Annotated in this window: 48 protein-coding genes and 1 rRNA gene (1 of these 49 running past the window's edge); 41 read left to right on the top strand and 8 right to left on the bottom strand. The window is 69.0% G+C overall.

The features are described 5' to 3' along the window. The 6 genes in view from BLU09_RS35095 to BLU09_RS35070 are tightly spaced (at most 41 nt apart) and all read left to right on the top strand, a layout consistent with a single transcriptional unit that may run on beyond the window. A protein-coding gene (locus tag BLU09_RS35095; protein WP_090495510.1) for a CheR family methyltransferase crosses the window boundary here: on the top strand, positions 1–550 show its 3' portion. The gene continues 323 nt to the left of window position 1, outside the view; the window shows 550 of its 873 coding nt (coding positions 324–873); the start codon falls outside the window, past its left edge; the stop codon is at positions 548–550. After that, the gene (locus BLU09_RS35090) at positions 547–1,584 is read left to right on the top strand and encodes a protein-glutamate methylesterase/protein-glutamine glutaminase (protein WP_090495509.1); all 1,038 of its coding nucleotides are present in this window, start codon (positions 547–549) and stop codon (positions 1,582–1,584) included. Before BLU09_RS35095 ends, BLU09_RS35090 begins: the two co-directional genes overlap by 4 nt. 41 nt (positions 1,585–1,625) lie before the next feature. Beyond that, positions 1,626–2,006 carry a response regulator gene (locus BLU09_RS35085; protein WP_011554738.1) on the top strand — a complete coding sequence of 127 codons (381 nt, stop codon included), beginning with the start codon at positions 1,626–1,628 and terminating at the stop codon, positions 2,004–2,006. A gap of 16 nt (positions 2,007–2,022) precedes the next feature. Then, on the top strand, positions 2,023–2,772 hold the full coding sequence (locus BLU09_RS35080; RefSeq protein WP_090495508.1) for an ABC transporter ATP-binding protein: 750 nt from the start codon (positions 2,023–2,025) through the stop codon (positions 2,770–2,772). After that, positions 2,769–4,499, top strand: coding sequence for a putative ABC exporter domain-containing protein (locus tag BLU09_RS35075; protein ID WP_090495507.1), 1,731 nt, complete (start codon positions 2,769–2,771; stop codon positions 4,497–4,499). The genes BLU09_RS35080 and BLU09_RS35075 overlap by 4 nt, the downstream gene beginning before the upstream one ends. Positions 4,500–4,532: 33 nt before the next feature. Continuing rightward, positions 4,533–5,483 (top strand): NAD(P)-dependent oxidoreductase, encoded by a 951-nt coding sequence (locus BLU09_RS35070; protein ID WP_444543216.1) that lies wholly within the window; start codon positions 4,533–4,535, stop codon positions 5,481–5,483. A gap of 66 nt (positions 5,484–5,549) precedes the next feature. On the opposite strand, the gene BLU09_RS35065 is transcribed toward BLU09_RS35070, so the two are convergent. Continuing rightward, a complete protein-coding gene (locus tag BLU09_RS35065; RefSeq protein WP_090495505.1) occupies positions 5,550–6,893 on the bottom strand; it encodes a RagB/SusD family nutrient uptake outer membrane protein in 1,344 nt (447 codons plus the stop codon). Positions 6,894–6,896: 3 nt separating this feature from the next. Further along, positions 6,897–9,767 carry a SusC/RagA family TonB-linked outer membrane protein gene (locus BLU09_RS35060; RefSeq protein WP_090495504.1) on the bottom strand — a complete coding sequence of 957 codons (2,871 nt, stop codon included), beginning with the start codon at positions 9,765–9,767 and terminating at the stop codon, positions 6,897–6,899. A 504-nt stretch (positions 9,768–10,271) separates the two neighbouring features. On the opposite strand from BLU09_RS35060, the gene leuS reads away from it, so the two are divergent. From leuS to lptE, 3 genes are all read left to right on the top strand, one after another. Next, positions 10,272–12,773, top strand: coding sequence for a leucine--tRNA ligase (gene leuS / locus BLU09_RS35055; RefSeq protein ID WP_090495503.1), 2,502 nt, complete (start codon positions 10,272–10,274; stop codon positions 12,771–12,773). Positions 12,774–12,869: 96 nt separating this feature from the next. Continuing rightward, a complete protein-coding gene (locus BLU09_RS35050; RefSeq protein ID WP_244172300.1) occupies positions 12,870–13,385 on the top strand; it encodes a hypothetical protein in 516 nt (171 codons plus the stop codon). 88 nt (positions 13,386–13,473) lie between these two features. Beyond that, positions 13,474–13,947, top strand: coding sequence for an LPS assembly lipoprotein LptE (lptE, locus tag BLU09_RS35045; RefSeq protein ID WP_244172299.1), 474 nt, complete (start codon positions 13,474–13,476; stop codon positions 13,945–13,947). Positions 13,948–14,019: 72 nt separating this feature from the next. Here the strand turns inward: lptE and rpsT are convergent, their stop codons facing one another. Together rpsT and mazG are read right to left on the bottom strand one after the other, a co-directional pair. Next, complete coding sequence (gene rpsT / locus BLU09_RS35040; protein WP_090495501.1) at positions 14,020–14,295, bottom strand: 30S ribosomal protein S20; 276 nt, start codon at positions 14,293–14,295, stop codon at positions 14,020–14,022. A 140-nt stretch (positions 14,296–14,435) separates the two neighbouring features. Continuing rightward, a complete protein-coding gene (gene mazG, locus BLU09_RS35035) occupies positions 14,436–15,626 on the bottom strand; it encodes a nucleoside triphosphate pyrophosphohydrolase (RefSeq protein WP_090495500.1) in 1,191 nt (396 codons plus the stop codon). Positions 15,627–15,742: 116 nt separating this feature from the next. Between mazG and BLU09_RS35030 the strand changes: the two genes are divergently transcribed. From BLU09_RS35030 to BLU09_RS34935, 20 genes are all read left to right on the top strand, one after another. Then, positions 15,743–17,950, top strand: a complete 2,208-nt coding sequence (locus tag BLU09_RS35030) for a hypothetical protein (RefSeq protein ID WP_244172298.1) — start codon at positions 15,743–15,745, stop codon at positions 17,948–17,950. Positions 17,951–17,956: 6 nt separating this feature from the next. Further along, positions 17,957–19,072, top strand: coding sequence for a DUF4388 domain-containing protein (locus tag BLU09_RS35025; RefSeq protein WP_090495498.1), 1,116 nt, complete (start codon positions 17,957–17,959; stop codon positions 19,070–19,072). 87 nt (positions 19,073–19,159) lie between these two features. Continuing rightward, on the top strand, positions 19,160–20,245 hold the full coding sequence (locus BLU09_RS35020) for a PhoH family protein (protein ID WP_090495497.1): 1,086 nt from the start codon (positions 19,160–19,162) through the stop codon (positions 20,243–20,245). Between the two features lie 133 nt (positions 20,246–20,378). Further along, the gene (locus BLU09_RS35015; protein WP_186817934.1) at positions 20,379–22,889 is read left to right on the top strand and encodes an HD family phosphohydrolase; all 2,511 of its coding nucleotides are present in this window, start codon (positions 20,379–20,381) and stop codon (positions 22,887–22,889) included. Continuing rightward, complete coding sequence (ybeY, locus tag BLU09_RS35010) at positions 22,886–23,770, top strand: rRNA maturation RNase YbeY (protein WP_186817935.1); 885 nt, start codon at positions 22,886–22,888, stop codon at positions 23,768–23,770. Before BLU09_RS35015 ends, ybeY begins: the two co-directional genes overlap by 4 nt. 99 nt (positions 23,771–23,869) lie before the next feature. Continuing rightward, positions 23,870–25,192: an Lnb N-terminal periplasmic domain-containing protein gene (locus BLU09_RS35005; RefSeq protein ID WP_090495552.1), complete on the top strand. Its 1,323-nt coding sequence runs from the start codon at positions 23,870–23,872 to the stop codon at positions 25,190–25,192. An 18-nt stretch (positions 25,193–25,210) separates the two neighbouring features. Beyond that, a protein-coding gene (gene prfB / locus BLU09_RS35000) for a peptide chain release factor 2 (protein ID WP_228558019.1) occupies positions 25,211–26,333 on the top strand; the annotation gives its coding sequence in 2 pieces (ribosomal slippage) (positions 25,211–25,279 and positions 25,281–26,333; 1,122 coding nt in all). 140 nt (positions 26,334–26,473) lie between these two features. Next, on the top strand, positions 26,474–27,100 hold the full coding sequence (locus tag BLU09_RS34995; protein ID WP_090495493.1) for an RNA polymerase sigma factor: 627 nt from the start codon (positions 26,474–26,476) through the stop codon (positions 27,098–27,100). A 38-nt stretch (positions 27,101–27,138) separates the two neighbouring features. Beyond that, positions 27,139–27,480 carry an anti-sigma factor family protein gene (locus tag BLU09_RS34990; protein WP_090495551.1) on the top strand — a complete coding sequence of 114 codons (342 nt, stop codon included), beginning with the start codon at positions 27,139–27,141 and terminating at the stop codon, positions 27,478–27,480. 74 nt (positions 27,481–27,554) lie between these two features. Then, positions 27,555–29,108 (top strand): lysine--tRNA ligase, encoded by a 1,554-nt coding sequence (lysS, locus tag BLU09_RS34985; protein WP_011554718.1) that lies wholly within the window; start codon positions 27,555–27,557, stop codon positions 29,106–29,108. Between the two features lie 12 nt (positions 29,109–29,120). After that, positions 29,121–31,490: an ABC transporter permease gene (locus BLU09_RS34980; RefSeq protein WP_090495492.1), complete on the top strand. Its 2,370-nt coding sequence runs from the start codon at positions 29,121–29,123 to the stop codon at positions 31,488–31,490. A gap of 2 nt (positions 31,491–31,492) precedes the next feature. Continuing rightward, entirely contained in the window at positions 31,493–32,167 is a 675-nt protein-coding gene (locus tag BLU09_RS34975; RefSeq protein WP_090495491.1) for an ABC transporter ATP-binding protein, read from the top strand. Between the two features lie 130 nt (positions 32,168–32,297). Continuing rightward, positions 32,298–34,700, top strand: a complete 2,403-nt coding sequence (gene bamA / locus BLU09_RS34970; RefSeq protein ID WP_244172304.1) for an outer membrane protein assembly factor BamA — start codon at positions 32,298–32,300, stop codon at positions 34,698–34,700. Positions 34,701–34,807: 107 nt separating this feature from the next. Continuing rightward, on the top strand, positions 34,808–35,362 hold the full coding sequence (locus BLU09_RS34965; RefSeq protein ID WP_090495490.1) for an OmpH/Skp family outer membrane protein: 555 nt from the start codon (positions 34,808–34,810) through the stop codon (positions 35,360–35,362). Between the two features lie 31 nt (positions 35,363–35,393). Beyond that, positions 35,394–36,443 carry a UDP-3-O-(3-hydroxymyristoyl)glucosamine N-acyltransferase gene (gene lpxD / locus BLU09_RS34960; protein WP_186817936.1) on the top strand — a complete coding sequence of 350 codons (1,050 nt, stop codon included), beginning with the start codon at positions 35,394–35,396 and terminating at the stop codon, positions 36,441–36,443. Then, a complete protein-coding gene (fabZ, locus tag BLU09_RS34955) occupies positions 36,443–36,904 on the top strand; it encodes a 3-hydroxyacyl-ACP dehydratase FabZ (protein WP_090495488.1) in 462 nt (153 codons plus the stop codon). Before lpxD ends, fabZ begins: the two co-directional genes overlap by 1 nt. Before the next feature lie 29 nt (positions 36,905–36,933). Continuing rightward, positions 36,934–37,710, top strand: a complete 777-nt coding sequence (gene lpxA, locus BLU09_RS34950) for an acyl-ACP--UDP-N-acetylglucosamine O-acyltransferase (RefSeq protein WP_011554711.1) — start codon at positions 36,934–36,936, stop codon at positions 37,708–37,710. 28 nt (positions 37,711–37,738) lie between these two features. Continuing rightward, a complete protein-coding gene (locus BLU09_RS34945) occupies positions 37,739–38,545 on the top strand; it encodes an LpxI family protein (protein WP_090495487.1) in 807 nt (268 codons plus the stop codon). 244 nt (positions 38,546–38,789) lie between these two features. Further along, positions 38,790–39,812, top strand: coding sequence for an OmpA family protein (locus BLU09_RS34940; protein ID WP_228558539.1), 1,023 nt, complete (start codon positions 38,790–38,792; stop codon positions 39,810–39,812). A gap of 29 nt (positions 39,813–39,841) precedes the next feature. Further along, positions 39,842–40,309, top strand: a complete 468-nt coding sequence (locus tag BLU09_RS34935; RefSeq protein ID WP_090495485.1) for a hypothetical protein — start codon at positions 39,842–39,844, stop codon at positions 40,307–40,309. Here the strand turns inward: BLU09_RS34935 and BLU09_RS34930 are convergent. From BLU09_RS34930 to lpxB, 3 genes are read right to left on the bottom strand one after another with little or no spacing between them, the layout of a single operon-like run. Next, the gene (locus BLU09_RS34930) at positions 40,302–40,928 is read right to left on the bottom strand and encodes a MarC family protein (RefSeq protein WP_011554707.1); all 627 of its coding nucleotides are present in this window, start codon (positions 40,926–40,928) and stop codon (positions 40,302–40,304) included. The genes BLU09_RS34935 and BLU09_RS34930 overlap by 8 nt on opposite strands. Before the next feature lie 12 nt (positions 40,929–40,940). Next, positions 40,941–41,645, bottom strand: coding sequence for a polyprenol monophosphomannose synthase (locus BLU09_RS34925; RefSeq protein ID WP_090495484.1), 705 nt, complete (start codon positions 41,643–41,645; stop codon positions 40,941–40,943). 17 nt (positions 41,646–41,662) lie between these two features. Then, positions 41,663–42,814, bottom strand: a complete 1,152-nt coding sequence (gene lpxB / locus BLU09_RS34920) for a lipid-A-disaccharide synthase (RefSeq protein ID WP_090495482.1) — start codon at positions 42,812–42,814, stop codon at positions 41,663–41,665. A 59-nt stretch (positions 42,815–42,873) separates the two neighbouring features. Here lpxB and BLU09_RS34915 point away from each other — a divergent pair, with 59 nt between their 5' ends. The 9 genes from BLU09_RS34915 to BLU09_RS34875 are packed head-to-tail and all read left to right on the top strand — an operon-like array spanning position 42,874 to position 53,773. Next, positions 42,874–44,757 carry a DUF4388 domain-containing protein gene (locus BLU09_RS34915; RefSeq protein ID WP_090495479.1) on the top strand — a complete coding sequence of 628 codons (1,884 nt, stop codon included), beginning with the start codon at positions 42,874–42,876 and terminating at the stop codon, positions 44,755–44,757. A gap of 2 nt (positions 44,758–44,759) precedes the next feature. Continuing rightward, complete coding sequence (locus BLU09_RS34910; protein ID WP_090495476.1) at positions 44,760–46,544, top strand: ABC transporter ATP-binding protein; 1,785 nt, start codon at positions 44,760–44,762, stop codon at positions 46,542–46,544. A gap of 17 nt (positions 46,545–46,561) precedes the next feature. After that, complete coding sequence (locus BLU09_RS34905) at positions 46,562–47,710, top strand: PHP domain-containing protein (RefSeq protein ID WP_090495474.1); 1,149 nt, start codon at positions 46,562–46,564, stop codon at positions 47,708–47,710. 22 nt (positions 47,711–47,732) lie between these two features. After that, the gene (locus BLU09_RS34900; protein ID WP_090495471.1) at positions 47,733–49,016 is read left to right on the top strand and encodes a 3-deoxy-D-manno-octulosonic acid transferase; all 1,284 of its coding nucleotides are present in this window, start codon (positions 47,733–47,735) and stop codon (positions 49,014–49,016) included. Continuing rightward, complete coding sequence (locus BLU09_RS34895) at positions 49,013–50,020, top strand: glycosyltransferase family 4 protein (RefSeq protein ID WP_090495469.1); 1,008 nt, start codon at positions 49,013–49,015, stop codon at positions 50,018–50,020. Before BLU09_RS34900 ends, BLU09_RS34895 begins: the two co-directional genes overlap by 4 nt. Before the next feature lie 4 nt (positions 50,021–50,024). Beyond that, positions 50,025–51,053 (top strand): glycosyltransferase, encoded by a 1,029-nt coding sequence (locus BLU09_RS34890; RefSeq protein ID WP_090495467.1) that lies wholly within the window; start codon positions 50,025–50,027, stop codon positions 51,051–51,053. Then, positions 51,050–52,243 (top strand): tetraacyldisaccharide 4'-kinase, encoded by a 1,194-nt coding sequence (lpxK, locus tag BLU09_RS34885; RefSeq protein ID WP_090495464.1) that lies wholly within the window; start codon positions 51,050–51,052, stop codon positions 52,241–52,243. Before BLU09_RS34890 ends, lpxK begins: the two co-directional genes overlap by 4 nt. Positions 52,244–52,274: 31 nt before the next feature. Continuing rightward, positions 52,275–53,288 (top strand): bifunctional heptose 7-phosphate kinase/heptose 1-phosphate adenyltransferase, encoded by a 1,014-nt coding sequence (locus BLU09_RS34880; RefSeq protein ID WP_244172297.1) that lies wholly within the window; start codon positions 52,275–52,277, stop codon positions 53,286–53,288. Further along, on the top strand, positions 53,285–53,773 hold the full coding sequence (locus tag BLU09_RS34875) for an adenylyltransferase/cytidyltransferase family protein (RefSeq protein ID WP_090495461.1): 489 nt from the start codon (positions 53,285–53,287) through the stop codon (positions 53,771–53,773). The genes BLU09_RS34880 and BLU09_RS34875 overlap by 4 nt, the downstream gene beginning before the upstream one ends. Before the next feature lie 196 nt (positions 53,774–53,969). Here the strand turns inward: BLU09_RS34875 and BLU09_RS34865 are convergent, their stop codons facing one another. Beyond that, on the bottom strand, positions 53,970–55,064 hold the full coding sequence (locus BLU09_RS34865) for a glycosyltransferase family 9 protein (protein ID WP_090495456.1): 1,095 nt from the start codon (positions 55,062–55,064) through the stop codon (positions 53,970–53,972). A gap of 84 nt (positions 55,065–55,148) precedes the next feature. Between BLU09_RS34865 and BLU09_RS34860 the strand changes: the two genes are divergently transcribed. The 3 genes from BLU09_RS34860 to BLU09_RS34850 all read left to right on the top strand — a co-directional run. Then, on the top strand, positions 55,149–56,027 hold the full coding sequence (locus BLU09_RS34860) for a YicC/YloC family endoribonuclease (RefSeq protein ID WP_090495453.1): 879 nt from the start codon (positions 55,149–55,151) through the stop codon (positions 56,025–56,027). Next, complete coding sequence (gene gmk, locus BLU09_RS34855) at positions 56,024–56,653, top strand: guanylate kinase (RefSeq protein WP_011554692.1); 630 nt, start codon at positions 56,024–56,026, stop codon at positions 56,651–56,653. The genes BLU09_RS34860 and gmk overlap by 4 nt, the downstream gene beginning before the upstream one ends. Positions 56,654–57,526: 873 nt before the next feature. Beyond that, positions 57,527–57,671 (top strand): 16S ribosomal RNA (locus BLU09_RS34850); the annotation flags it as partial.

The raw sequence follows: 57,671 nt of genomic DNA, 5'->3' as shown, positions 1-57,671 counted from the left end.
CGCGCGGCTGCGGCGCCTGCGGGTGTGGTCCGCGGGGTGCTCGTCCGGGGAGGAGGCCTACACGCTGGCGATGCTCCTCAAGGACAGCCGCCGCTTCGACGACTGGGACGTGGAGGTCCTGGGCACGGACATCTCCCGGCGCGTGTTGGCCATGGCGCGGCGAGCGGAGTACGGGCCTTCCGCGCTGCGTGCTACCTCGCCGGAATTGCTGGAACGCCACTTCGTTTCGCTGGGCAACAGCCGCGTGCGCGTCCGGGACGAAGTGCGCGCCTGGGTGTCCTTTGGCCACCACAACCTGCTGGACGAGGTGGGTAGCCAACTGGTGCCACGCATGGATGTGGTGTTCTGCCGCAACGTGCTCATCTACTTCGACCTGGCGGCACGCCGGAAGTTCCTGCGCATCGTTCGGGACCGGCTGGTGCCAGGGGGGTACCTGCTGCTGGGACACTCAGAGAACCTGCTGAACCTGGGCTCGGACTTCGAGTTCGTTCACCTGCGTGGGGACCTGGTGTACCGGAGGCCGGAGCTGGACGAAGGAGCGCGTCGATGAGCAGCAAGGGCGTCATCTCCGTACTGGTCATCGACGACTCGGCCCACAACCGGCGGACCCTCTCCACGATGTTGGAGTCGGAGCCGGACGTGCGAGTGGTGGACCGCGCGGCGGATGGCGAAGAGGGCTTGAAGAAGGTCGTGGACCTGAAGCCCGACGTGGTGACGCTGGACCTGGAGATGCCGAAGCTCGGCGGGTACACATTCCTCCGCCTGCTGATGCGCACGGCGCCCACGCCCGTCATCGTCATCTCCAGCTATTCGCACCGCTCGGATGTCTTCAAGGCGCTGGAGCTGGGGGCGTTCGACTTCATCGCCAAGCCGCAGCACCCGACGTTCGAGGCCATGGAGGCGCTTCGGGTGGAGCTGCTGGAGAAGGTCCGGGCGGCGCGGCACGTGCGCCCCGGTTACCGGCACGCGGCGCCAGGGGCTCGTGCCATGGCGGTGGCGGGCGAGCCGCCGCTGGTGGTGGCCGTGGGCGCCTCCACGGGGGGACCCCCGGCGGTGCAGCGGGTGCTGGAGGGGCTGGCCGTGGAGCCCACGCCGTGCGTGTTGGTCTGCCAGCACATGCCGCCGCAGTTCACCCGCGCCTTCGCGGACCGGCTGGACCGCATCGGCCCCTTCTCGGTGACGGAGGCCCGTGACGGAGACCTGGTCCAGCCCGGGCACGTGTACATCGCTCCAGGCGGGCGGCACATGGTGGTGGCCGAGCGGGGCTCCCGGCTGGAGCTGCACACGCCGCCGTCCACGCCCGTGGACAAGTACGCGCCCAGCGTGGACCGCCTCTTCGTCAGCATGGCGCAGGTGCTCGGCGCCAAGGCCCTGGGGGTGGTGCTCACCGGCATGGGCGCCGACGGCGCGGAGGGCGCGCGCGCGGTGCACCACGCTGGCGGCGAGGTCTGGGCGCAGTCGGAGGAGACCTCGGTGGTGTTCGGCATGCCGGGGGAGGCCATCGCCACCGGGGTGGTGAAGCGGGTGATTCCACTGGGTGACATCGGCCCGGCGCTCGCGGCCCTGGCGCGGCGGCGGCGCTGAAACTCCGGCCCCTGGCGCACGGGTGCTAACGTCCCCGGCCCATGACGCAGCAGATTCGAGCCTTGGTGGTGGATGACTCGCAGGCCATGCGGCGCAGCATCATGTACGCGTTGCAGCGCCTGTCCGGCGTGGTGTGTACCGAGGCCCAGGACGGCGCCGAGGGCTTGAAGAAGCTGACGCAGGGCCGCTTCGACCTGGTGCTCACGGACATCAACATGCCGCTGATGGACGGGCTGAAGCTCATCAGCCACATCCGGCAGGCGACCGAGTACCGGAACGTCCCCATCATCGTCGTCACCACGGAGGGGGCGGCGGCGGACCGGGAGCGCGCGATGAAGCTGGGCGCGAGCGCGTACCTGGTGAAACCCGTGCAGGCGAAGGTCGTGCTGGATACCGTTCGGGACCTGCTGAAGCTGGACTGAAGGTGAGCGCGCACGAATGGATTCCGTCCTGCGGGTGGAGGGCCTGGAGAAGGCGTACGGCGAGGTGAAGGCCGTGCAGGGGCTCACCTTCGAGGTGGCGCCCGGCGAGGTGCTCGGGTTGGTGGGGCCCAACGGCGCGGGGAAGACGTCCACGTTGCGGTGCCTGGCGGGCATCCTGCCGCCCAGCTCGGGCCGCATCCTGGTCGCGGGATATGACTTGTCGCGGACGCCGGTGGATGCGAAGCGCGCGCTGGCCTTCCTGCCGGACGAGCCGCGCTTCTTCGAATACCTCACGGTGTGGGAGCACCTGAACTTCACGGCCCGGCTCTACGGCGTGGAGGACTGGGAGGAGCGGGGCCGCGCGCTGCTGGAGGAGATGGAGCTGACGGGCAAGGAGAAGTCCCTGCCGGGCGAGCTGTCGCGAGGCATGAAGCAGAAGCTGTCCATCGCCTGTGGCTTCCTGCATTCGCCCAAGCTCATCCTCCTGGACGAGCCACTCACCGGCCTGGACCCCATCGGCATCCGGCGGATGAAGGCGTCGCTGCGGCGCCGGGCGGAGGAGGGCGCGGCCCTGGTGCTGTCCTCGCATCTGCTGCCGCTGGTGGAGGAGCTGTGCCACCGGCTGCTCGTCATCGCGGGCGGCAAGGCCATGGCGCTGGGCAGCCTGGAAGACATCCGCGCGCGACTGAGTGGCGCGGAAGGGGAGCACGCCTCGCTGGAAGAGCTCTTCGTCCGAATCACCAGCGCGGGAACGCAGGCGCCGTGAGCTTCCCTCGCGCGGTGGCCTTCCTCTGGGCCGCGACCTGGCGCAATCGCATCCGGCGGCAGTTGGAGCGGCTGCGCAAGCCGCGCTACCTCCTGGGCGTGCTGGTAGGCGTGGCGTATCTCTATTCCGTCTTCTTCCGGCGTTTGGACTTCCGTGGGTCGGTGGGAACGGTGCCCGAAGGTGTGCGGTTGTTCGCCGAGTTGTCGCTGGTCGGCTCCGCGCTGGGGACATTGTTCGCCGCGTGGGCGCTGGGCCGGGACCGGCCGTCGTTGACCTTCTCGGAAACGGAGGTGGTGCAACTCTTCCCCGCGCCCGTCCCTCGCAGGGCCCTGCTGCAATACAAGCTGGTGCGCGGGCTCCTGGGCGCGTCGCTGGGCGCGTTGTTCGCCACGCTGTTCCTCGGGAGGGCCATCAGCCCGCATCCCGTCCTCTTCTTCGTGGGGGCGTGTCTGGCCCTGGGCACGCTCTATCTGCACTCGACGGCGGCGTCCTTCGTGCGCACGCGGCTGTCGGCACGGGGCCTCTGGGGCCAGGTGGTCCGCTGGGGCGCGGTGGGGGGTGTCCTGGCGCTCGTGGCGCTGGCGGTGTTCACCTCGCTGCGAGAGCACCCGGTGCCCGAGGACCTGTCGTCAGGCCGCGCGCTTCGCGGGTGGTTGCAGGCGCTGACGGCGTCTCCCGGCGTGGCGGCCGTGTTGTGGCCGGGCCGGCTGCTGGTGGCGCCAGCGCTGGCGCAGAGCGTGGACGACTTCCTGTGGGCCCTGCCACCGGCGTTGGCGCTGATGGCGGCGCACTACGGCTGGGTGCTCTGGGCCGAAGTTCCGTTCGAGGAAACGGCGGTGGTGCGCGCGGAGTCCCGCTCACGGGAGCGCATGCTGCGGGCCTCGGGGCGGATGACGCGGGTGGGCTCGCTCACGTTGAGCCGCCCTCCATTCCGGCTGCTGCCTCGAGGCCGACCGGAGGTGGCGCTCATCTGGAAGAACCTGATTGCGCGCAAGCGGATGGGGGGCGGGTTCGCGGTGTTCCTCGCCTTCATCATCCTGGGCGGTGTCATCGCGGCGATGATGGGCGACACGCGTCTGTTCACGGACACGCGGCGGGTGCTCGGGCCGGTGGCGCTGGCGTTGTCGGTGATGCTGACGGTGGTGGGGCCGAGCGCGTTCCGCATGGACCTGCGGATGGACCTGCCCAAGCTGGACCTGCTGCGCGCCATGCCACTGACAGGACGGCAGGTGGTGCGCGCGCAGTTGGCGGCATCCTCACTGGCCCTGGCCTCGTTCCAGCTCGCGCTGTTGGCGGTGGCGCTCGTCCTGGGGCCCGGCGTGGAGGCGTCGCGCCTGGGCGGCTGGTGGTGGCCAGGAGGGCTGGCGCTGGCGTTCCTGCTTCCGGCCGTGTCGCTGTCGGGCCTCTTCGTGCAGAACGCGGCGGTGGTCCTCTTTCCCTCGTGGGTACCGGCGGACACAGGCGAGCGGGCACGCGGCATCGAGGCGATGGGCCAGCGTCTGCTGGCCGTCGTGGGCACGCTGGTGGTGATGCTGGTGGGGTTGATTCCCGCGGGGCTGGTGGCGCTCGTGGTGGGCCTCCCTGTGTCGACGCTGTTGGGCCCCTGGGCCCTGCCCGTGGCGGGCTTCGTCGCGGCGGGGGTGTTGGTGGGAGAGGTGTGGCTGGGCGTCATGGCGCTGGGCCACGCCTTCGAGCGCCTGGATGTCTCCGAGGACCGGCCAGAATAGGTCGTCCCGTTCGCTCCTGGACGTGCGCGTGCTTTGCGGTGGTGGGGCTCCCGGGAGCGGATTATCCGGGCCGTTTCCGGAGAGGAGACGCGCATGAAGGTGGGATTCATTGGCCTGGGCAACATGGGGCTGCCCATGGCGGCGAGCCTGGCGGCCGCGGGGCACGAGCTGACGGTGTGGAACCGCACCGAGTCCAAGGCCGCGCCGTTGAAGGAGAAGGGGGCGCGCGTCGCCCGCAGCCCCGCGGAGGCGGCTCGCGGTGCGGAGGTCGTCTTCAGCATGCTGGCGGACGATGCGGCCGTGACATCCGCGGTGTTCGGCCAGGACGGCCTCCTGGCGGGACTGGCGCCGGGCGCGGTGCACGTCTCGTCGAGCACGCTCTCCGTGGCGCTCTCCGAACGGTTGGCGGAGGCGCATGCGAGCGCCGGCCAGCGGTATCTCTCCGCGCCGGTGTTCGGCCGCCCTGCCGCCGCGGCGTCGAAGCAGCTGTGGGTGGTGGCCGCCGGTCCGAAGCAGGACGTGGACCGCTGCCGCCCGCTGCTGGAGGCGCTGGGGCGCGGGCTCACCGTGCTGGGTGACAGTGCTCCGGCGGCCAACGTCGTGAAGTTGTCGGGCAACTTCCTCATCGCGTCGATGATGGAGGCGCTCGCCGAGTCCTTCGCCCTGACGCGCAAGTCCGGCATCGAGCCGAAGGTGTTCCTGGAGGTCTTCCAGTCCGTCTTCGCGCGCTCCCCCATCTTCGAGGGGTACGCGCAGCTCATCGCCGAGGAGAAGTACAGCCCGGCGGGCTTCAAGATGCGGCTGGGCCTCAAGGACGTGGAGCTCGTCCTGGGCGCCGCGCGCACCGCCGAGGTGCCCATGCCCCTGGCCAGCCTCGTGAAGGACCAGTTCCTGGGAGGCGTCGCGCAGGGCCACGGCGATTGGGACTGGTCCGCGCTGGGGGCGCTCGTCGCGGAACGGGCCGGGCTGAAGCAGGGCGGCTGAGCGCCCGCGCTCCAGGTGCACGCCGGTCTGCCGTGCACCTGGAGTTTCAGGGATTGCGAGAAGCGCTTACTGCCGCGCGTTCATCTCCGACGCGGGGATGGGGAAGCGCTCGTGGGGCGCGAAGTTCGGGTCCAGCACGCGGGGAAGCGTGTCGAGCCGGTTGTAGCGCCGCAGGTCAATCCACCGGTGGCCGCCTTCGAACAGGAGCGAGTACCGCTTCTGCTTCAGCAGCTCGTCCAGGGCATTGTTCTCATCGATGTCCAGGCGCGGGGAGAGCCGGCCGGAGGTCGTGCGGATGAAGTTGAGGTCGTCCACCGCCGGTCCGAGGTTCCGCTCACCGATGTTGGCTTCGGCGCGTAGGAGGATGAGCTCCTCGTTGCGGATGATGGGCACGGGCGAGCTGTTCGTGGGGTAGATGCGGAAGCGCCACTCCGTCGATACCTTCCCGTCCGCCGCGATCGTGGCCTCGGGCAGGCGCGTGAGCTTCCGGACGACGCGGTCATCCACGGTGCCATTCTCCTGGAACTCCGCGTCGGTGACGGTCGACGGGTGCGCGTAGACGTTGACGCTGATGAGGCCGTTGTCGGTGTCGCCGGAGTTCGTCCCGAAGGAGTGGTAGACGCCCAGGTCCAACGATGCGCTCGGGTTGAGGAAGGACTGGCTCAGGGCGGTGAGCGCCTCGGGGTAGCGCCCCCGGTACACAGCCACCCGCGCGGCGAGCGCGCGGTTGAACTGCCGGAACGTCGTGGGCGTGTTGAATCCGGCGAAGCCCGGGCTGAGCTGGAAGGGGAAGGTCTCACCCCCGTTCTCCAGGTGAGTGGCGCCCTCGTCGAGCAGCGCGGCGATGCGCTCGAACACCGCCTCCTTGCCGACGATGGGGGCCAGTTGGCCGATGGGCAGGTTGACGTCGATGGGCGCCCCGTGGGTGTCCCGCGTGTTGATGACCACGAGGAAGTCCAGGGCCTGCATTGTCTTCGCGAAGCCGCGGATGCCTTCCTTCTCGGCGTCTGGCGTGTTGGGGACCTTGTCCAGGGACTCCAGCAGCGCGTTGGCGTTGCGGATGTTCAGGTAGGGGTTGGTCCAGTGATTGCCGCCGAACGCCGGGGTGCCGGGGTCCATGGTGGGGCCCAGCAGTTCATCGATGGAGCGCGGGTCCGCGGGGTCGATGACGTACACCTCGCGCCCGATGATGCCCAACTGGGCCACGTAGCCGTTGGGGGCCGCGACGCCCGCACGGTGGCCGACGAGCAGGCCCGTGGCGGCGGTGAGCACCGCGGGGCGCGAGGGCCGCTCGCGGAAGTCATCAAGACTGGGGTTGTTCAGGTCCGGAACGTCCATGCTCCCGCAGCCGCTCAGGCCCAGGAGGGTGAAGAGCCCCACGAATGTCTTCTTGGTCAATTGGATGGTCATGGCTCAGAACCCGACGTCGATGGAGGTCCAGAAGCTGCGGCTGGGAGGGAAGGGGGCCACGTCCACATTGCGGGCGACGGCCTGGTTGCCAAAGTTGCTCACCTCGGGATCCAACCCGGAGTAGCCAGTCAAGGTGATGAGGTTGCGCCCGCTCAGGCTGAGCCGGGCGGACTTCACCGCGGGGACCATGGACACCCAGTCCTTGGGCAGTTGGTACATGAAGGTCACCTCACGCAGCTTGAGGAAGCTGGCGTCCTCGAGGTACGCGCTCGCTTGCGTGCGGCGCCGTGCGAGCCGCTCGCGCCCGCCCGTCGTGAAGTCCGGTGACGTCCCTGCGCTGTCGTAGATGTACCGCGTCAGGTTGATGACGTCGCTGCCCTGCTGCCAGTCGAACAAGAAGGACAGGCTGAAGTCCCGGTACTTGAGGTTGTTGGTGAAGGACATGCGGAAGGTGGGCTCGGTGTCACCAATCTTCCGGACAATCGGGCGGCCGTTCTCGTCGACGCCGTCGTTGCCGACAATCTGCGTCGCCGTCGCGCCTTCCTCGATGAGGAAGGCGCCCAGTCCGGTGCCGAACCCGCCGGCGAGGAACGCGGGAACGGGCAGGTCCGTCACCCGGCTGCGGTTGAGGGCGAACGTCGCGCCGCTGGTCCACTCGAAGCCGCCGCGCACGGGCGTTACCTGGACCATGGCCTCGACGCCACGGTTGCGCAGCGAGCCGCCATTGAAGATTTGCGTGGCGAAGCCACTGGACGGGGCCAGGGCGCGCTGCAGCAGCAGGTCGCTGATGTTTCGCTGGTAGAGGGACACCTCGGCGACCACGTCGCCGCCGAACAGGAGGGCGTCCACGCCGGCTTCAAATTCGCGCTGCCGCTCCGGCTTGATGTTCCGGTCACCCGCGATGCCGGTGCCCACCAGGCCGGGGCTGCCGGCGATGTTGCCGGTGGCGCGCAGGCCGTTGAACTTCATGCCGTACAGCGGAAGGTTGCCCGTCTCTCCGTAGGCCGCGCGGACCTTGAACTCGTTCACCTTCGGGTGGAACGAGGGAATCCGGTAGGCGGAGGCCAGCTTCGGGTACAGGAACAGCGCGTTGGGGTTGCCGTTGGCGCTGCTCTGCTCGCCGCGCAGCGCGCCCACCAGCGTCAGGCGCTCGTCCAGCAGGAGGACCTCCTCCTGGACGTAGTAGCCCCGGTCCCTCACCAGCGAGCGGTTCTGCCGCAGGTTGACCACGGTGCCGCTGTCCACGTTCTGCTGGCCGGCGTTCAGGTTCCTGCTGACGATGTAGACGGAATCGATGTTGCGCTCTTCGAACTGGAGACCGCCGGAGGTGGTCGCCACGATGCCGCCCGACGTGGGCTTGTAGGTGTGCACCAGGTTCAGGCCGGAGTTCAGGTTGCGCACCTGGCTGGTGCCGAAGAGCGACGAGCCCGGCAGGCCGTCATCGATGGGCTCGAAGTTGAGCTCGGGCGGGAAGAAGAGCGAGTTCTCCTGCTGGAACCGGTCCACGCCCGCGTTGGCCAGCACGCGCAGGTGGTGGGCCTCCGTCTTCCACAGGTGCCACGTCAGGTCTCCGGACCCGATGAAGCGCCACACGTTTTCGTCGTTCTTCACCAGCGCGGCCGTCTGCAATGGGTTGGCGCGGTTGGAGAGGAAGGGGTTTTGCGGGTACACGCCGTCCGAGTTGGGCTCCAGCGGGAGGAACTCCGGCGCGCGCGGCAGCACCATGTAGTTGCTGATGCTCGCGTTGTCGTTGTTCGTCAGGCCGCGCTGACCCAGGGAGTGAACCAGGTTGGTGGCGACGTTGACCTCCACCGCGTCACCCAGCTTCTGGCCCAGGTTCAGCCGGAACGACTGCTTCTCGTAGCCGGTGTTGGCGATGATGCCTTCGTCGTTCTTGATCATCGCCGAGGCGAAGTACTTCGTGTTGCCCGTCACGCCGCTGACGCTGGCCAGCGTCTCCGACGACAGGTCGCGGCGGCCGGCCAGGGTGGCCTCGTGGTCGAACCTTCGCCCCTGCTCGTAGTACTGGACCGCGGCCTCGCCGAAGGTGTCGCGCACCTCCTCCGCGCTGTTGAAGCGGCGGGTGCCAAGCTTGTTGGCCAGCGTGTACATGCCCAGGCGCTGGGTCACCTCGAACTGCGGCTCGCTGGAGCGGCCCCGCTTGGTGTTGATGATGACCACGCCGTTGGCGGCCTTGGAGCCGTAGATGGCGGCGGCGGATGCGCCCTTGAGGACCTCGATGCTCTCGATGTCGTTGGGGTTGATGTCCGCGATGCGGTTGACCTGGTTGTCCTGGGTGGGGTTCGCGTTGGAGCCGGCCACGGACTCGGTGATGGCGAACACACCGGAGGCGATGGCCACGTCGCTGACGAGCACGCCGTCGATGACGTAGAGCGGGGCGGAGGAGCCGTTGATGGTGGACACGCCGCGCAGCCGGAGCTGGAGACCGCCACCGGGCGCGCCGCCGTTGCTCTGGATGTTGGCGCCGGCGACCTTGCCCTGGAGCGCCTGGTCCACCGTCTGGGCTGGTGCGCGGTTGATCTCCTCGGAGTTCACCGAGGCCACCGAGTTGGCCAGGTTCTTACGCGCCACCTCACTGGCGCGCCCCACCACCACCATCTCCTCCGCGAAGATGTTCTCCAGCGCGACCTCCACGGTGCGCTGGTTGGCGCCAATCAGCACCTCCCGCTCGCCGTAGTCCTGGCTGGAGAAGAGCAGCGTCACCGCGCGGGCGGGCACGTTGGGCAGGGTGAAGGTGCCGTCCAGCTCCGTCTCCACGCCCTGGGTGGTGCCCTTGATGATGACGCGCACCAGGGGCAGCCCCTCGTTGGTGAGCCGGTCCGCGACGCGGCCCTTCACCGTGCGCCCGCTCACCGGCGCGGGCGCGGGGGCCGTGGGCGCCGGCTGCGGAGCAACCCCTGGCACGGGTGCCGCCGGTGTCTGTGTTTCGGCTGCGGGTGGCGCGATATTTTCGTCCTGCGCCAGCGTTTCCAACGAGAAGAGTGCAAACACGCACCCCGGAATCAACGCCCTTCTCAGCGTCATTCGGTCCTCACTCGCTGCGGATGGACGGCTCCCCCCAAGGCAGGATGCCGGTGAGGCGAATCGTCACTGGCTCAACGATTGGCCGTCAACGGCATATCCTTACTTTTATTGTTAATCTTTGAATTCAGGTTGGCGGGAATGTTTGCCTGCCGCTGGAGCCTGCTGGACTTGCGTCTGTCCTCAGCGAGGCCGCTGCGCGTCTAGGGCCTGCGCCGCAGCCAGGCCCCGGGGCACCCCGTCAGCCGATCCTGGGGCCGCCGTCCGTTCGGGACGGATTTCTCCGGGCGAGACTGTTGCCTGGGGCACGTCCCTCCTCTAAGAGACTCGATGGGTATGGTGATGAACGAGCGTTACGAGCCGCAGGCGATTGAAGGTAAGTGGCAGACCCGTTGGGACGACGCGGGCATCTTCCGGGCAGGCAGCCGCCCCGGTGCACCCAAGAAGTACGTGCTCGAGATGCTGCCGTACCCCAGCGGGAAGATGCACATGGGGCATGTCCGCAACTACCTGCTCGGGGACGTGTACGCGCGTTACTTCCGGATGAAGGGCTTCGACGTGCTGCATCCCATGGGCTGGGATGCGCTCGGTCTGCCGGCCGAGAACGCGGCCATCAAGGACGGCGTGCACCCGGCGGTGCGCACGGCGGAGAACATCGCGTCCTTCAAGAAGGAAATCAAAAGCCTGGGCTACTGCTACGACTGGGAGCGCGAGGTCAACACCAGCGATCCCGAGTACTACCGCTGGAATCAGTGGTTCTTCATCCAGATGCTGGAGCGTGGGCTCGTCTATCGCCGCTTCAGCAAGGTGAACTGGTGTACCGGCTGCCACACCGTCATCGCCAACGAGCAGGTGAAGGACGGCGTCTGCGAGCGCTGTGACTCCCCCGTGGTGGACAAGGAGATGCCCGAGTGGGCGTTCCGCATCACCCGGTTCTCGCAGGAGCTGCTGGACGCGCTGGACACGCTCAAGGAGTGGCCCCACCGCATCACCGCCGCGCAGCGGAATTGGATTGGCCGTTCGGACGGTGCCGAAGCCGACTTCCGCGTGCAGGGGCACGACGCCGCGCTGCGCGTGTTCACCACCCGCATCGACACCATCTTCGGCTGCACCTATGTGGTGCTGGCGCCGGACCACGGGCTGGTGGCCCAGGTGACGACGCCGGAGCGCCGCGCGGAGGTGGAAGCCTTCGTCAGGCGCATGGCCGCCCAGTCCAAGACGGAGCGCCTGGGCGAGGGCACGGAGAAGGAGGGGGTCTTTACTGGCGCCTACGCGGAGAATCCCTTCACCGGCCAGGCGGTCCCCATCTGGATCGCCAACTTCGTGCTGAGCGACTACGGCACCGGCGCGGTGATGAGCGTGCCCGCGCATGACGAGCGCGACTTCGCCTTCGCGCGCAAGTACAGCCTGCCTGTGAAGGTCGTCATCCAGCCCGCGTCCGGGGACAAGCTCCCGCCGGGTGACGAGCTGGAGGCGGCCTATACGGAGTACGGCGTGCTGGAGGACTCCGGCGCCTACACGGGCCAGACGTCCGAGCAGGCGCGTCAGGCCATGGCCGCGTCGCTGGAGAAGGACGGCAAGGGCAAGGCGACGGTGACGTACCGCCAGAAGGACTGGGGCTTCAGCCGCCAGCGCTACTGGGGCACGCCCATCCCCATCGTCTACTGTGAGAAGTGCGACCCGGACCGCAACGGCATCCCGGTGCCGGTGGCGCAGCTGCCCGTGCGCCTGCCGGAGATCGACACCCAGGCGGTGCTCACCGGCAAGGGTGAGCCGCCGCTGGCGAAGGTGGCCTCGTGGGTGAACACCTCGTGTCCGAAGTGCGGCGGGCCTGCCCGGCGTGAGGCGGAGACGATGGACACCTTCGTTGACTCCTGCTGGTACTTCGCGCGCTACCTGTCCCCGCACTACGACGCGGCACCGTTCGACCCGAAGGAGGCCCAGCGCTTCCTGCCCGTGGACATCTACGTGGGGGGGCCCGAGCACGCGGTGATGCACCTGCTCTATTTCCGCTTCTGGACGCGGGTGATGAAGCTGTTGGGGCTGAGCCCCGTGGATGAGCCCGTCAAGCGCCTCATCACCCAGGGCATCGTCAACGGTCCGGATGGCCGGAAGATGTCCAAGCGCTGGGGCAACGTGGTGGCGCCTGCCTCCATCGTCCAGAAGTACGGCGCGGACACGGCGCGGGCCTACGTGCTGTTCGCGGGCCCGCCGGAGCGGGACTTCGACTGGTCCGACGAGCAGGTGGAGGGCGTGTTCCGCTTCCTCAAGCGCGTCTGGGCGCTGGCCGCCACGCACCAGGCGGCGGCCGCGGGTGCCACCCATGACGGGCCCTACGAGGGCAAGTCGCTGGAGATCCGCCGCGCCGCCCACAAGACGCTGAAGCGGGTGGGGGAGGCCATCGAGCGCCTGTCCTTCAACACGGCCATCGCCGGCATCATGGAGGGCCTCAACGCGCTCTACGCGCAGGGGACGCCTGAAACGGCCGCGGAGAAGGCCGCCATGGCGGAGGCCGTGCGGTTGCTGGCGGCGGTGCTCACGCCGTTCGCGCCGCACATCGCGGACGAAATCGCGGAGGCCTATGGCAGCAAGGACTTCACCGTCGCGCAGTCCTGGCCGGAGTTCGATCCGGCGCTGGTGGTGGACGACGTCATCCCCTACGCCGTGCAGGTGAACGGCAAGCTGCGCGCGGAGATTCGCGTGGCGGCGGACGCGGGGGAGGCGGATGTCCGCGCCGCGGCGGAAGCGGACGAAAAGGTCCAGGCGGCCCTGGCGGGGAAGACGCTGCGCAAGTTCGTCTTCGTCCCCAAGCGCCTCGTGAACTTCGTCGCGACCTGAGCGGGGACCCGGGTGCCGGCCGAGGTCCTCGTCATGTGTGGTGCATGTGGGCGGCCCCAACCCGCGGGCCGCCCGCGGTGCATTGCCTGCGAGGCCGTGCTTCCCGACGCGCCCCTCCCCGGGGGGCCGGCACCGGAGGAGCCGTTCTTCGTCGCGGACCTGGGCGGAGGGCGCCTGCTTTCCGGCCAGGGGACGCGGCTCTTCTATCAACCGCACCCGTCGGTCATGGTGCCTCCCGTGGAGTTGGACTCGCTGCGGGAGGCGCGGCTGGAGTCGCGCTACTTCCGGGAGGCGCTGGCGTTGACCGCCTTCGCCTTGCTGGGCCTGTGGGCGCAGCCCGTCGCGCTGAAGGTGCTGGGGGTGGGCATGGCGGCGCTGGGCGTCCTGCTGGCGTTGACGTGCCGCTCACACGGGCTCGTCCTGGTGCCTCGGCAGGGGGCGCTGGTGCGCTGGCCCCTGGGGTTGGCGCGGCGGGGCTCTCCCCGGGACACGCGGCTGTTGGCGGCGTGGACGTCGTTGGCGGAGGCCCTGCGGGTGCGCGGCGTGGCTGTCGACGGCGAGTCGTCACCGCCGCCGCCTCCGCCGACACATGACGGTGGCCCTCTGTCTTGACGGGCCGATCGGGCCGGGTAGGGTGCCGCGCATGTCGCGACCCTGCGCTGTCGGACCCCGGCGTCTTCGAATTGGCGTGGTGGTGGGAATGTGGGTAGCCGCGGGCTGTGGCTACCGCCTGGCGCCTCGCGGAGACGGGCTCCCGGCTGGCGTGACGTCCCTCTGCGCGCCTGTCTTCGTCAACGCCACGCCCGAGCCCACGCTGGAAACGGTCTTCACGCGCTTCCTACGGCAGGAGCTGATCCGCGTGGGCCGGCTGGGCCGCGCGGAGTCCTGCGACGGGCGCATGGAGGGCACGGTGCTGTCGGTGGCGAACACGCCGACGACCGTCGTGGGCAAGAGCACCAGCCCGGGCTTCTTCTTCCGCGTCTCCGCTCGGGCGCAGATCCGCGTGGTGAAGGACGGACAGGTCCTCAAGCAGACGGAGGTCTTCGGCTCGGAGGACTACGTGCTGGGGAGCGGAGACATCCTGGAGGCGGAGGCGAACCGGCAGGTCGCGCTCGAGCGCCTCGCGGAGGTCTTGATGCGGGATGGGTACGACCGGCTCGCGGGCGCCTGGTGAGGAGGCAAGAGCCTCCTCCCGGCAGCCTGCACGGATGAAGCAGGGCCACGCGAGGTGGCCCCGAGGCTTCGACTAGGCCTGCGCGCGGGCGGCCTTGGTGGCGGCCTTCGCGAGACGCGAGATGCGGCGGGAAGCGGTGCGCTTGTGCAGCACGCCCTTGGTGGCGGCCTTGTTCAGCGCCTTGGCGGCCGACTTGATGGCGTCCGTCATCTTCGCCCCATCCTTGCTGCCGAGCGCCTCGCGGGCGGACTTGACGGCGGTCTTCACCTCACCGCGCACGGTGATGTTGCGCGCACGGCGCTTCAGGGACTGACGGTGACGCTTCTCTGCGGACTTGGTGTTGGCCAAGAGAAATCTCCAGCGGTAATGGCAGGCTAAAAAGAGGGGCCGTCCTTACTGCGACGCCTCGCAGGCGTCAAGGCGGGTGTGGGCCTCCAGCCGGGATTTCCGGGCTCTGGACGCCCCGCCGAGGGCACCTGCGAGGAAAATCACTCTACCGAAGTCGTATATTCCCACACCAGCCCTGCGGGATCTTGAAAGGTGAGCCGGCCGGCCTGGTGCTGGATCAGCCGGCTCCCCGGAATCTCCGCGAGGATGCCGGGGAGCCGCTCCACAGCCGCCGGGGAGGGGGCCGTCAGGGCCAGCCGCAAGCCCGTCGTGGGCGTCCCGGCGGCTTCGAAGGCGATCAGGATGCCCCCGTCCTCATAGAGGGCCTGATCCGCCGCCGGAGCCCGTCGGGTGATCCACCCCAGCCGGGGCGCCAGGGCATCCCAGAAGGCGCGCTGCGCGGGAAGATCCGCCACGCCCAGCCGCAGCGTGGTGACGGGCGCGCGAGGGACCCAGGTCGGAGACGGCAGGGCCTTTTCTCGCGCCTTGGCCTCCTGCCAGTGGCGCTCCATGTGCTCCAGGGTGGCATCCCCCAGGGCGACACCCTCGGCGCGGAGGGCGGACTCGATGTGCTGGAAGCGGGCGGTGAAGCGGCGGATGGCCATCCGCAGCGCGTCCTCGGCGGGGGCTCCTACGAAGCGCGCGAGGTTGGCGAGCGAGAACAGCACGTCCCCCAGCTCGTGCTCGATGGCATCCCGATCATTCGCGGCGATGGCCTCGTCCAGCTCCCCCATCTCCTCCGTCAGCTTGGCGCGCACGCTGGCGACGTCCGGCCAGTCGAAGCCGATGCGGCTGGCCTTCTCCGTGAGTCGCTCGGCGCGCATCAGCGCCGGGGCGGCGACGGGGACGCCGTCCAGCACCGAGCCCTCCCGGCCCGTCTTGCGCTTCTTCTCCGCGGCCTTCAGCTTGGCCCAGTTGTCCAGGACCTGCTCGGCGCCTTCCATGCGTTGGCCGTCGCCGAAGACATGGGGATGCCGGCTGACCAGCTTGTCACCAATGGCCTTCGCCACGTCGGCCAGGGAGAACTCCCCAAGCTCCGAGGCGAGCTGGGCGTGGAAGATAATCTGGAAAAGCAGGTCTCCCAGTTCTTCACAGAAGGTCCGCCAGGAGCCGCCGTAGGCGACCCGGTCCATCTCCTCCAGGACCTCGAAGGCCTCTTCCAGGAGGTAGGGCCGCAGCGAGCGCAGGTCCTGTTCGCGATCCCACGGGCAGCCGCCTTCAGCGCGCAGCTTCCGCATGATGTCGACCAGTCGCTCCAGCTCCGCCCCGGGGTTCAGCGTCGTGTCCGCCATGCACGTTCCTGTAGCACGCACGGGTCGGGTGCTGTCCGGCAAACGCGGCAGGTGGGCGGCCGGGCTGGCGTTCGTTTTCGCGGTTGGCCCTGGGTCGCCTACAATCCACCCTCTGGATGATCCGCCTGCCGCTTCTTGCCCTCCTTCTCAGTGGCTTCACGCTTCTGGTGCCCGTCGTGGCGTCCGCGCAGCTGGAAGCCCCCACGCGCCTTCCCGAGGTGGATCCGGGCCCCATGGAGCCCGACCTGCGGGATGAGTCCATGGATCCGGTGGATGACGCCGCCTACGCGGAGGACGTGCCGGAAGAAGACGCCCCCGCCGCGGAGGATGCCTCCTCCGAGGACGCCGACGAAGCGCCCAGGGCGCCCGCGCGCAATGTCAGGGCCGCCGAATCGGCTCCCGCCAATGGCCGGACTCCCGCGGCGGCCAGTCCTCCGCCGGTCGATGAACCCACGGTCATCACCCCCAGGCCGGTGACGCTGAGCCCGGTGCTGGCGCCGCGGGTGACAGATGCGGACCTGGAGGCCCTCTGGAACCGGTGGCGGCAGGCCCGCGCGACGAATGATCGGGACGCCGCCGCGGCGGCCCTCAAGGAACTGCGGACGTTGCGCGTCGAACTGGCCGCCACGGACCTGGAGCCCCTGAGCGTGGGCTTCCTCCGCGAGGCGGCCGTGCGTCGCCGCGCGGGGGACATGGCCGGCGCGGTGCGGCTGGCGGAGGTGGCGGTCGAGCTGTCGCCGGGGCTTCCCTACGCGCGCTTCGAACTCGCGGAGCTCTACGCCTTGGAGAAGCCGGGCGACGTGTCCCGCACGTTGGGACAGGTGCGGCAGGCACTGGCGACACTGGCGCAGGATGCCCGCTATCGTCGGCCCGCGTTGGCGGACCTGGGCGCCCTGGTGCTGCTGACCTGGGGGGCCACGGCGGTGCTGCTGATGGGCTTGTTCTTCCTACGGAAGCTCCGTTACGCGCTGCATGACTTCCACCATCTGCTGCCGCGAGTCGTCTCCCGGTGGCAGTCCCTGGTCCTGGGGCTGCTGCTCTTGAGCCTGCCGTGGGTGCTGGGGCTGGGCGTGCTGCCCGCGCTGCTGGTGATGCTGGCCACCGTGTCCCTCTATCTCTCGCGCAAGGAGCGGGTCGTGGCGGCGGTGCTGGTGGCGGGCGTGGGGCTCTTGCCGCTGGCGGCGGGGCAACTCGCGCGCGTCACGGCGTTCGCGGGCACGCCGGCCGAGGACGTGTACCTCCTGGAGCGGGGCGGCCTGTCCGCCGAGGAGGCGCGGGCGCGCGTGCTGGCGCGGATGGAGTCCCGCTCGGCGACGTTCGCGGAGGTGCTGTCGCTGGCGTACTTCGAATCCCGGCGCGGCTTGCTGGAAGAGGCGAGGACGCACTTCAAGGCCGCTTCGGCGCTGAAGAGCTCGGATGCGCGCCTGCTCACGCGCTTTGGCAACACCCTGGTCGCGCTGGGAGACCCGGAGGGTGCGGCGCTGCTCTACGTGCAGGCCTCGCAGTCGGCGCCGGACCTGGCGGCTCCGCACTACAACCTGGCGCAGGTGGTCCGCCGCAGGGCGAAGACGCTGCCGGACTCGGAGGTCGGCAAGGAGCTGGATCGCGCCGCCACGGCCATGGCCTCGGCGCAGGCGCTGGATGGAACGCTGCTGGTCCGGGACCCGCCGCCGGAGGACCGGCTGCTCCTCAACCTGCTGCTGCTGGCCCCGCAGCTGGGGGAGTCCGACTGGCTTCCGCTCGCGGATGGCACGGGGGCGGGGCGCCAGGTGGAGACGCAGGTGTCGCGCTGGCTGCTCCCGGGGCTTCCACCTGGGCCCATGGCCTCCGCGGGGGCCGCGGCGCTGGCGGTGCTGCTGGCCCTGTGGGGCTTCTCGGGGGACCGCTTGAAGGCGGCCAAGGTGTGTGAGCGCTGTGGCCGCGCGGTGTGCGTGCGCTGCGACCCGGAGCTGGGCATCGGCAGCAAGCAATGTGGCCAGTGCGTCAACGTCTTCTCCCGCCGGGGGCTGGTGCCGCAGCAACTCAGGGCGCGCAAGCAGCTCCAGGTGGACCGGCATCAGGCCTGGACGGGCCGCGTGGCGTACGCCCTGGGCGCGGTGCTATCCGGCGCGGGGCACGTGGCCTCGGGGGTGCCGGTCCGCGGCGCGCTGTATGCGTTCGGTTTCCTCTTCGCGCTGGCCGCGGTGCTCCTGCACCAGGGCCTGGTGCGAGGGCCCTACGGTGAAGCCCCCCTCTACCTCAAGCTCGCGCCCGCGGCGTTGCTGCTGCTGGGTGTCCACCTGCTGTCGTTGCGCGGTCTGCGCCGACTGCGGCGGGGGGAGTGAACGGCGATGTCCCTGCAAGGCACCCTGAAGGACTTTGGTATTGGCGACATCCTGCAGCTCATCGGGCAGCAGCAGAAGACGGGCACGCTCCACGTCCGCGCCAAGGACCAGGAAGTGCGCATCGGCTTCAACGATGGCCACATCATCAAGGCGGAGAGCGTCACCCGGAAGCGCAAGGAGCTCATCGGCGCCATGCTGGTGCGCTCGGAGCTCATCACCGAGACGCAGCTCGAGGCGGCCCTGGAGACGCAGCGCCGCACGCTCAAGCGGCTGGGGGACGTGCTCGTCTCCAGTCAGGCCCTCACCGCCGAGCGCTTCCAGGCGATGATGCAGCTTCAGGCCACGGAGACCCTCTACCGTCTCTTCACCTGGAAGTCGGGCACCTACGAATTCATCCAGGAGCCGGTGGAGCCGGACGCGGAAGCCATCCATCCGTTGCGCGCCGAGACGGTGCTCATGGAGGGCTTCCGGATGGTGGATGAGTGGCCGGTCATCCGGCAGAAAATCCACCGCGACGACCTGGTCTTCGAGCGCATCAAGGCCCTGCCTCAGCCGCGCGGAGAAGAGGGTGGGGAGCTGGGCGCCATCGGTCCCTCGGAGCGGCGCATCTACGATGAGCTCTCGCCCGGGAGGGATTTGCGCAAGCTGGTGGACATCTCCTGCCTGGGCGAGTTCGAGACCTGCAAGGCGCTCTACAACCTGGTGAAGGGCGAGTACGTCCGGCCGATACTCCCGGAGGGCGCCCCGGCCCCCGTTCCTGGTGACCAGCGCCTGCTTGCTCGCGTGGCGGGGCCGCTGGGGCGCCTCGTCGCCACCGTGGGGGTGCTGGCGGCAGTAGTGCTGGTGGTTCCCCGGGCCGTGCGCCCGGACCCCGAAGCGGGCGTTCCCGCGGTATTTGCGGACTCAGCGGCCCAACGTCATGTTTCCCAGGCCCAGCGCGTCCGCATCGAGGCCGCGCTCGAGGTGTTTCGCCTGGAACGCGGTGAACTGCCCGAACGTCTGGATTCTTTGGTGCAGGCTGGACTGTTGAAACCGGGCGAACTGAAATACCCGTGGCGGGAAGAGTACTATTACCGGCGGTTGGCCGCTCGGCAGTTCATTCTCCTGCCACCCTTGCGCTAGTCCTGACACAAAGTCGTCTTTCGCGGCCCTGGGGGCGGCGTTACGTTGGTGTCAGCCGTAGCGACATAGACCGAGGAAGAATCCGCATTGCGAAATCCCGCCACGTTGGAAGCGCCCGAAGTGCTTACCGCCTCCGCCAAGGTGGACGTTCGTGACAACGCGACCGCCCTGGCCCTCTGCGGCAACCAGAACGAAAACCTCAAGTTGATGGAGCGGCGCCTCGGAGTCCGGGTGGGACAACGCGGCACCGAGTTCCATCTCTCCGGCCCGTCCGATGCCGTCGCCTTCTCCGTCCGCCTCCTGGAGAACCTGGAGGAGATGATCCGCGCCGGCCGTCCCGTCTATCGGGAGGACGTGGAGCAGGGCATCAAGGTGCTCGGCCGCGGCGCGGAGTCCCTGCAGGAAGTCATGCTGGGCCCGGTGCTCAAGAGCTCCGGCAACCGGCAGATCTCCCCCAAGAGCATCAACCAGAAGCGCTACGTGGACGCCATCCGCTCCCACGACATCGTCTTCGGCATCGGCCCCGCGGGCACGGGCAAGACGTACCTCGCCATGGCCATGGCGGTCGCCTTCCTCCAGGAGCGCAAGGTCAAGCGCATCATCCTGGCGCGCCCCGCGGTGGAGGCGGGTGAGAAGCTGGGCTTCCTGCCAGGAGACCTGCAGGAGAAGGTGAATCCCTACCTGCGGCCGCTCTACGACGCGCTGCACGACATGATGGCGGCCGAGCGCGCCGCGCACCTGCTGGAGCAAGGCGTGGTGGAAGTGGCCCCGCTGGCCTTCATGCGTGGCCGCACGCTCAACGACGCGTTCGTCATCCTGGACGAAGCCCAGAACACCACCGTGGAACAGATGAAGATGTTCCTCACGCGCCTGGGCTACAACAGCAAGGCCGTCATCACCGGTGACGTGACGCAGGTGGACCTGCCTACGGGGAAGATGTCCGGGTTGAACCATGCGCGCGCGGTGCTGAAGAACATCGACGGCATCCACTTCGCGGAGTTCTCGGAGGTGGACGTCGTTCGCCACCCCTTGGTCCAGGAAGTCATCCGCGCCTACGACCGGGCGGACGTCGCCCAGCGCGAAGCCCAGGCGGCTCGGGAAGCAGCAACCGCTGCCGCCCAGGCCCCCACCGCGGCGCCGGCCACCGCCGCCGAGCCCGTTGCCGTCGAATAACGGTGCCGATACCTACCTGCGCCCACCCGCGCGTACCCTGCCGGGCGGGCGTACTCCATCCCACCCTTGCGAATATTCCCAGGCGCTGCGTCCTTGAAGGATCCGCGACGCCTTATCTAGGGTGAGGACCCCCATGGCCGAACCGGAAACGCAGCCCCCCGGGCGCAGTCCACTGGACGCGCTCGCCGAACGCCTCGGACTGGACAACGGCGTCTGGGGGCGGCGCGCCATCCAGGTCCTTCTCCTGCTCGCCGTCTCCATTGGCGCGGGATTCGTCATCTCACCGGGTCTCTACAGCCAGCAGATTCCGGCGCTGGCGGAGGAGAACCTCGGCAAGCCGTTCCGAGCCAGCTCGCCCGCCGGCTTCAAGGCTGCGCGGGACTACGAGGTCGTCCACCGCGCCATGACGCAGCAGCGGCGCCAGGACGCGCGCGCGGCCGTCAAGCCGGTGTACGACCTGAACCCCGCCGTCCTGGGGCAGCTGCGGTCGACGGTGAGCTCCGCCTTCGCGTCCATGCGGCTGCATCTGGACGAGCTCGCGGAGGCGCAGTCCGATTCGGAACCCGAGGAGCGCGAAACGCCCCGCCGGCGCAAGCCCGCCGCGTCCCCGGAGATGCTGGAGCTGGAGCGCAGCACCCGCGAGAAGATGCGGGCGGAGCTCCAGGAGCGCTTCTTCGGCAAGCGCGACGCCGTGCTGGAGGCCGAGGACTTCCAGGCGCTCTATGCCACCCGCTTCTCGCAGGAGGCGGAGACGGCCACGCTGCTGGTGCTGGAGCGGGCGTATCGCTCCGAGCGCGGCGCGGTCCATGTGGCGGGCTCTCGGGAGGAGCTGGCGCGGGAGGCGCATCAGGGCCTCACCGTCCGCGACGTGGTGAACAAGGCCGAGGAGTCCCTGTCGGGGGGCTCCACCCAGGTGGTGGACGTCCCCGAGGCGCACCAGGAGATGGAGCGCTTCGCCTCGGTGCCCGGCAACCTGATGCCGGACGCGCCGGGCGTTCAGCGCCGCGCCATCCTCCGGCTGGCCCAGCGGCTGGTTCGGCCGAACCTCACCATCAACATCGCGGAGTCGGACGCGCGCCGGAACCAGGCGGCCCAGGCGGTGAAGGACGCCGTCATCTCCATCAAGAAGGGCCAGCGCGTCATTGGCGACGGTGAGCTGGTCAATGAGTCGCACCTGGTCATCCTGCGCGGCATGCGCGCGGAGACGGACCGGCTGGACCTGGTCCAGCTCCAGGTGGGCGGCACGGGCCTGGTGGGCCTTCTCATCGTCTCGACGTACTTCTTCTGCCGCGCAGCGTTCCGGCGCTTCCGTCCCACGCGCAAGGACGGCGTGCTGTTGGGCCTGCTGCTGCTGGGCCTGTTGGGCCTGCTGCAAATCTGGGTGTCCATCGCGGACGCGGTGCAGGACCGCTACACCGCGCTGCCCATCGAGGCCTTCTATTACGCCTTCCCGGTGGCGGCGGGCGCCATGCTGGTGCGCTTCATCCTCACGCAGGAGCTGGCGCTCTTCTTCGCGCTCGTCTTCGCCTGTCTCACCGGAGTGATGCTGGGCAACTCGCTGGCCTTCGGCGTCTTCACGCTGGTGGGGTCGCTGGTGGCGGCCGACCGCATCGTGAAGGCGAAGGACCGCGTGGGCATCTTCCGCGCGGGTCTGGTGACGGGCGCGGTGAACCTGGTGGCGGTGCTCTTCCTCTTCCTCGTGGAAGGCAAGGGCCTGTCGGCCGATACCCTCATCACCGCGGTGAGCGCCTTCGCGGGCTCCTCGCTGGCGGTGCCAGTGATGGTGATGGCGCTCACGCCGCTCATCGAGGCCACCTTCGGCTACGCGTCGGACATCAAGCTGCTGGAGCTGGCCAACCTGAACCACCCGGCGCTCAAGGAGCTCATCGTCCAGGCGCCCGGCACGTACCACCACTCCATCATCATCGGCTCGTTGGTGGAGAACGCGGCGGAGACGATTGGGGCCAACCCGCTGCTGGCGCGCTCGTGTGCGTACTACCACGACATCGGCAAGGGCCGGAATCCGCTCTACTTCGGGGAGAACCAGAAGGGGGAGAACCGCCATGACGCGCTCGCGCCGGCGATGAGCGCGGTCATCATCAAGCGCCACGTGACGGAGGGCCTGGAGATGGCCCGTCAGTACCGGCTGCCCAAGCTGGTGGCGGATGCGATTCCGCAGCACCACGGCACGCGCACGGTGGGCTACTTCTACCACAAGGCCTTGAAGGAGCAGGAGGGCAAGGAAGGTGCTCCGCCCATCGACGAGAGCATCTACCGCTACCCGGGGCCGAAGCCGCAGTTCCGCGAGGCGGCGCTGGTGATGATAGCCGACGCGGTGGAGGCCTCCACTCGCTCCATGGCGGACCCCACCACGCCCAAGCTCCTCGCGCAGGTGCAGAAGATCATCAACCTCATCTTCTCCGAGGGTCAGCTCGACGAGTGTGACCTGACGCTGAAGGACCTCAACCTCATCTCGCAGTCCTTCCTGCACACGCTCGAGGGCATCTACCACACGCGTCCGGCCTACCCGGCGGGCGCCGTGGGGGGGGGCAAGGCGCCGCCGTTGGTGGTGGCGGGCGCGGTGCATCGGCCCGCGGAAGGCAAGGACGGCAAGGACAAGGCGCGGACCGCGGGGGGCGCATGAGCGCAGCACGAAGGGGCAATGGCGTGAGATTGCGCAAGGGGAAGCTGATTCCCCGTGACGATGGCAAGCGCATCGAGGAGTTCGTGGGCGCGGCCACCACCAGCACGGACTCCGCGTCCGTCGCGCGGATGCTGGCGCCCCCCGGGTGGTCCGAGCCCGCGCAGCGCCCCGAATTCGACGAGGTCGTCATCGTCCTCACGGGCGAGCTGACCATCGTGGTGGAGGGGCGCCGCGAGCGCATCTCCGCGGGCGAGGTCGGACTGGTGCCGCGCGGCAAGCGCGTGGTGTACCGCAACGACGGCCAGGGGGCGTGTGACTACTGGTCGGTGTGCGCGCCTGCGTTCCGCCCGGAGCTGGCGCACATGGAGACGCCCAAGCCCCGCGTGCAGGAAAACCACGTCACCATCCAGGTGGCGCATGGCCAGGGCCGGGACTTCGCGCGCCTGCTGACCACCTGGGCCAGGGCGTACCTGGTGCAGCTCGAGCTGTCCGGCGTGGAGCTGTCCCTGTCCCTGGTGGACGACCGGGCCATCCGCCGGCTCAACCGCACCTGGCGCCAGAAGGACAAGGCGACGGACGTGCTGAGCTTCCCCGCGGGCGACCTGCCCAAGGGCACACCTGGACCGCGCCCGCTGGGGGACGTGGTCATCTCCCTGGACACGGCGAAGCGGCAGGCCAAGGAGTATGGCCGCACGCTGGAGGCGGAGATGGCGCGCTACCTGGCGCATGGCCTGCTCCACCTGCTGGGGCACGACCACGAGCGCCCCCGGGACGCCAAGCGCATGGCGGCCCTGGAGGAACAGCTCCTGGGCGAGCGGGGCATGGTGGCGGACTCGCTCCAGGTGGATGCCAAGGCCCGTCGCGCTCGCAGCCTCATGTAGGCCCTCCGCCGGCTCCCCGCTGGACAATCCAGTATCCATCCCGTTGAGCCGGGCGGCGTGCGTGATAGGTAGGCGGCCTCCCGCGTGTTGGACCAAGCCATGCTCCGCCCATCACTCATCGCCTCCTGCCTGCTCGGCCTGCTGCTCCTGGCGGCGCCCGCGCGCGCGGCCTCCATGCCGCCGTGGGGCACGGGAGAAAGCCAGGGCGAGGACCTGGCCATCCTCCTGGTGACGTTCAGTCCCGGGGATGACGTGCCGTCCTGGTGGGGCCACGGCTCGCTGGTGGTGGAGGACCGGCGGCGGCAGATGTCGCGCCTCTACAACTACGGCATGTTCTCCTTCGACGAGGCCATGCTCGCGCGCTTCGCCATGGGCCGGCTGGAGTTCTGGGTGGGCCAGTCGTCAGTGGGTGGCACCTTCCGCTACTACCAGGCCGAGGACCGCGACGTCCGCGTGCAGGAACTCAACCTCACGCCCGAGCAGCGCGTCGTCGTGGCGAAGCGGCTGGCGGAGAACGTGCTGCCGGAGAACCGCGAGTACCTGTACCACCACTACAACGACAACTGCGTCACGCGGCTGCGGGACATGATTGACGTGGCCACGGGCGGCCAGCTCCGCGAGGCGGACCGGGCACCCGGGCGGATGACGCTGCGCGAGCACACCCGTCGCTACACCGCGGTGAACGCGCCCATGAGCGTGCTGCTCGACTTCATGATGAACGACGAGATCGACCGTCCCATCACGAAGTGGGAGGAGGCCTTCCTGCCGGATGAGCTGGAGGCCCAGGTCGCGGCGCTCCAGGTGAAGGGGGCGGACGGGCAAACGGCGTCGCTCGCGGCGAAGAGCTGGAACTACTACGAATCCTCCACGCGTCGGCGTCCGCCGGCGGAGCCTCCCCCGTGGGGCCCGTGGCTTCTCGCGTTGGGCCTGGCCCTGGGCGGCCTGGCGGTCGGGCTGGCGGTGTGGGAGCGCCAGCGGGGCAGCCGCGTGGCCCGCCTGCTGCTCGGGCTGGAGAACGCCGTGGTGGGGCTGGCGCTCGGGTTGCCGGGCACCGCGCTGTTCATCATGGGGTTGGTGACGGACCACACGGTGACGTACCGCAATGAGAATCTTTTCCTGGCCAACCCGCTGACGCTGTTGGCGCTGCCCTTCGGCGTGGCGCTGACGTGGGGCAGCCAGAAGGCTCGCACGCGCCTGTTCAAGGTGTGGACGCTGCTGGCCGTCCTGGGTGTGCTGGGCGTGGTGCTCAAGGTGTTGCCGCCCTTCGACCAGGACAACTGGCGGCTCATCGCGCTCATCCTGCCCATCTCCCTGGGCATGGCGGGCGCATTCGGTCTGGATCGAGTACTGGCGCGCCTCCCCAGGGCGGACCGCGCGTCAGCCGGACGGCGGGATGCCGTCGCATCGCTGAAGACTCCCTAGAGGATACGGAAAGAAGCCATGGCGAACGATTCGATGGAGAAGATCAACGGCCTCAGGGAGCGTGTGTTGGCGCTCCGGGGGCATCTTTGACCTCGACCGCAAGCGGTCCCGCATCGCGCTGATTGAACGCGACTCCACGCTGCCCACCTTCTGGGACGACAACACCAAGGCGCAGGCGCTCTTGAAGGAGAAGTCCACGCTGGAGGCCAGCGTCGGCGCCTACGACAAGGTGATGCGCGGCCTGGATGACGCGCAGGTGCTCTTCGAGCTGGCCGCCGAGGCCAACGACGAGGCCACCACCCAGGAAGCGGAAGGCTCCCTCACGGGGCTGGAGGGCGACGTCGCCAAGCTGGAGCTGGCGCGCATGCTGTCCGGCGAGCAGGACCGCAGCAGCTGCTTCATGGACATCAACGCCGGCGCCGGTGGCACGGACTCCATGGACTGGGCGGCCATGCTCCTGCGCATGTACACCCGCTACTGCGAGAACAAGGGCTGGAAGGTCGAAATCAACGACGAGGTGCCGGGGGAAGAGGCGGGCTTCAAGAACGTCTCCCTGCGCATCGAAGGTGACTTCGCCTACGGCTACCTGAAGGCGGAAGTGGGCGTGCACCGGCTGGTGCGGATTTCGCCCTTCGACGCCAACGCGCGCCGGCAGACGGCCTTCGCGTCCGTGGACGTCTATCCGGAGGTGGATGACACCATCCAGATCGACATCCCGGAGAAGGACATCGACTTGAAGTTCATCCGCGGCGGCGGCGCGGGCGGCCAGAAGGTGAACAAGACGTCATCCACCGCGCAGCTGCGCCACCTGCCCACCGGCATCATCATCACCTGCCAAACGGAGCGTTCGCAGTCGGCCAACAAGGACATGGCCTTCAAGATTCTGCGGGGTCGCCTGTACGAACTGGAGATGAAGAAGCGCGAGGCCGCGCGCGACGCCGCCGAGGCGCAGAAGAAGGACATCTCCTTCGGCTCGCAGATCCGCTCCTACGTCATGGCGCCGTACCGCATGGTCAAGGACCTGCGCACCGGCATCGAGACGGGCAACGTGGACGCCGTGCTGGATGGGGACCTGGAGGAGTTCGTCACCGCCCAGTTGCTGGGCGTGAAGAACCCCAACCGCAGTGCGGGCGCGGACTAGGCGCCGCGCCTCACTGTTTCCTCGCCTTCGCCCGGAACCTTTTCCGCGGCCCTGCTGTCGGAGGGCCGCGGGGCAGGGGACCAAGGTAGGCTGAGGGACGGTGGCACCTCCTGCGGAGGGGCTGTCGCGGGAGGACACGGGTGTCATCGGGCGGCGTGCTCGAAATCGGACAGGAAGAGGCCGCCGCGGACGCGTCCGAGTCGCGCCGCCAGGACGCGGCGCTGCTGGCCCGCCTGCGCCGGGGTGAGCCGGACGCCTTCGAGCTGCTGGTGCGCACCCACCAGGACCGGCTCTACGACTTCTGCGTCCGCATGGTGGGAGATCGTGAGGAAGCTCACGACCTGGTGCAGGAAATCTTCGTCAGCGTGCACCAGAACGTCCGCCGCTTCCGCGAGGACTCGAAGCTGTCCACCTGGCTGTTCCGCATCACCCGCAACCACTGCATCAACCGGCTCAAGTACCTGAAGCGCCGGGGTCGGGGCCGCTCCGAAGTGTTCGACGAGGCCGCGGCCCTGCTCTCCGAAGGCGGGGGCACCGCGCCCGGCCCGGATGCGGCCCTGGAATCCGCGCGTGAGCGCGCCCGGGTGCAGTGGGCCATCTCCCAACTGGAGCCGGACGCGCGCATGCTGGTGGCGCTGCGCGACATCGAAGGCCTCAGCTACGACGAAATCATCGACATCACCGAGCTTCCGGAGGGCACGGTGAAGAGCCGGCTCCACCGGGCCCGGGAAAAGCTGGCGGACCTCCTGGGGCGGCTTGAGCCATGAACGGCATTCATCGCAGACTGCGGGACGTGGAACCGCGGATGAACCATCGCGAGGCGAGGGCCCTGTTCCTCGCGCTCGCCGACGACGAGCTTCCCGCCCCCAAGGCGCAGGAGGTTCGCACCCACCTGGACGGCTGCGACGACTGCCGCCAGGGCTGGCAGCGCTATTCCAGCACGGTGCAGCGGCTCCAGCGCGTGGAGCGTGAGAAGGCCCCACCCGCGCTCGCCTCCCTGGTGATGAACCGGGTGCGCCGCAAGCGCCGCTTCGGTCTGCGGGGCCTCCACACCCTGCATATGAACCACCGGCTCCCGGTGGAGGTCCTCATCCCGCTGCTGCTGGCGGCCGCCGTGGCCGCCTTCCTGGTGATGGTCGCTCCCTGAGCGGCCATCCGCTGTGTTGCGTTGCTTCCCGGGGGAGGCTTGGCTACGGTGCCGCGCCTTTGGGAAAGCGCGTCATGGCCGAGACCGAAAACAAGAGCGAGAAGAGTGCGGGCGAGGGCGACCTCGGGACGAAGGAACAGGAAATCTACGACCAGCGGCTGGAGAAAGCCGCGAAGTGGCGCGAGGCCGGCTTCAATCCGTACGGCAACGGCTACCGTCCCCAGCACCAGGCCGCCGAAATCCACGAGAAGCACGCCGCTCAGTCCGCCGAGGAAATCGAGCAGGCCGCGCCTCCGCCCTATGACGTCGCCGGCCGCGTCGTGGCCATGCGCTCCTTCGGCAAGGCCGCCTTCATCAAGCTGCGCGACCGCTCGGGCGAAATCCAGGTCCACATGAAGAAGGACGCCTTGGGGGACTCCTATGAGACCTTCAAGCTCTGTGACTTGGGCGACTTCCTGGCCGCCACCGGTCCGGTGTTCCGTTCGAAGACGGGCGAGCTCACGCTCTCCGCCACGAAGTTCACCCCGCTCACCAAGTCCCTGCGCCCCCTGCCGGAGAAGTGGCACGGCCTGACGGACGTGGAGGTCCGCTACCGTCAGCGGTACCTGGACCTCGTGTCCAACCCGGACGTGAAGCAGACTTTCCTCCGGCGCAACAAGCTCATCCGCTTCATCCGAAACTTCCTCGACACGCGTGACTTCGTCGAGGTCGAAACGCCGATGATGCACCCGCTCGTGTCCGGCGCGGCGGCGCGGCCCTTCACCACGCACCACAACGCGCTCGACATCGACCTGTACATGCGCATCGCCCCGGAGCTGTATCTCAAGCGCCTGGTGGTGGGCGGCCTGGAGCGCGTCTACGAGGTCAACCGCAACTTCCGCAACGAAGGCATCAGCACCCGGCACAACCCCGAGTTCACGATGCTGGAGTTCTATCAGGCGTACGCCACGTACGAGGACCTGATGGACCTCTCCGAGGAGATGATTTCGGAGGCCGCCAAGGCCGTCACCGGCGACACGAAGGTGAAGTACGGCGACCACGTGCTCGACTTCGGCAAGGGTTGGAAGCGCATCTCCATGACGGAGGCCATCCGCGAGGTGGTGAGCGGCCTGTCCGACAAGGACATGGCGGACGCGGACCGGCTGCGCCACGAACTGCTCAAGACGAGCCACTCGGAGGCCGAGCGGCGGGCCATCGACACCATGAATCACGGTGAGCTGGTGGGCGCGCTCTTCGAGCACCACGTCGAGCACACGCTCATCCATCCCACCTTCATCACCCATTTCCCCACCGCCGTCTCGCCGCTGGCCCGGCGCAATGACCAGAACCCGGACGTGACGGACCGCTTCGAGCTGTACGTGGCGGGCCGCGAAATCGCGAACGCCTTCTCCGAGCTGAACGACCCGTTGGACCAGAAGGGTCGCTTCCAGGCTCAGCTGGACGCGAAGCAGCGGGGCCAGCAGGAGACGATGGACTACGACGAGGACTACATCCGGGCCCTCGAGCACGGCATGCCGCCCACCGCCGGTGAAGGCATCGGGATTGATCGGCTCGCCATGCTGTTCACGGATTCGCAGAGCATCCGGGACGTCATCCTGTTTCCCCTCCTCAAGCCACTGGCGAAGTAGCCAGGAGGCCGCGTGCACTCCGCCGAACGGCAGACCGTCCATCGCTGGACCTTCATCTGGATTGGGGCGCTGGTCGCCCTGGTGGGCTTCAGCCTGCTCGGGGTGGCGCTCACGTCCTCTCAAGCCTGGCTGGAGACCAGCTCCTCCCTGGGGCTGTCCCTGCTGGGGTGGGGCGGGCTGGTCCAGGCCCTCAACGCGCTGCTGCTCGTGTCCGAGCAGCCCGTCGCGCCGGTGCCCAACACGGGCCTCCTCGTCGCGGGCTCCGTCGTCTGGCTCGCGGGGTGGGCGCTCATCGCCGCCGGCATCCGCCGCGCGCCGGAGCCCACCGAAGGGCCCAGCCCGGCCGCGGGCGCCACGCTGTACCCGCGCCTGGCGCGCTACCGGGACTTCTACTGGAGCACCCTGGGCGCCTACGGCGGCGGCATGCTGCTGGCGGAGGTGGTCCTCATCCTCCTGCAGACGGTGCTGTCCAGCGGCGTGTCCGCCGCGGAGCTGGGCTCGGCGGGGAAGGGCGCCAGCGGCGGTTTGTCGCTGCCGCCCACCGGGGCCTTCGCCATCGCGCTGCTCGCGGGTGGCATGGTGGCCTTCATCTCCGGCTTCATCGGCGCGTCGCGCGCGCAGCGGCTGTCGCTGCCCGAGGCCACCATCGGCGTGCTGTACCTGGGCCTGCCCATCCCCATCGTCCTCACGTTGATGGAGCGGCTGCCCGGGCTGCAGCTCGCGCTGGGCTACCGGCTGCGCGAGGTGACGTACGTCGCGGGGCTGATTGGCCGCCCGGAGCTGGGGTACTGGCTCGTCTTCACCTTCCTGGTGCTGGCGCTGGTGCTGGGCATCAACACCGGCTTCATCGCCGCCGGCAGCGGCCGGGTGGACCTGAAGCTGGGGTTCGAGCTCTTCGTCGCGCGCCGGCACGTGGCGGTGTTCCGGCCGTCGCTGCTGCTGGGGACGCTGGCGGTGCTGATGCTCGGCATCATCCCCCCGCTGCTCATCTACTTCATCATCCGCTCGGCGGAAGCGGCCGTGGAGCGCACCCGCATCCGCGCGCTGGGCCTGAAGGACCCGCTGGCGGCCGCCTCCGACCTCAACCGCCTCAAGCTTCGGGAGCAGTCGCCCACCATGATGATGACCGCCCTGTCCGTGGGCGGCGTGGGCGTGGGCGTGATGGCGCTCATCATCGTGCTGTCGGTGATGAGCGGCTTCGAGGCCGACCTGCAGCAGAAGATCCTGGGCACCAACGCGCACGCGGTGGTGTCCAAGTACGCGGGCGACCTACCCGAGTACGCCAAGGTCATGGAGTCCGTCCGCAAGGTGCCCGGCGTCGTGGGACAGACGCCCTTCATCATCAACCAGGTGATGATTGCGTCCGAGGGCAACGTGGACGGCGTCATCATCAAGGGCATCGACCCGGGCACGGTGGGCGAGGTGACGGACCTGCCCAAGAACATCCTCGGTGGCGGCTCGCTCGACATCCTCTATACGCCGGAGAAGATCGTCCACCGCGGCCTGCCGGACGAGGAGCCCGCGGAGGAGAGCGGGGTGGAGGAGGACGACATCATCCGCCGCTCCGGGACGCCCAAGAAGGCGCCGGTGCTGCCGGGCATCGTCATTGGCCGTGAGCTGGCGGCGTCGCTGCGCGTGGTGGTGGGAGACCGGGTGAACGTCGTCTCCCCGCTGGGCACCGAGCTGGGGCCGTCCGGCCCGATTCCGAAGAGCCGCGCCTTCCGCGTGGCGGCCATCTTCTACTCGGGCATGTACGAGTACGACTCCAAGTTCGTCTACATCCTCCTCAAGGAGGCCCAGGACTTCTTCGACGTGAAGGGGGCCACGGGCATCGAGCTGAAGGTGGCGGACATCGACGATGCGCGGCGCATCGCCTCGCAGGTGGTGAAGGTGCTGGGCGGCTATCCCTACCGGGCACGCGACTGGGGAGAGATGAACAAGAACCTCTTCTCCGCGCTGCGCCTGGAGAAGCTGGTGATGGGCATCATCCTCTCCATCATCATCATCGTGGCCGCGGGCCTCATCGTCGCCACCGTCATCATGCTGGTGCTGGAGAAGCGGAAGGAGATTTCCGTCCTCAAGGCACTGGGCGTCCCCGATGGCGGCATCGTGAAGATATTCCTCGCGGAGGGCCTGCAGATTGGCGTCGCGGGCGGCTTCCTCGGCCTGATTTCCGGCCTGTCCTGGTGCGTCTTCATCGAGAAGGTCGGCATCAAGCTGGACCCGGACGTCTATTACATCCCGGCGGTGCCGGTGCGCGTCGAGCCGGTGCAGACCGTGCTGGCCGTCGTCATCGCGGTGCTCGTCACCTACCTCGCCTCCATCTACCCGGCCCTCAAGGCCAGCAGTGTGGAGCCGGTGGAAGGCCTCAAGGCGGAGTAGCCATGGCGCTCTTGTCCATCCGCAACGTCTTCAAGAGCTACTTCCTGCACGGCAAGCGCATCGACATCCTTCGAGGCGTGTCGCTGGACATCCAGCGGGGAGAGCTCGTCTCGCTGGTGGGCGCGTCCGGGGCGGGGAAGAGCACCTTCCTGCACGTCCTGGGCACCCTGGATGCCCCGGCCGCCGGCGAGGTGATGTTCGAGGGCCGCGCGGTGTTCTCCATGAACGACGCGGAGATCGCCGAGTTCCGGAACCAGACCATCGGCTTCGTCTTCCAGAGCCACTTCCTCTTGCCGGAGTTCACCGCCCTGGAGAACGTCGCCATGCCCGCCCTCATCCGGCGACAGGACCGCACCGCCGCCTACGCCTATGCCCGTGAACTGCTGGAGCGGGTGGGACTGGGACACCGCGTGGACCACCGTCCAGGGGAACTGTCGGGTGGTGAGGCCCAGCGCGTGGCCCTGGCGCGCGCCCTGGTGCTCAAGCCCGCGGTGTTGCTGGCGGACGAGCCCACCGGCAACCTCGACCCGGCGACGGGCGAGGGCATCCACCAGCTCCTTCGGGAGGTCAACCGCGAGCAAGGCATCACCGCCGTGGTCGTCACCCACAACGAGACGCTTGCCCGCTCCATGCCCCGCCGCCTCAGGTTGGCCGGGGGCGAGGTGTCGGAGGCGTGATGTCCTGGCAATTTTGCATTGAGGCCCTGATGGGCCTTCCCGTAGATTGCCCCGCCTTTTCCTGGCCGGTCTCCCCTTGAGGCACCTCGTTCTGTCGCGCAAGTCACTGCTCCCGCTGCTGGCGGTCGCCATGTGGTCCCTCATGCCCGGCTCCGTGCTGGCGCAAGAGGATGAGGGCGCCGCCGCGCCTTCTGCCGTGCCCGAGGTGACCGCTCCCGCTGCTCCTGCCGACGTGGCCTCCGAGCCCGCGCTCCCCGATGACGCCCCGGTGTCGCCGGAGGATGCCCGCCGGGTGGTGGAGGTCCGCGTCGAAGGCAACCGGCGCGTCGAGGCCGAAGCCATCCGCCGCGCCCTCCGAACCCGTGTGGGCGACGAACTGAGCCCCACGCGCACCGCCCAGGACCTCCGGGCGGTGTGGGCGCTGGGCTACTTCCAGGACGTGGAGCTGCTCGTCCAGCGGCTGGCCCGCGGCGTCGCCTACGTGGTGCGCGTGGAGGAGCGCCCCACCGTCCGGCTCGTTCAGCTCGTCGGCAACGAGGAGCTGAGCAAGGACGACCTGAAGGAGGAGATTGACGTCAAGCCCTCCACCATCCTGGACATGGAGCTGGTGCGCTCCAGCGTGCAGAAGATCCAGGCGAAGTACGTGGAGAAGGGCTACTTCCTCGCCGAGGTCAGCCACCAGCTCAAGCCCGTCGAGGGCGGCGCCAACGTGGATGTGGTGTTCAACATCAACGAGCGCGCCAAGGTGATGGTGAAGCAGATCACCATTCTCGGGGCGGAGAAGCTGTCCGCCGCGGAGCTGAAGGAGACGATGATCACCCGCGAGGGCGGGTTCCTCTCCTTCTTCACTGGTGAGGGCACCTACCGCGAGGAGGCCTTCCAGCGCGACCTGGCCGTCATCCAGATTGCCTACTACGACAAGGGCTTCATCAACGTCCGGGTGGACAAGCCCACCGTCCAGCTCTCCGCGGACAAGCGCTTCATCTTCATCACCCTCCGCGTGACGGAGGGCGAGCCGTACGACATCGGGAAGATCGACTTCTCCGGGGACCTGCTCGACGACGTCACCAAGGAACAGATGGCGTCGATGATGAAGTCCGCCACCGGCGAGCGCTTCAACCGCTCGCAGCTGTCGCAGGACATCCTCTCCGTCTCGGACGTCTACTACGACCGCGGCTACGCCTACGCGAACATCAACCCCATCACCAGCGTCAACGCGGACAGCCGCACGGTGGACCTGACCTTCGACGTGCAGAAGGGGCCCCAGGTCACCATCGAGCGCATCGACGTGGTGGGCAACAGCAAGACGCGTGACAAGGTCATCCGCCGCGAGCTGCGCGTCTACGAAGGGGAGCTCTACAGCGGCACCGGCGTGCGCCGCAGCCGCGAGCGCGTCACCGCGCTGGGCTTCTTCGAGACGGTGGAAATCACCCAGCGCCCCGGCTCGGCGGACGACACCATCGTCCTCCAGGTGGAGGTGAAGGAGAAGGCCACTGGTACGTTCCAGGTCGGCCTGGGCTTCTCCAACGTGGAGAACTTCATCTTCACGGCGCAGATCGCCCAGAATAACTTCCTGGGCTGGGGCCAGAGCGTCTCCGCGTCCGCGCAGATCTCCGGTCTGCGCTCCCTGGTGCAGCTGTCCTTCTACGACCCGTACTTCCTGGACACGCGCTACCTGCTGTCGGCGGAGTTCTTCCGCATCCAGGCGGACTACGAAGGCTTCATCCGCAATTCGACCGGTGGCACGGTGTCCATCGGCTACCAGTTCATCGACGACCTGCTGGGAACCATTGGTTACTCGCGTGAGTGGGTCAACGTGGAGGCCGGGCAGAACCTGGGCGCGGTGCTGCTGGCCAACCAGTTCCTGTCCGGAACGACCAGCGCGGCCCGCCTGTCGCTGTCGTTCGACCGGCGCGACAACCGCCTGTTCCCGTCGCGTGGCTTCATCCACTACGGCTCGGTGGAGCTCGCCCCGGACTTCCTGGGCGGTACGTTCCTCTACAACCGGTACACGGCCTACTCGCGGCTGTACTTCCCCATGCCGCTGGGCTTCGTCTTCAAGACGAACGCCACCATTGGCTACATCCAGCAACTGGACCAGAACAAGCCGCTGCCCATCTCGGAGCTCTACTACGTGGGCGGCATCAACAGCGTCCGCGGGTACTTCCTGCGCAGCATCAGCCCGTCCGTGAAGGTTCCTCGCTCCGGCAGTCCGGACGCGACCATCACGGATTTCCGGGTGGGCGGTAACAAGCAGCTCATCTTCAACTTCGAGCTGGAGTTCCCCATCTTCGAGAAGGCCGGTCTGCGCGGCGTCGTCTTCTACGACGCGGGTAACGCCTTCGCGGCGAATGAGCGCTTCTTCGAGGACCGTCAGGACCGGCTGCCGGCCGGCCTCTTCCATGCCGCCGGCTTTGGATTCCGCTGGTTCTCGCCCATTGGCCCCCTGCGCTTCGAGTGGGGCATCCCGCTCACCAAGCGGCCGGAGGACGACAACATCCTGTTCGAGTTCACTATCGGCAACTTCTTCTGATAAGCCCTTGGCCCGTCGTCCGGCGTCCGCGCCCACGGGCGGAGGGAATTGAAGATGCCCGATAGGCGTACGTCGGAGCTTGTACCCTTCCTGAGGAGTTGCTGAACATGTCGCTTCGCACCACCATCGCGGCCACGGCCGCCGCTCTGTCGCTCGCCCTCCCGGTGGCCGCCTCGGCCGCCGAGCTGAAGGTCGCCTACGTGGACCTCCAGAAAGTCATGCTGGAGGTGGATGACGGAAAGGCCGCCAAGTCCCGTCTCCAGAAGTGGCTCGACGACCGCCAGAAGGAAATCGACAAGGAGCAGAACGCGCTCCGCGCCGAGAAGGAGACGCTCGACAAGCAGGCCAGCGCCATGAGCGCGGAGATCAAGGCCCAGAAGGAAGCCGAGCTCCAGCGCAAGGTGATGCTGCTCGCCCAGAAGTGGGAGAAGAGCCGCGCCGAGGCCGCCAACAAGGAGCAGCAGGAGATGAAGCCGATCATCGACAAGATCGACTCCATCATCAACACCATCGCCGAGCGCGATGACCTGGGCTTCGTCCTCGAGCGCCGCGACTCCGGCATCGTCTACGCCCGCTCGCAGCACGACATCTCCAACGAAGTCATCCGGGCGTACAACAGCTCGAAGAAGACGGCGGCGAAGGACGCCCCGACGAAGAAGTAGCCGTCACTCCCCACTCGTGCAGACCGCTCCCATGCCCCGCCAGCTCGGGGAACTCGCCGCCCACGTGGGTGGAGAGCTCCTCGGTGACCCCTCACAGCTCATTCACGGACTCAACGGGCTTGAAGAAGCCGGCCCGGGAGACGTGTCTTTCTACGGAAACCCGCGCTACCGGCGCCAGTTCGAGGCCACCCGTGCCTCGGCGGTGCTGGTGGGCGCCGACGTGCCCCCCCGCGAGGGCGTGGCGCTGGTTCGGGTGGCCAACCCACATCTGGCGTATGCGAAGCTGCTGCGCCTGTTCCACGCGCCCGCGCGTCCCGCCGCGGGCGTGAGGCCCGGCGCCTGGGTCCATCCCGAGGCCACCGTCCATCCGGAGGCCGTGCTGCTGCCCGGCGCGTCGGTGGACCGGGGCGGGCGGGTGGGCGCGCGCACGGTGCTGTACCCGGGCGCCTACGTGGGTGAACAGGCCGAGGTGGGGGAGGACTGCGTCCTGTACCCCAACGTCACGGTGCGTGAGCGCTGCATCGTGGGCGCGCGCGTCATCCTCCACGCCTCCAGCGTGGTGGGCGCGGACGGCTTCGGCTTCGCCTTCAACCCGGAAGGCGAGGCGGGGCCGGAGCACTTCAAGATTCCCCAGGTCGGCATCGTCCGCATCGAGGACGACGTCGAGGTGGGGGCGTGCACCTGCATCGACCGCGCGACGGTGGGCGAGACGGTGGTGGGGCGCGGCGCGAAGCTCGACAACCTGGTGCAGATTGCCCACAACGTGCGAGTGGGTCCGCTGTCCCTCATCTGCGCTCAGGCCGGTGTGTCTGGCTCGGCGGAGGTTGGGACGGGCGTGGTGCTCGCGGGGCAGGTTGGCGTGGTGGGGCACATCCGCGTCGGTGACCTGGCCAAGGTGGGCGCGCAGTCCGGCGTCGCGCACGACGTGCCAGACGGCCAGGTGGTGAGCGGTAGCCCCGCCGTTCCCCACCGGGAGTGGCTGCGGGCAAGCGCCGCGGCGGGCCAGATGGCGGACCTGCTCAAGGAAGTGCGCGCCCTGCGGCGCCGGGTGGAGACGCTGGAGAAGGAAAAGGTGCCGTGATGGACATCGGAGAGATTCTCAATCTGCTGCCGCATCGGTACCCGTTCCTGCTGGTGGACCGGGTGGTGGAGATCGTCCCGGGCCAGAAGCTGACGGCTTACAAGAACGTCACCATCAACGAGCCCTTCTTCAATGGGCACTTCCCCGGTCACCCGGTGATGCCGGGTGTGCTCATCCTGGAGGCGCTGGCGCAGGCGACGGCCATCCTCGCCTACAAGAGCGAGAACATGGACCCGTCGCGCAAGCTCACGTACCTGATGGGCGTGGACGGCGCGCGCTTCCGCAAGCCGGTGTTGCCGGGGGATCGACTCCAGTTGGAGATCGAGGTGGTGCGTCACAAGGGCGCTGTCTGGAAGACGAAGGGCCTGGCGCTGGTCGACGGCGCGCGTGTCGCCGAAGGCGAGTTCCTGGCAACCGTCGTGGACAAGGACGCCAACGCGGCTGAGAGCGCGGCATCCTGATTCGCGCCCCGCGAGCACGAGGAGACTTCATGGCTCAGGTTCATCCCACCGCGGTGGTTCATCCCGACGCCCGCCTTCACGAAACCGTCGAGGTCGGCCCCTATTCCATCATCGGTCCCCAGGTGACGATCGGTGCGGGCTCCCGCGTGGGGCCTCACGTCGTCATCGAGGGCCGCACGACGCTGGGCGAGCGCAATCGCATCTTCCAGTTCGCCTCCGTTGGCGCCGACCCGCAAGACCTCAAGTACGCGGGCGAGGACACGGAGCTGGTGCTCGGCGACGACAACCAGATTCGCGAGTTCGTGTCGCTGCACAAGGGGACCGCCGGTGGTGGCGGCGCGACCCGCGTTGGCAGTGGCAACCTCTTCATGGCCAACTGTCACGTCGCGCATGACTGCGTGGTGGGCAATGGCTGCCGCATCGGCAATGGCTCCGCGCTCGCGGGCCACGTGACGATGGAGGACCACGTCATCATCAGCGGCCTTGCGGCGGTGCATCAGTTCACCCGCCTGGGCAAGCACGCCTTCATCTCCGGCGGCGCCATGGTGACCATGGACATCCCGCCGTATGCCACCGCCCAGGGAGACCGGGCGGAGCTGGTGGGCCTCAACACGGTGGGCCTGGAGCGCAGCGGCTTCTCCAAGGAGCAGATCGAGCGGGTGAAGGAAGCGCACCGCATCCTGTTCCGCTCGAAGCTGACGCTCCAGGAGGCCATGGTGCGGCTGCGCGCGGAGCTGGCGGGCCACTCCGAGGTGGACCACCTCATCCAATTCATCCAGCAGAGCAAGCGCGGCCTCACGCGCTGACGCCGTGAGCGACGGAGGGGCATCGGCGGTGGATCGGATTGGCCTCATCGCGGGCAACGGCCGGCTGCCCTTTCTCTTCGCGCGCGCCGCGAGGAAGAAGGGCCTGGAAGTCGTGGCCGTGGCGCACCGGGGAGAGACCGACCCGGCGTTGGCCGCGGAGGTGGACCGGCTGACGTGGGTGCGCGTCGGGCAGGTGGACCGCATCCAGAAGGCCCTCCGGGAAGCGGGCGTGAAGCAGGCCGCCATGGCGGGCGGCATCGGCCGCGTGCGGGCGCTGGCGGAAGCCCGGCCGGACCTGGGCGCGGTGCGCATCATCGCCCGGCTGCGGAGCTTCCGGGATGATGCGTTGCTGCGCGCGGTGGCCTCGGACTTCGAGTCGCGAGGCGTCACCATCATCGCCCCCACGGACTTCCTGGGGGAGGTGCTGTGTCCGGAGGGCCACCTCGCCGGGCCTCGGCTGCACCCGGCTCAGGAGAAGGACGTGGCCCTGGGCCGCGAAGTCGCCATCCTGCTGGGCCAGGCGGACGTGGGCCAGACGGTGGTGGTGCACAACGGCCACGTCCTGGCGCTGGAGGCGGTGGAGGGCACGGACGAGGCCATTCTCCGGGGCGGCAGGCTGGGGGGTAATTCAGGCGCCGTGGTGGTGAAGCGCTGCAAGCCGCAGCAGGACCTCCGCTTCGACCTGCCGGCCGTCGGCCCTCACACGCTGGAAGTCATGCAGGAGGTCGGCGCGCGCGTGCTGGCGCTCGAGGTGGGGCGCACGGTGATACTGGACGCCCCGGCCCTCTTCGCGGGCGCCGAGTCCAAGGGCATCACCATCGTCGGCGTGCCCTGAGCCCGACGGCGGGTGACGGAGCGGGGCCTCCCCGTTCAGGTGTGGGACGGACTGCGACCAGCAGGGCCTCGTTCCCCTGTCCGGGCTCCCCTGCGACGGGGGGCGACTGAATACCGTTGCACCTCCAACGTCCCCCACGGGGAGCGTTTCCCTGCACGCCACCTCGTCCTACCCTCGCGGAGGATTCGACCCACACCTGCCGCGGATGGTCGCGGCACGTGACGCCAGAGGCCTACACCGCGCCATGAACGCCCGCCTGCTGCTCCTCGCCTTTGTCCTGTCTTCGCCGATGCCGGTGCTCGCGGACGCCGTTCGAGTCTCCCTGGAGGGGCGCGCCGTGCTGGGGGAGAAGCTCCCGGCGCTGCTGGTCCACATCGAGGAGCCCATCGCGGGCTTCGAGGTGAAGCTGAAGCGCAGTGACGGCCAGGACGTGGAGGTGAAGGGAGGCGGGAGTCCGGGCCTCACGCGTCGCATCGAGCTGAATCAGCCGGAAGGCCGCTTCCGCTACGAGGGAGCGCTCACGGTGCGCTTCCCGGATGCGGAATCCGGCGTGATGCCGTTGTCTTTCGACACGGAGCTCTACGGCACGCTGAAGCTGGACGTGCGCAAGGAGGACGTGGACGTGGCCGCGCGCCGGCTGCGCTTCGTCCTGTCCCGGCCCGCGAAGCGCGCGGAGCTGACGGTGTTGATGGACACGGGGAAGAAGGCCTTCGAGGGCGAGGTGCCATTCAAGGGGGAGGCGGGAGGGACGCCCCTGGAGCTGACGTGGCCGGCGGCGGAGGGGCGGGTGATGAAGATCTCCCTCCGTGCGTTCGACACGGCGGAGTTCTACACGGGCGTCGACCTGTATCCGTGGCAGGTGGACATTCCGCACGAGGAGGTGAACTTCGCCTCGGGCCGCGCGGACATTCCGGCGGCGGAGCGGGGCAAGCTGGACAAGAGCCACGCCCTCATCGTGGACGCGCTGACGAAGTACGGTCGCTTCGCGTCGCTGCGGCTCTACGTGATGGGCCACACGGACACCGTGGGGGCCGCGGCGGAGAACCTGGACCTGTCGGTGCGGCGGGCGAAGAGCCTGGCGGCCTATTTCCGGAAGAAGGGCCTGCGGGTGCCCGTGTACTACGAAGGGCTGGGAGAAGAGGCCCCGGCCGTCGCGACGCCCGACGAGACAGCGGAGGCGGGCAACCGCCGCGCGGAATACATCATCGCAGTGGAGGATCCGGTGCTTCAGCACGCGCCTCGCCCTCCGCGGTGGCGGAAGCTGTAGCGCAGTCATCGAGGGAGAGGAAAGGACGCATGGACCGATTCCACCAGAAGGCATGGGCGTTGCTCGGGCTGGGGGTGCTGGGGAGCACGGGATGCGCGCATCAGGCGCGTCTCGCGGAGCGTCAGGGCGTGGAGGCGGAGAAGTGTGAGCTCGTGCACCGGCTGCTGCGGGAGCCGGTGCCGTCCCAGGTCGTCCGCGAAGTCGTCGCGGCCGGTCGCGATGAGCCCGCGCCGGTGGTGGTGTACGTGCGCCGTCCGGAGGAGGCGATGCTGGAGCGCTTCTTCTCCGGTGACGCGCCCAGCTGCGGCGACGCCACCTTCAAGGTGGTGCAGGAGAACGTGCTCGACGCGGTGGTGGTGTACCTGCAGGAGGTCCAGGGCGGCTACGCGTACGACGCGCGCCGCGCCAGCCACGACGAGCTGTCACTCGAGGGCAAGCCGCAGGGCCTGCTGAAGCGCAGGGGCCCGGACTGGGTGGCCATCCCCGGACCTACTTGAACAGCTCCTTGCCGCCGTCCGCGATGAACTGCACTGCGATGGCGGCCAGGATGAGTCCCATCACCCGCTCGACGATGGCCACGCCGGACTGGCGCAGTACGCGCTGGATGAGCCCGGAGGCGCGGAGGATGAAGTAGCTGGCGACGAATGTCAGCACGACGGCGGCCAGCACGGGGATGGCGGAGACGAGCGTGTCGCCCTTGGCCATCAGCACCATGGCGGTGGCGATGGCGCCCGGGCCCGCCAGCAGCGGAATGGCGAGGGGGACGATGGCCACGTCCTCCTTCACCACGCCTTCCTGTTCCTCGGACGGCGTGGTGCGCGTCTCCGCCGGGCGGGCGCGAAGCATGTCCAACGCGGTGATGAGCAGCAGGATGCCGCCGGCCACCCGGAAGGCGCCCAGCGACACGCCGAACACCTTGAAGATGACGCCGCCGAAGAGGGCGAAGAACAGCATCATCCCACAGGCCACCAGGCAGGCGCGCATGGCGGTGCGGCGCACCTTCTCCTGCGAGTCCCCGGCCGTCATCGCCAGGAACAGCGGGACGACGCCAATGGGGTCCACCACGAAGAAGATGGCCGACAGCGAGACGAGGAACAGTGACGCGTATTCCGGCATGACAGCCTGGACTTACACCGTGAGCCGCAGCTTCCACACCATGGTGAGAGCCTCGGCGAAGATTTTCTTGCTCATCTTGGAGTGACCCACGCGCCGGTCCTCGAAGACGATGGGCACCTCGCGCACGGTGAAGCCCTTGCGCAGCGTGCGGTAGGTCAGCTCGATTTGAAACGCGTAACCGGTGCTCTTCACCGAATCCAGGTCGATGGCCTCCAGCACCCGGCGGTGGAAGCACTTGAAGCCGCCGGTGAGGTCCTGGATGCCCACGCCCAGAATCGACCGTGCGTAGAGGCTGCCACCGCGGCTGATGAGCTGCCGCCCCACGCCCCAGTTCACCGTGCCGCCGCCCGTGACGTAGCGCGAGCCGAGCACCAGGTCCGCGCCAGCCTCGGCCGCATCCAGGATGCCGGGCAGGTAGCGCGGGTCGTGGCTGAAGTCGGCGTCCATCTCCAGGATGTACGTGTACTGCTCGGCCAGGGCCCAACGGAACGCGGCGAGGTAGGCGCGGCCCAGGCCCTCCTTCTTCTCGCGGTGGAGGACGCGCACGCGCGGGTCCCGCGCGGCGAGCCCATCCGCGAGCTGCCCCGTGCCATCGGGCGAATTGTCATCCACGATGAGGATGTCGACCCGGGGGGCGGCCTCCAGCACCGCCTGGACAATGGCCTCGATGTTTTCCCGCTCGTTGTACGTGGGGATGCAGACCAGGGCTGGGTTCATGGCCCGGCCGACATACCCTAAACGCGGCCCGGGGGCAGCAGCTCCAGTACGGACTCCGCCGCCCGGGTGGCCGCGCCCGTCTCGCCCAGCCGGCCGCGCATCTCCGCCAACCCCTGGAGCATCTCCTCCCGGGGAGCACCGGGTATCCAGACGCGGCGGACCTCCTCGGCGATGCGCTCGGGCGTCATCTCCCCCTGGAGCAGCTCGGGGACGACGCGTCGGCCCGCCAGCAGGTTGATGAGGGACACGAATGCCACCTTCAGCATCAGCCGGCCCACCCAGTACGTGATGAGGGACACCCGGTAGACGACCACCAGGGGGCGCTGCATCAGCCCGGCTTCCAGGACGGCGGTACCGGAGGCCACCACCGCGGCGTCACTGGCGCCCACGACCTCGGGTGCCCGGCCCTCCACCAGGATGGGCGTCACGCCACTGCCTTCAAAGCGGGACGTGATCTCCTCCCGGTCGATGGTGGGCGCCAGGGGGACGACGACCTGGAGTCCGGGCCGCTCGGCGGAGAGGCGTTTCGCCGCCTCCACCATGTCGGGAAGGAGACGGCGGATTTCGCCCATCCGGCTGCCGGGCAGCAGCGCGAGCGTGGGGGCGTCCTTCGCCAACCCCAGCCGCTCGCGGAAGGCCGTGGCCGTATCCGGCGAGGGAACCTGCTCCACCACCGGGCTGCCGACGTAGCGGGCGCTGACGCCGGCCTCCCGGTAGAAGTCCTCCTCGAACGGGAGGATGCAGAGCATCCGGTCCACCAACCGTTTGATGGTGCGCACCCGACCCCGGCGCCAGGCCCAGATCATGGGCGACACGTAGTAGGCGACGGGGACCCCCAGCGCCTTGAGCTTCTTGGCCAGGCGCAGGTTGAAGTCAGGGATGTCCACCAGGATGGCGACGTCCGGTTTGCGCTCGGCGGCGGCCTCGGCCAGGCCCTTCAGGATTTGAAGGATGCGGGGAATCCGGGGCAGGACCTCGGTGATGCCCATGACGGACACCTCCCGGGCGTCGAAGAGCAGCTCCACTCCCTGGGCGGCCAGGCGGGCACCGCCCATGCCAAAGAAGGTGAGGTCGGGGCGGCGGGCCCGGAGGGCGGCGACGAGCTCGGCGGCGTGGGTATCGCCTGACGCCTCGCCGGCGACGACGAGGATGCGGGGTGGATTCGTCATGTGAGAGTCGCGCATCGTACCTGATGCGGGCGCGGGTGAAGGTGTAGACTGCGGCCCCCTTGAAGACGCTTCTGCTCGCCGAGAGCCATCCCCCCACGCTCGAGCACCTCAAAGGCCTGCTCTCCCAGGCTGGGTACACCGTTCGCGCGGTGAACGATCCGGTGACGGCGCTGGAGCACTTCGCGGCGGACAACCCGGACGTGGTGGTGCTGTCGGTGGACCTTCCGCGCGTGGAAGGCGCACACGTGGTGCATCTCATCCGAGGCCACGGACAGGGCGGCAGGGTGCCCATTGTCGCCATCGACAAGGGCCACCTGGGGCGCGCGCGGGGCGTGAGTTCGGTGCTGGACCTCAAGGTGAACGCCTATGTCTCGGACCCGCTCAAGCCGGGCGAGCTGGTGCCCCGGCTGGAGTCTCTGGTCCGCGCGGCGCAGGCGGTGCAACTCACCGGGCTGGCGGCCACGTTGTCCCGGCCCGCCGTCAATTCAGGCGAGCTGAAGGGCCACCCCCTGCCGGCGCTGTTCCACTCCATCTATCGGCTGCGCCGGGATGGTGTGCTCGTGGTGGCGCACCGGGGCTTGAGCCGGCGCGTGTACTTCTTGCGCGGCGGGTCCGTGAGCTATGACTCCACGGCGAAAGCGGACTCGCTGCCGGGCTACCTGCTTGCCCGGAACGTGCTCAACCCGCAGCAGGCGCAGCGGGTGACGGAGGCGCTGGACTCCGGTCTGCGCATCGGCGCGGCGCTCGCGGATGCGGGCGTGGAGGCGGCGGGCGAGGAACTGCTGCAGCTCTTGCGCGACTACAACCGGGACGGGGTGGAGCGGGTGCTGGGGATGCGCGAGGGCCGCTACGCCTTCTACGCGGGAGACGAATTCACGTCGGAGGTCGCGTCGGTGGAGGTTCCGCCGCTGGCGCCGGTGCTGGATGGCGCGCGCCGCTGCTTCACCATGAAGGTGATGGCGGCCGCGCTGCGGGCGCACATGGGTGACTACCCGGTGCGCTCACAGGAGTTCGGGCGCGACCTGCAGGCCATGGGGCTGGACACGGACGACCTGAAGATCGCCATGCAGGTCAACGGCCGCATCGCGCTGAAGGACCTGCTGGCGCACGGGCGTGGCGAGCTGCGCATGGCGTACTCGCTGCTGTGGTTCTTGAAGCTGACGGGTGGGGTGACGTTCTCCCCGACGCCCGTGGCCACGGGCACGGACGTGCTGTCCGCGGCGGTGCTGCCGGACCGGATCGCGCCGCGCAAGCGCAAGGCGCTGCCGCCCGAGACGGCGGCCTCGCTGCGTGAGGAAGCGCTGCGCATCATCACCCGCAGCTACTTCGGAGGGCTGGGGCTGGACATCGCGGCGGACGCGGAGGCGGTGGAGCGCGCCTATCACGAGACGGCGATGCGCTTTCACCCGGACACCTACGCCGAGTTCGACATCTCCGACCTGAAGGACCTGCTGGAGTCGGTGCAGGACCGGCTGTCCGCGTCGTACCGGGTGCTGAGCGTGGAGGAGAAGCGCAAGGCCTACCTCCAGTACCTCTTCAGCCGGATGGACGTGGGGCGGAACACGGCGGTGGTCGTGGATGCGGAAATCGCGCTGCGCCGGGGCGAGTCCGCCCTGAAGCGCCGCGACTTCCCGCTGGCGGCGAAGGCCTTCGAGGAAGCGGTGTCGCTCAATCCGGACGAGCCGGAGTACTACCCCTTCCTCGCCTGGGCCACGTACCGGATGCCCACGGGGGCGCCGGTGGTGCGGGCGCAGAAGGCGCAGCAGGTGCTGAAGAAGGCGCTGTCGCTGGGCCCGTACGTGGAGCGGTTGCACATCATCTCGGCCATCATCGACATGGACCTGGGAGACGCGCCCCTGGCGCGGAAGAAGCTGCAGCGGGTGCTGGAGTACAACCCGTACTCCCAGCTCGCGAAGGCGGCGTTGCGCAAGGTGGGACGCTAGCGATGCAGACGGTTCTCTGGCGGCTGCTGCGCTATGCGCGCCCGCATTTCGGTGTGCTCCTGCTGGCCTTCGTCGGCATGGCGGCGGTGGGGCTGACGACAGGCGCGTATGCGTACCTCACGGGCCCGGCGCTGCGCTTCCTGCTGTCGGGCGGTGAAGAAGGCTTCGCCAGCGCGCAGCGCGTGCCCTGGCTGGCGGACCTGCCCCGCGAGGCGGCCCTGTGGGGCTTCCCGCTGGTGATGGTCATCGTCGGCGCGGCGAAGGGCGTGGGGTACCTGGCGCAGTTCTACTTCATGGGCCTGTTCGCGCAGCGCGTGGTGAAGGACCTGCGGCGCGACCTGTTCCAGCGCCTCACCGCGCTGTCGCCCGCCCAGCTCGCGCGTGAGCGGATGGGCGACCTGCTCAGCCGCTTCTCCTCGGACGTCAGCGCCGTGGAAGCGGCGGCCATGTACACGGTGGGCTCGTACCTGCGCGACAGCCTCCAGGTCATCATCCTGGCGAGCGTGGCACTGGCGATGAGCCCGATGCTGGGCGGCCTCATGTTGCTGGTGATTCCGCTGGCGGCGCTGCCAGCCTCGAAGCTGACGCGCAAGGTGCTCAAGCGCACGCGGGAAGGTCAGACGCAGCTCGGCAACCTGGCGGGGCAGCTCCACGAAGGGCTGGGCGGTCTGCGCACCATCCAGGCCTTCAACGGGCAGGCGGCGGAGCTGGCTCGCTTCTCCGCCTTCGCGAAGGCGCACGAGAAGGCGGTGGTGAGCGCGGCGTGGGCGCGCGGCGCGGTGCCGGGGCTGATGGAGGTGCTGGCCGCGGCGGCCTTGGCGGGCGCACTGGCGTATGCGGCGAGCGCGCGGCTGATGGAGCCGGAGGCGCTGCTCTCGCTGCTGACGGCGGTCATCCTGGTGTACCAGCCGGTGAAGGACCTGGGCCGGGTGACGCAGTTCGCGGTGCAGGCGGGCGCGGCGGGTGAGCGGCTCTTCGCGCTGCTCGACATGAAGCACCCGGTGGAGGACGCGCCGGACGCGGTGCCCGCGCCCACCCTGTCGCGGAGCATCCAGTTCGAGGGCGTGCGCTTCGCCTATGGAGACCGGCCCGCGCTGGACGGCCTGACGCTGGAGCTGAAGGCGGGGCAGGTGACGGCACTGGTGGGGGGCAGCGGCGGAGGCAAGAGCACGGTGACATCGCTGCTGCTGCGCTTCGAGCGGCCACAGAAGGGCCAGCTCCTCCTGGATGGGGTGGATGCGGACCGGTACACGGCCACGAGTGTCCGGGCCCAGTTCGCGCTGGTGACGCAGGAGCCGCTGCTGTTCCACGGCACGGTGCTGGACAACCTGCGCTACGCGAGGCCGGACGCCACGCGGGAAGAGGTGGAGGCCGCGGCGAAGGTGGCGCACGCGGATGGCTTCATCCGGGCACTGCCCGAAGGCTATGACACGCGCATCGGCGAGCGGGGCGTGTCGCTCAGTGGAGGCCAGCGGCAGCGGTTGTGCATCGCCCGCGCGGTGCTGGCGCAGGCCCCCGTGCTGGTGCTGGACGAAGCGACCAGCAGCCTCGACCCGGAGAGCGAGCGCGAAGTGCAGGCGGCGCTGGCGGCGGTCCTTCCGGGCCGCACGGCGCTGGTGATTGCGCACCGGCTGTCCACGGTGGTGAACGCGGACGTCCTCAACGTGATGGAGGCGGGGCGCGTCGTCGAGAGTGGCTCGCACGCGGAGTTGCTCCAGCGAGGCGGGCGGTATGCGGCGCTGTGGAGGATGCAGACGGAGGGCTCCTCGGAGCGAGGCGCGGCGTGAGCGGATTGAGGGTAGCGGTGGGGAAGGGGCTCCGGGCCGTCCTGGGGTTGGTGCTGCTGGTCCTGGCGTACGTGGGCTTCTTCGCGCTCTCGGCGTCCATGGCGCGGTACCCCGTGGTGCTCCCGAAGGACGATGCACCCCGGTGGGCGAGAGGGGCCTTCCACGTCCACACCACGCGTTCGGATGGGCGAGGCACGCCGGAAGCGGTGGCGGCGGCGGCGAAGGCGGCGGGCCTGGACTTCGTGGTGCTCACCGACCACAACGACTTCGCGCTCCGAGCGCCCGCTTACGTCCAGGGCGTGCTGTTGGTGCCCGGCGTGGAGATTTCGACGTCGGATGGGCACCTCGTGGCGTTCGGCATGTCGCGCCCGCTGGAGGGCATGCGCGCGTGGATGCCGCCGGGCGACGCGGTGCGCGCCGTAGCGGCGGCGGGAGGCACGGCGGTGCTGGCCCACCCCGTCCAGATGCGGAACCCCTGGAAGGACGAGGCGAGCGCGAAGGCGGTCCCCGGCTTCGAGCTGTACTCGGCGGACACCTTCTTCCGGCACGCGGTGAGCAATCCGGTGAGCCGCCTGGCGCCCGCGGTGGGGGCCTCGCTGACCAACCCGATGCATGGCGTGATGTTGCTCGTCGTGCCGGAGCCGGAGCCCACGGCCCGCTTCCTGGCGTTGTCGAGTGAGCGGCCGCGCGTGGCGTTCTGCGCACATGACGCACACGGCCTGCCGCCGTACCGAGCCGTATTCGAATCCCTGGCCATGTACCTGCCACCGGAGCAGGTGCCCTTCCCGTTGCCCCCGGACGCGAAGGAAGCGGCGGAGCAGGTCAGCCGGGCCCTGGGCGGTGGTCAGTCCCTGTGTGCCTTCCGCGCGCTGGGGGAGCCTGGGGGCTTCGCATTGGAGGGCCTGGACGGTGTGCGGCGTGAAGCGCATGTGGGCGACACGCTGAAGGTCCGGCTCCCGGGGCATCCCGACGCGGAGTCGGTGCAGGTGCGGGTGTGGGGAAGCGCCCGCCTGGGGGCGGACGGCCGGTCCGTCGAGCTGACCGAGCCGGGGGTGGCGCAGGTGGAAGTGTGGGTGCGGGCGCCCGGGCGCTTCTTCGGGACGGAATGGCGGCCCTGGTTGGTGCCCAGCCCCGTGCGCGTGCTGCCCCCGGGGCCGGGCATCTGATAGACGGCGCGACCAGCCGCCCATGCGCGTTCTCTACGTCCTCGCCACCTACCTGCTCTTCGCAGTCCTGTTCCCGGTGCTCGCACTGCACCGGAAGACGCGCCATGGGCTGATGGAGCGCTTGGGCTTCTATGGCCCGAACAGCCACCTGCCTCCCGGGGACGGGCCCATCCTCTGGCTGCATGGCGCGAGCGCCGGGGACCTGCTGGCCCTCTCGCCGATGTTCGGCCCGCTGCGGGCTCGTTTTCCGGGCTGCCGCCTGTTGCTGTCGACCATGACGGACAGCGGCTACGCGATGGCGAAGGGCCGGCTGGCCAACGACATCGACGGGGTCATCTACGTGCCCTACGACCTCTGGGGCGCGACGCGGCGAGCGGTCCGGGCCATCCGCCCGGACGTACTGGTGCTGGAGTACACCGAAATCTGGCCCAACCTCATCCGCGCGGCGAAGCGGGGTGGGGCGCGAGTGGTGATGACGAACGGGCGCTTTTCGCCCGCGAACGTCGGGAAGTACCAGACGCTGTTCCGCCTCATCGGCAACCCGCTGCGGGATTTGGACCTCCTCCTCATGCGCGAGGAGGACGAAGCCGTCCGTGCGCGGCAGCTCGGGGCCAGGCCGGACTGGGTGAAGGTGACGGGGAACACGAAGTTCGATGCGCTCGCCGCGGGCCCGGTACCCGAGGACGAGAACCTTCGCACGGCGCTGGGCCTGACGCCGGGCGAGCGGGTCTGGATTGCCGGAAGCACCCATGAGGGCGAGGAAGCCCAGCTCCTGGGGGTGTACGCGCGACTGCGCGAGCGGTGGCCGGACCTTCGGTTGGTGATTGCCCCCAGGTACGTGGACCGGGCGGCGCGAATCGTGACGCTCGCGCGCGAGGCGGGACTGAGCGTGGGGCTGCGCTCGCAGGGCAATCCGGAGCGAGGGCAGGTCGTGGTGCTGGACACCATCGGCGAGCTGTCGAAGGCCTACCGGCTGGCGACGGTGGTGTTCGTCGGTGGCTCGTTCACGACGCGCGGCGGGCAGAACATCCTGGAGCCCGCGGGGCAGGGGAAGCCGGTGCTCTACGGACCGCACATGGACAACTTCCGGGACAGCGTGGCGTTGCTGACGGGGCAGGGTGGGCTCCAGGTTCAGGACGCCGCGGCCTTGGAGCAGGCGCTCGTGTCGCTGCTCGAGTCACCGGAGCGGCTCGCGAACCTGGGCGCCCAGGCGCTGGAGACGGTGGGCCGGATTTCGGGCGCCAGTGAAAGGAACGCGGAGGCGATGACGACGTTGTTTCCGCACGGGAGGCCGGACCCGCGATGACGCTCATCGTCCATCCGCATTTCCACCACCGCTACACGGGCGTGACGCGCCACGTGGAGACGGTGGTACCCGCGCTCGTCCGGGATTCAGGTTCGGAGACGCGCGTCATCGGCTCGGGCTTGAGTGAGGGGCTGCCCAGAATCACCTGGCCGGAGCTGCTCCGTCGGCTGCGCCGCGAGCCCGTGGTGTGGCATGCGCACCGGAACAACGAGCTCCTGGTGGGCATGCTGCTGAAGCTGCTGGGCCGAGAGGTCCGCCTCGTCTTCACCCGGCACACCTCGATGACGCCCAGCGGCTTCACCCGCTTCATCGCGAGGGGCGCGGATGCGCTCGTCTCGTTGACGAAGCAGGTCGCGGACGTCATCGCGCTGCCGTCCACGGTCGTCTCTCACGGCATCGACCTGACGCGCTTCCACCCGCCCGAGGACCGGGACGCGGCGTGGCGCAAGCTCGGCCTGGGCGGGCGTTACGGCATCGGCGTCATCGGACGCATCCGGAAGGAGAAGGGGCAGGGGGACTTCGTGCAGGCCATCCGCCCGCTCCTGCCCACGCACCCCGACTGGCAACCCGTGCTGGTCGGGCTCGCGAAGGGGCCGGACCTGGATTGGCTGAATCAGCAGATGGCGGGCATCGAGGACCGCATCGCGTTGCCCGGCGAGCAGTCCGTCATCGAGCCCTGGTATCAGGGGCTGAGCATCCTGGTGCACCCCTCGTATGCGGAGGGCTATTCGCTGGTGCACGTGGAGGCCATGGCCTCGGGCTGCTGCGTGGTGGCCTCGAAGCTGCCGTACCTGGACACGCTCATCGAGCACGGCCGCACGGGCTTCTTCTTCGAACCCGGAGACGTCCAGGGACTGCGCGAGCTGCTGGACATGCTGATGCGAGAGCCCGAGCGCGCCAGGCAGATAGGCCAGAACGCGGCAGAGGAGGCCCGGCGTCGGTGTGGCGTGGAGCACGAGGCGCGAGCCCTGGCCGACGTGTACCGGGCGACCGTGGAGCGCTGACCGGATGCGAATCCTCCACCTGCTCGCGAGTCCCTTCTACAGCGGCCCGGCCGAGAACGTGGCGCTCCTGGCCCAGGCGCAGCGCGCCGCGGGACACGACGTCACGGTGGCGGTGGACCGCCGGCGCAAGGAGGTGCTGGCCGAGGAGCCCGCGGCTCCGCGCTTCGAGGAGCTCGGTCTTCTGGACGAAGGGGGCTTGGAGCTGTCCGTGAAGTCCCCGCCGTGGCGGATGTGGCGCGACCTGCGCCGCTTGAAGGCGCGGACGGTGGACGTGGTGCACTCGCACTTCAGTCATGACCACCTGCTGGCCAGGTGGGGACGGCCTTCAGGCGCCATCCTGGTGCGCTCGCTGCACGCCCCGCGCTCATTGCGCTCCTCGCTCCCGGCCGCGGACGCCTACACGGTCCCCGCGAGCGCACTGCTCCCCCGCCTGTTGGAGAAGGGCGCGACGGCCCAGGTGCTGCCAGCCCTGGTGGACGCCCGGTTCCAGCCGGCGCCGGACGCACGGTCGCTGCGAGCAGCGCTCGGGCTCGATGGCACCCCCGTCATCGGAATGGTCTCCACGTTCCAGCCTTCACGCCGTCACGCGGTGGGGGTGGACGCCTTTGCCCTGTATCGGAAGCAGCGGCCCGAGGCGCGTTTGGTGTTCGTGGGGGACGGCGGCCTGCTGGAGCAGACGCGCAGACAGGTCCAGGACCTGGGACTGGCGGATGCCGTGACGTTCGCGGGCTACCAACAGGGGGACGCCTTCGCGCGGTGGCTGCGAGCGCTGGATGAGGTCTGGCTGCTCGGCCTGGGCAATGACTGGAGCGCCCGCGCGGCGGCCCAGGCCCGTGCGTGTGGCGTCCGCGTGGTGGCGGTGGATGAAGGCGCCTTGCCGGACCTGGCGGACGTGCGGGTGGAGAGACCGACGCCGGACGCCGTGGTCGCCGCGGCGCTGTCCGACCAGCGGGCGCCCGTGCGGCACCCGACGAACGAGCAGATTGCCGCGGAGGTCCTCGCGCTCTACGCGCGAGCGAGGCGCACCCCGTGACGTCCCCGGATGCCCCCACCGCCATCGAGCGGGTGTTCTACCCGCCATCGCCGGAGCCCTGGGGCCGCCGCGCCCTGCTGTCGCCGCTCACGTTGCTGTCGTGGACGTACGCGGCCGCGGTGCATGTGCGGGGAGCGCTCTTCGACGCGGGACTGCTGCGCGCGGAGCGGGTGGAGGGGCTCAAGGTCATCTCCGTGGGCAACGTCAACGTGGGGGGCACGGGCAAGACGCCCGCGGTGCTCCATCTGGCGGAGCAGTTGGTCCAAGCGGGCCGGAAGGTGGGCATCCTGACGCGCGGTTATGGCCGCGCCTCGCGTGAGCAGCTGACCTTCATCGGGACGGAGCCGCTTCCTTCGTCGGAGCTCGCGGGCGATGAGCCGCTCCTGCTGGCGCGTCGCTGTCCCCAGGTCCGGCTCTTCGTGGGCTCGGACCGAGTCGCGAGTGCCTACCGTGCGCGGGACGAGTTCAGCCTGGACACGGTGCTGCTGGACGATGGGTTCCAGCACCGCCGCCTCGCGCGAGACGAGGACTTCGTGGTCGTGGATGAGTCGGTGGGGCTGGGCAACGGCCACATGCTTCCCCGGGGGCCGCTGCGCGAGCCCCCTTCGTCACTCCGCCGCGCGACGCTTTTCTGGCTGAGGACACCCGCCACGGCTTCGGATGCTGCTCTGCTCCCGGTCACGAGGCCCGAGGACACGCGCACGCCCGCATCCACCACGCATCAGCTGGTGCCGACAGAAGCGCGGTCGGAGCGTTTCTCCGACACGCTCGGCGGGTGGTTGCCCTCGAGCCCGGAGATTCCCAGGGTGAGGACTCGCTATCGGCCCACGGCCTGGGTGGACCCGGAGGGCAACCTTCATCCCGTGACGGCGCTCACGGGACAGCCCGTGTTCGCGCTTGCGGGCCTTGCCCGGCCGGGGGGATTCCTGAAGACCCTGCAGTCGCTCGGGACGGACGTGCGCGACGCCGCGTTGTTTCCGGACCACCACCGCTTCACCGCGGACGAGCTGCGCGACGTCCAGACGCGAGCGGCGCGGCAGGGGGCCCGGGTGGTGACGACGGAAAAGGACGCAGTGCGTCTGCCTCAGGGCTTCGAGGCCTGGGTGGTCCGCCTGGGGGTCGAGGTTCTGGAGGGCGAGTCCCATCTGCGGCGGGCGCTCGGGCTGGAGGATGCACCGCGCGGCTTGTGAGGTGGGGGCGCCTGTGGGACAAACCGCCGCCATGGCCGCAGTCTCGCCCGTTCGTTCGATGCCGTCGCTCGCCCGCCTGCCGCACGCGTTTGCCCGCCGCAAGGTGTTGCTGGTGGGCGACCTCGTTGCTGACCACTACATCTATGGACAGACGGACCGGGTGAGCCGGGAGGCGCCCGTGCTCATCGTCCGCTACGAGTCCGCGGAGGTGAAGCTCGGAGGAGGCGCCAACGTGGCGGCCAACGTGCGAGCCCTGTCCGGTCAGGTCTCCGCGGTCGGCGCGCTGGGGCAGGACGAGATGGGCAAGGAGCTGCGCCGCCTCTGTGCCGAGTCCGGCATCCAACTGGACGCGGTGAGCGGCCGCGGCGTCGAGACGGAGACGAAGACGCGCATCCTGGCCGGTGGGGTGAGCACCACGCGGCAGCAGATGTTGCGGTTGGACCGAGGCCAGCGAGGCGCGCTCCCCCCGAAGATGCGCAAGGCGCTGGCGCGGCAGGTCGAAGCCTCCGCCCAGGACGCGGACGCGGTGGTGGTGTCCGACTACGGCGCGGGTGTGCTGGGGGACGAGGTGCGCGATGTGCTGCGTCGCCTGGCCGCGGACGGCATGCCCGTGTGTGTGGACAGCCGCTATGCCCTGTCATCTTTCTCGGGGCTCACGGTCTGCAAGCCCAACGAGCCGGAGCTGGAGGCGCTCGCGGGGCGGCCCGTGCGGACCCAGGAGGACATGCTGGAGGCGGGGCACGCCGCGTTGAAGCGACTGGCGTGCCGCGCGCTCCTGGTGACGCGAGGCCGCCATGGCATGGCACTCTTCGATGCGGACGGGGGCGTGGACCTCATCCCCGTCCATGGCGCGAAGGCGGCGGTGGATGTGACGGGCGCGGGAGACACCGTGATTGCGACGTTTGCCCTGGCGCTCGCCGCGAAGGCCTCGCTCGGCGATGCGGCGCGGCTGGCGAACGTGGCGGGCTCGTTGGTGGTGCAGAAGCCGGGCACCGCGACGGTGTCTCGCGATGAACTGCTCGAAGAGCTTCGGAGCGCGAGATGAGCACCCTCGAGAAAATCCAATCGCTCGCGAAGGTGGCGGAGGAGCGTGAGCGCTGGCGGGCTGAAGGGCGCACGGTGGCGCTGGCCAATGGCGTCTTCGACCTGCTGCACGTCGGGCATGTCCGGTACCTGGAAGGGGCGCGGGCCCTGGCGGATGTCCTCGTGGTGGCGGTGAACTCGGACGCTTCCACCCGGGCCTACAAGGGCCCCGGCCGGCCCTACATCCCCGAGGGCGAGCGGGCGGAGCTCGTCGCGGCGCTGGCCTGCACGGACCGGGTCATCGTCTTCGACGAGTCCAACGTTCGCGTCATCATCCGGGCGTTGAAGCCGGACGTGCACGTGAAGGGCACGGACTACACCCCGGACAGCATCCCCGAGGCCGACGAGGTTCGCGCCTATGGTGGGCGGACAGCCGTCTCAGGAGACCCGAAGGACCACAGCACCACGGACCTGGCCCGGCGGCTGGGCCGTGAGGGGGCGGGGTAGCCGGTGGCATTCATTGCAGAAGAGGTGTGGGCCGTCCTGGGCTGCCCTCACTGCAAGGCCCCCCTTCAGGCGCAGGAGGCTCAAAGCCGGGTCACCTGCGCGCCGTGCCGCCTGAGCTGGCCCGTGGAAGCGGGAGTCCCCAGGCTGGCCCCCGAACACGCGGTGGCGGAGCCTCCTGTGTCCGGGACGTGAAGCCTCAGGAGGAGAGGTTCGCCGCGAACGCCCGGACCTCTTCGGCGGCCCGCTCCTCCAAGCCCTGACCGCCTGCACCATCGACCAGAGGGGTGAGGTCCACCATGCGGTGGGGGGCGTACGCATGGCCCCAGCGCTCCATGTCCATCCGCAGGAAGAAGGCCAGCGTGGGGGCACCCACCGCGACGGACAGGTGCATGGGCCCCGTGTTGTTGCAGAGGGTGAAGCCGGCCGCGCGCATCAGGGCGGCCAGTTCGTCCAGGTTGCTCGCGGGCGCGAGCTCGGCGCCAGGGGCTGCCTCCACCACCCCTCGTGCCAACGCTTCTTCCCCGGGACCCCAGGTGACGATGGGGGTACGCCCCAGCGCCACCAGTGCCCGAGCCGCGGCGGCGAAGGCCGCGGGTGGAATCCGCCGAGGTCCCAACCGCCCACCGGGGTTGATGACCGCGAAGGGCTTCCCGGCCAGGGCGTCCAGATAGGCGCGGATGGTGGGGCCCACGGAGGGCTCGCGGAAGGACAAACCACGCGCCACTGCGCCGTTCGTGAGCGGGGTCAACAGGTGCGTGCGTTGAACGGCTTCGTTCCGCGTGTCCGTGCGAGCGGGGACGGGCAGGGAGTGCAGGCGGGACACCGGCCAGAGGTCTGGACCGATGACGACGGCCTCGGGGCCCGCGAGCCGGGACACGAGCGCGCTCGTGACGGAGGGCGACTCCCAGTTGGCGCAGTCGACCACGACGTCATACCGGGCACGTCGCAGCGCGGCGATGCCGGGTGCCAGGGGGCCCATCCAGATTCTGCGCCGGTCGAAGGGAATGATGACGTCCGCGTCCGGGTGGCCGTTCAGGACTCGAGCGACCTTCGCGTGCACCAGAACGTGGACCTCGGGCGCGGATGGGAGGTGCGCCTTGAGGGTCCGCATCAACGGCGTGGTGAGGAGCGCCTCGCCCACGCGGTTGTCGGGCCGCACGAGCAGCACCTTGCGAGGACCAGGAAGTGGGGTGCCAGGACGCCGCCGGCGGCCCGGGCGCCACAGCAGGGCGGACGCCACGAGCGCCAGTGCCAGCTTCGCCCATAATTCGAGCCGCTTGTGCCAGGACATCTCGCGGCGGGACCCTACACAGAACTGGGGGCGGTGCAAGCGCGCGGCTTGACCTCGGCCCCGAAAGCCCCTAGCAACCGCCCAATGTTGAAGAGCATGACGGGGTTTGGCGCGGGCCGCGCGCGCGTGGGGGACGAAGAAGTCTCCGTGGAGCTGCGCTCGCTCAACCACAAGTTCTGTGAAGTGAAGGTTCGCCTTCCCCGGGAGCTGTCGTCCCAGGAACCACTGGTGTCCAAGCAGGTGAAGGACCGGCTTGCCCGAGGCTCGGTGGAGCTGCTGGTGAAGCGGCAGGCCCCCACCGCCTCGGGAACGGTCCCCACCGTGGACCTCGGATTGGCGCGGGAGTACGTGCGCGCGTTCCGGGAGCTGGCCAGCGAGCTGGGCCTGCCGGGAGACGTCGCCTGGTCGCAGGTGGCGAACCAGCCCGGCGTGGTGCGTCTGGAAGAGAAGGGCGTGGAGCTGGACTCCGCCTCCCAGGCGCTCCAGGCGGCGCTGGACCAGGCGCTCACGGCGCTGGAGAAGATGCGCCAGGTCGAGGGCGAGGCCATCTACGCCGACCTGGATGCCCGGGTGAAGCTGCTGGAAGGGTGGAGCAAGGAGGTGGCCCAGCTCGCTCCGAAGGCGGTGCAGGAGTACCAGCAGCGGCTCACCGACCGGATTGCCGAGCTCGCGAGCGGCGTCGCGGTGGACCCGCAGCGGCTGGCCCAGGAAGTGGCGCTCTTCGCCGAGCGCACGGACATCGCCGAGGAGGTTACCCGCCTGTCGAGCCACCTGGAGCAGTTCCGGGCTCTCATGGCCAGCAACGAGCCCGCTGGCCGCCGAATGGATTTCCTCGTGCAGGAGATGCACCGCGAGGTGAACACGACCGGCTCCAAGAGCCAGCACGCCGAGATTTCCGTACGCGTGGTGGCGATGAAGGCCGAGGTCGAGCGCATCCGCGAACAGGTGCAGAACGTCGAATGAACGCGAATACCGTGCTCCCACCTGGCTTGTTGCTCGTGCTCTCCGCTCCTTCCGGGGCGGGGAAGACCACCCTCGCGCACCGGCTCCTCAAGGAGACGCCGGATGCGGTGTTCTCCATCAGCGTCACCACCCGAAGGCCTCGGGGGAAGGAGCGCGAGGGGGTCGATTACAACTTCGTCGACGTCGCGACCTTCCAGTCGAAGATCGAGCGCGGCGAGTTTGTGGAGTGGGCGGAGGTCTATGGCCACTTCTATGGAAGCCCCCAGTCGGTGGTGGATGAGGCGCGCGCCCGCAAGAGCGCTGCCATCTTCGACATCGACGTGCAGGGCGGGCAGGCCATCAAGCGCAAGCACCCGGATGCAGTGACCATCTTCGTGCTGCCACCGTCCATGGAAGAGTTGGAGCGCCGCCTGAGGGATCGTCAGACGGACTCCGATGAGACCATCCGGCGCCGGATGCTGGCGGCTCGCTCCGAGATCGAGCGGGGGATCGCTTCCTACGACTACGTGGTCGTGAATGACGACTTCGAGCGTGCGTTCAGTGACCTGCGCTCGGTGGTGGTGGCCGAACGTTGCCGGCGCGAGCGTGTGGACGTGTCGAAGCTGGGCCTGGGAATCGGCGGCTGACCACCGCGGCGGAAGTGCTCAGAATCAAACTTCTTGCGCAGTCCGATCTCTTGGTGGATAAGCGGCCACACCTCGCCGCGTTGCGCGGGCGTCACACAGGCGTCCGTCGGGTGGCGGTTACTCACATGTCCCGTCTCCATCGGGAGCGGAATCAGGTGTGTGAGTGTTTGGGTTCTCTGAATGGCATTCAGATAAGACCGCGGACCTGGTCCGAGTTCCTCGTGAATGAGGGTGCTCGCCGGGTTCGGAGCGTTTGAAAAAGCTCGATGAGCGGTCGACCGAAAGGTGCAGTAGGCCAACGGGCGGGTGGTAGGGGAGCAGGCAGGAGTGAGACGCTCCAGTGGTTGACAGGAAGCGCGGCGGTGATAGAAGCCGCGCCCCTCGCAAAGAAGCCCGCGCACTGGCGCGGAAGGTACTTCGAGCGAGTCAGTGCGAAAATATGGAATACGGCGGTCAACGCAGTAGGTTGACAGGAGACGCGGCAGTGGTAGAAGCCGCGCCCCTCCGGAAGAAAGCAGCGGAAGCCACTGGGCGGCGCTGAAGACTCCGGAAGCCAGCAGGACGGCGAAAAAAGCAGCTTGATAAAAGACGCCGAACTGAATAGAAGCTGACGCCCCGCCGGACGAAAAGACGGCGAGGCAGCAACGAAGAAGACGGTAGCAAAAAGTCGCTGGCGAGACAAGCGACTCGCTCTTTGAAAACCAAATAGCAAGCCCAAGAAGAAGCTAGATTGCGGAAACCGCAGTCAATTTCTTAAGACGGTGCCAGCCAGGTCGCGCTGCGAAGCGCAGCCGGCAGCACTGTAACGAATCAGCGAGTTTCAGGTTCCTTAGCCGGGCCTGAGACTGACGCCGGTTCAAATCTTCAAAAATTCAATTGGAGAGTTTGATCCTGGCTCAGAACGAACGCTGGCGGCGTGCCTAACACATGCAAGTCGAGCGCGAATAGGGGCAACCCTTAGTAGAGCGGCGCACGGGTGCGTAACACGTGGATAATCTGCCTGAGTGCTCGGGATAAC

This window comes from Myxococcus virescens, from assembly GCF_900101905.1.
In the GTDB taxonomy this organism is placed as follows: Bacteria; Myxococcota; Myxococcia; order Myxococcales; family Myxococcaceae; genus Myxococcus; species Myxococcus virescens.
This window is presented reverse-complemented; position numbering and strand designations above follow the sequence as displayed.

Excerpts from the sequence above, each read along its gene's own strand:
- BLU09_RS34890 (WP_090495467.1), top strand. The coding sequence starts at position 50,025 with ATGCGAATCCTCCACCTGCTCGCGAGTCCCTTCTACAGCGGCCCGGCC.
- lpxB (WP_090495482.1), bottom strand. The coding sequence starts at position 42,814 with ATGACGAATCCACCCCGCATCCTCGTCGTCGCCGGCGAGGCGTCAGGC.
- BLU09_RS34910 (WP_090495476.1), top strand. The coding sequence starts at position 44,760 with ATGCAGACGGTTCTCTGGCGGCTGCTGCGCTATGCGCGCCCGCATTTC.
- BLU09_RS34990 (WP_090495551.1), top strand. The coding sequence starts at position 27,139 with ATGAACCATCGCGAGGCGAGGGCCCTGTTCCTCGCGCTCGCCGACGAC.
- BLU09_RS35005 (WP_090495552.1), top strand. The coding sequence starts at position 23,870 with ATGCTCCGCCCATCACTCATCGCCTCCTGCCTGCTCGGCCTGCTGCTC.
- bamA (WP_244172304.1), top strand. The coding sequence starts at position 32,298 with ATGTGGTCCCTCATGCCCGGCTCCGTGCTGGCGCAAGAGGATGAGGGC.
- BLU09_RS34865 (WP_090495456.1), bottom strand. The coding sequence starts at position 55,064 with ATGTCCTGGCACAAGCGGCTCGAATTATGGGCGAAGCTGGCACTGGCG.
- BLU09_RS35090 (WP_090495509.1), top strand. The coding sequence starts at position 547 with ATGAGCAGCAAGGGCGTCATCTCCGTACTGGTCATCGACGACTCGGCC.
- lpxA (WP_011554711.1), top strand. The coding sequence starts at position 36,934 with ATGGCTCAGGTTCATCCCACCGCGGTGGTTCATCCCGACGCCCGCCTT.
- BLU09_RS35085 (WP_011554738.1), top strand. The coding sequence starts at position 1,626 with ATGACGCAGCAGATTCGAGCCTTGGTGGTGGATGACTCGCAGGCCATG.
- BLU09_RS35065 (WP_090495505.1), bottom strand. The coding sequence starts at position 6,893 with ATGACCATCCAATTGACCAAGAAGACATTCGTGGGGCTCTTCACCCTC.
- lysS (WP_011554718.1), top strand. The coding sequence starts at position 27,555 with ATGGCCGAGACCGAAAACAAGAGCGAGAAGAGTGCGGGCGAGGGCGAC.
- BLU09_RS35080 (WP_090495508.1), top strand. The coding sequence starts at position 2,023 with ATGGATTCCGTCCTGCGGGTGGAGGGCCTGGAGAAGGCGTACGGCGAG.
- ybeY (WP_186817935.1), top strand. The coding sequence starts at position 22,886 with ATGAGCGCAGCACGAAGGGGCAATGGCGTGAGATTGCGCAAGGGGAAG.
- BLU09_RS35025 (WP_090495498.1), top strand. The coding sequence starts at position 17,957 with ATGTCCCTGCAAGGCACCCTGAAGGACTTTGGTATTGGCGACATCCTG.
- leuS (WP_090495503.1), top strand. The coding sequence starts at position 10,272 with ATGGTGATGAACGAGCGTTACGAGCCGCAGGCGATTGAAGGTAAGTGG.
- BLU09_RS34860 (WP_090495453.1), top strand. The coding sequence starts at position 55,149 with ATGTTGAAGAGCATGACGGGGTTTGGCGCGGGCCGCGCGCGCGTGGGG.
- BLU09_RS34965 (WP_090495490.1), top strand. The coding sequence starts at position 34,808 with ATGTCGCTTCGCACCACCATCGCGGCCACGGCCGCCGCTCTGTCGCTC.
- BLU09_RS34925 (WP_090495484.1), bottom strand. The coding sequence starts at position 41,645 with ATGAACCCAGCCCTGGTCTGCATCCCCACGTACAACGAGCGGGAAAAC.
- BLU09_RS34880 (WP_244172297.1), top strand. The coding sequence starts at position 52,275 with ATGGCCGCAGTCTCGCCCGTTCGTTCGATGCCGTCGCTCGCCCGCCTG.
- BLU09_RS34975 (WP_090495491.1), top strand. The coding sequence starts at position 31,493 with ATGGCGCTCTTGTCCATCCGCAACGTCTTCAAGAGCTACTTCCTGCAC.
- BLU09_RS34875 (WP_090495461.1), top strand. The coding sequence starts at position 53,285 with ATGAGCACCCTCGAGAAAATCCAATCGCTCGCGAAGGTGGCGGAGGAG.
- BLU09_RS35015 (WP_186817934.1), top strand. The coding sequence starts at position 20,379 with ATGGCCGAACCGGAAACGCAGCCCCCCGGGCGCAGTCCACTGGACGCG.
- BLU09_RS34930 (WP_011554707.1), bottom strand. The coding sequence starts at position 40,928 with ATGCCGGAATACGCGTCACTGTTCCTCGTCTCGCTGTCGGCCATCTTC.
- BLU09_RS34935 (WP_090495485.1), top strand. The coding sequence starts at position 39,842 with ATGGACCGATTCCACCAGAAGGCATGGGCGTTGCTCGGGCTGGGGGTG.
- lpxD (WP_186817936.1), top strand. The coding sequence starts at position 35,394 with ATGCCCCGCCAGCTCGGGGAACTCGCCGCCCACGTGGGTGGAGAGCTC.
- mazG (WP_090495500.1), bottom strand. The coding sequence starts at position 15,626 with ATGGCGGACACGACGCTGAACCCCGGGGCGGAGCTGGAGCGACTGGTC.
- BLU09_RS34895 (WP_090495469.1), top strand. The coding sequence starts at position 49,013 with ATGACGCTCATCGTCCATCCGCATTTCCACCACCGCTACACGGGCGTG.
- BLU09_RS34900 (WP_090495471.1), top strand. The coding sequence starts at position 47,733 with ATGCGCGTTCTCTACGTCCTCGCCACCTACCTGCTCTTCGCAGTCCTG.
- BLU09_RS35030 (WP_244172298.1), top strand. The coding sequence starts at position 15,743 with ATGATCCGCCTGCCGCTTCTTGCCCTCCTTCTCAGTGGCTTCACGCTT.
- lptE (WP_244172299.1), top strand. The coding sequence starts at position 13,474 with ATGTGGGTAGCCGCGGGCTGTGGCTACCGCCTGGCGCCTCGCGGAGAC.
- fabZ (WP_090495488.1), top strand. The coding sequence starts at position 36,443 with ATGGACATCGGAGAGATTCTCAATCTGCTGCCGCATCGGTACCCGTTC.
- gmk (WP_011554692.1), top strand. The coding sequence starts at position 56,024 with ATGAACGCGAATACCGTGCTCCCACCTGGCTTGTTGCTCGTGCTCTCC.
- BLU09_RS34940 (WP_228558539.1), top strand. The coding sequence starts at position 38,790 with ATGAACGCCCGCCTGCTGCTCCTCGCCTTTGTCCTGTCTTCGCCGATG.